Below are 56,953 nucleotides of genomic sequence, written 5' to 3'. Positions count from 1 at the left end.
GGGGACCCCGACGCCTTCGGTGAGCTCGTGCGGCGCCACCGGGATCGGCTGTGGGCGGTGGCCCTGCGGACCCTGGGGGACCGCGAGGAGGCCGCCGACGCCGTCCAGGACGCGCTGATCTCCGCCTTCCGGGCCGCCCACACCTTCCGTGGCCAGTCGGCCGTCACGACCTGGCTCCACCGCATCACGGTGAACGCCTGCATCGACCGCGCCCGCAAGACCGCCTCCCGCAAGACCTCGTCGGTCGACGACACCGACCGGTTCGAGCAGCTCCTCGAACCCCACGAGTCCGCCGAGGCTCCCACCGAGCGCCAGGACCTTCACCGGGAGCTGCTGGCCGCGCTCGCCACGCTGCCCTCGGACCAGCGCGCCGCCCTCGTCCTGGTCGACATGCAGGGATACCCCGTCGCCGAGGCGGCCCGTATCCTCGGCGTCCCCACCGGGACCGTGAAGAGCCGCTGCGCACGCGGACGGGCACGCCTCCTTCCGATGGTCACTCATCTGCGCGCCGACACCGTGGGTAACGAGGCCACCGAAGGGGGAAGGAACCGGACGCCGGGGACATCCGTCCCACCGGTGCCGGGGCCGACGGATACCGGACCGACAGATCCAGCTGCTGTGAAGGGCGGAGGTGGGCGCACGTGACTTCCACGGCCGGCAGGGCCGACACCACACAGCACCCGGACGTCTCGGAGATCTCCGATCTGACCGAGGGGCTGCTCTCGCCGACCCGTTCGGCGGCCGTACGACGGCATCTGGACGGTTGTCCCCTCTGCGCCGACGTACGGTCCTCCCTGGAGGAGATCCGGGGCCTGCTCGGCACCCTGCCGGGGCCGCCCCGCATGCCCGCCGAGATCGCCGGGCGGATCGATGCCGCCCTGGCCGCCGAGGCCCTCCTCAACGCGACCTCCCCGGAGCACGACGCCCCTGTTTCACGTGAAACATCGCGCTCCTCGGCCGAGACCGCCTCTCCCGCAGCCCCCTCCCCGGTCGCGGACCGCCCCGCCGGACGCCCCCGGGCCGCCACCGGCCCCGGACGCCCCGGAAAGCCCCGCCGACGCCGGATCACGCTGCTCTCCACGATCGGTGCCGCCTTCGGAGCCATGGTGCTCGGAACGAGCCTGTACCTCAGTCAGGCGGGCAACCTGACCGCCGGCAGCGCGGACCAGGACACCAAGAAGGCCGACGCCATCGCGGGAGCCACCCTCAGCCCCTTCTCCGGCGCGCCCGTCGAGGACCGCGTCCACGCTCTCCTCACCGAGAACCGCGCGCCCAAGACCCCCCAGGGGATCGGGCCCGAATCCATGTCCGCCGAGTCCGGTGGCGACACTCCCCAGCGCCACAGTGACAACGCCGTCCCCGGCTGCGTCCTGGCAGGCACCGGCCGCAGCGACGGCGTACTCGGCTACGAGCGGGGCGAATACCAGGGCACACCCGCCTACCTGCTCGTCCTGACGGATCCGACGGACAGCACACGGGTCCAGGCCTACGTGCTCGACGCCTCGTGCGCCCAGCGGCCCACGGAGAGCGGAAGCCCGGTAGCCGACCTCCTCCTCAGCAGGACGTACCCTCGCTCCTGACCTCTCTTCCCGCCCGGCCACGGTGCCGCGCGGCGGTCTCGGGAATGCACGCCCCTTAGGATCCGTTGGGTGGGGTGAGAGCGACCGAGACAACCGCCCCCGTAGGCAGTGGCAGTCTGCAGAGACGAGGAAGAAACCCGTGAGCGACGTCCGTAATGTGATCATCATCGGCTCCGGTCCCGCGGGTTACACCGCTGCGCTCTACACAGCCCGAGCGTCGCTGAAGCCTCTGGTCTTCGAGGGTGCCGTCACCGCCGGTGGCGCCCTCATGAACACCACCGAGGTCGAGAACTTCCCCGGCTTCCGTGACGGAATCATGGGACCGGACCTGATGGACAACATGCGGGCCCAGGCCGAGCGTTTCGGCGCCGAGCTGGTCCCGGACGATGTCATCGCCGTGGACCTGACGGGTGACATCAAGACCGTCACCGACACCGCCGGCACCGTGCACCGCGCGAAGGCCGTCATCGTCACCACCGGCTCCCAGCACCGCAAGCTCGGCCTCCCCAACGAGGACGCGCTCTCCGGCCGCGGTGTCTCCTGGTGCGCCACCTGCGACGGGTTCTTCTTCAAGGACCAGGACATCGCCGTCGTCGGCGGCGGCGACACCGCGATCGAGGAGGCCACCTTCCTCTCGCGCTTCGCCAAGTCCGTCACGATCGTCCACCGCCGGGACACCCTGCGTGCCTCCAAGGCCATGCAGGAGCGCGCCTTCGCCGACCCGAAGATCTCCTTCGCCTGGGACAGCGAGGTCACCGAGATCCACGGCGAGCAGAAGCTCAGCGGTCTGACCCTGCGCGACACGAAGACCGGCGAGACCCGCGCGCTCCCCGTCACCGGCCTCTTCATCGCCGTCGGCCACGACCCGCGGACCGAGCTCTTCAAGGGCCAGCTGGACCTGGACGAAGAGGGCTACCTCAAGGTCGCCGCCCCGTCGACGCGCACGAACCTCACGGGTGTCTTCGGCGCCGGTGACGTCGTCGACCACACCTACCGTCAGGCCATCACGGCCGCCGGCACCGGCTGCTCCGCCGCACTCGACGCCGAGCGTTTCCTGGCCGCCCTCGCCGACAGCGAGAAGCTGGCCGAGACCCCCGCGGTCTGACCACCCCCGTCTCTCCCCACCTCACACCCCGCGAAATAAGGAGGTCGCCGTGGCCGGCGCCCTGAAGAACGTGACCGACGCAGACTTCGAGGAAGTCGTCCTCAAGAGCGACAAGCCCGTCCTCGTGGACTTCTGGGCTGCCTGGTGCGGCCCGTGCCGCCAGATCGCCCCGTCGCTGGAGGCCATCGCCTCCGAGCACGGCGAGATCGAGGTCGTGAAGCTCAACATCGACGAGAACCCGAACACGGCGGCCAAGTACGGCGTCATGTCGATCCCGACGCTCAACGTCTACCAGGGCGGCGAGGTCGTGAAGACCATCGTCGGCGCCAAGCCGAAGGCCGCCATCCTGCGCGACCTGGCAGGCTTCGTCGAGGACAAGGCCTGACACCTGTCCCCTGTTTCACGTGAAACGGCCCGTCCCCGACAGGGGGCGGGCCGTTCTCGTCCTCCGCGCTAGAGCGGTCGCAGAGCGGGCTCCTTCTGCACGGCGCCGAGCAGACGGTCCAGGGCCATCTCGACGTCCTCCTTCCAGGAGAGCGTCGTCCTGAGCTCCAGCCTCAGCCGAGGGAAGGCGTGGTGCGGACGGACGGTCTTGAAGCCCACCGCGAGGAGATGGTCGGCCGGCAGCACACAGGCCGGCTCCTTCCACCGGGCGTCTCCGAACGCCTCGATCGCCTTGAAGCCCCGCCTCATCACGTCCTTGGCCACCGTCTGCACCATCACCCGTCCCAGGCCCTGCCCCTGATAGCCCGGCATGATCCATGCCGTCATCAGCTGGACGGCGTCCGCCGCCACGGGGCTCGTCGGAAAGGCCGTCGAGCGCGGCACATAGGCCGGGGGAGCGTAGAGGACGTAACCGACCGGCACCTCGTCGACGTAGACCACCCGGCCACAGGAGCCCCACTCCAGGAGAACGCCCGAGATCCAGGCCTCCTTCTCCAGCTCCGGGCGCCCCGCCTTCACCGCCGCCTCACCACTGACCGGGTCGAGCTCCCAGAAGACACAGGAGCGACACCGCTTGGGGAGATCCGGAAGGTTGTCCAGGGTGAGCGGTACGAGCCGACGCCCCACGGCTGCTCCTCGTTTCCCTCGCCATCGAGCACGGATACGCCTCTCGGAATCGTATCGATCGGGCGATCGGGGCGATACCGCTCACAGGCAAAGGGCGGGCCGCGTTCCGGTGAAGACCGGAGCACGGCCCGCCCTGGGCGGTCTCGGCGAGCGGGAGGATCAGCCCTCGGAGTCCTGTTCGGCGTTCGTGCGCCCCAGGACCCGTCCCTCGCCGGGAGCGAGGGTCGAGAGGATCCGCTCCAGATCGTCCATCGAGGCGAACTCGACGACGATCTTGCCCTTCTTCTGCCCCAGGTCGACCTTCACGCGGGTCTCGAAGCGGTCCGAGAGCCGGGTGGCGAGGTCCGTCAGCGCGGGCGAGACCCGGGCGCCGGCCCGCGGCCCCTTCGGCTTGGCCGCCGACGCGGGCTCCTCGGAACCCATGAGACTCACGATCTCCTCGACGCTGCGCACCGAGAGGCCTTCGGAGACGATCCGGTACGCCAGCTTGTCCTGGGCCTCCGGGTCCTCGACACCGAGCAGGGCCCGCGCGTGTCCCGCGGAGAGCACTCCGGCGGCGACCCGGCGCTGCACCGGCAGGGAGAGCCGCAGCAGACGCAGCGTGTTGGAGATCTGCGGGCGGGACCGCCCGATCCGCTCCGCGAGCTGGTCATGGGTGCAGCCGAAGTCCTTGAGCAGCTGCTCGTAGGCGTGGGCCTCCTCGATCGCGTTCAGCTGGGCCCGGTGAAGGTTCTCCAGGAGCGCGTCCAGAAGCATCTTCTCGTCGTCGGTGTCCCGGACGATCGCCGGGATCCGCTCAAGGCCCGCCGCCGTCGAAGCCCGCAGACGACGCTCACCCATGACGAGCTCGTAGCGGTCGGCCTCGATCTTGCGCACGACCACGGGCTGGAGCAGGCCGACCTCCTTGATGGAGGTGACGAGCTCCGCCAGCGCGTCCTCGTCGAAGACCTCACGCGGCTGGTGCCGGTTGGGAACGATCGCATCGATCGGAAGCTCGGTGAAGTAGGCCCCGGCCGGAGGCTCCGGCAGAGCCACCGGCTCGGGTTCGTTCCACGTCGGGGCCGACTCCGGGGCCTGCGGGCTCCGCGGCAGCGTCGTCAGCTTCGCGGCGGCCACCCCGCGCTCGACCGGTCGTTCCTGGGGAGCAGCGGGGATCAGCGCACCGAGCCCACGCCCCAATCCCCTACGTCGCTCACTCACTGGATCCCCTCCGCCATGCTGCGCTGGTTGTTCTGGTGCCCTACATGGGCGTGCTGCGGGTCGTAGTGCACGGCGGCCCCCCGCAGGGCAATCTCACGGGCCGCTTCGAGATACGACAGGGCGCCGCTGGAGCCCGGGTCGTAGGTGAGGACCGTCTGCCCGTAGCTCGGCGCCTCCGAGATGCGGACGGACCTCGGAATGCTGGTCCGCAGCACCTCCTCGGCGAAGTGGCTGCGCACCTCGTCGGCGACCTGCGAGGCGAGCCTCGTCCTGCCGTCGTACATGGTGAGCAGGATCGTCGAGACGTGGAGCGCCGGGTTGAGGTGCCCTCGTACCAGGTCGACGTTTTTCAGGAGCTGTCCGAGCCCCTCCAGCGCGTAGTACTCGCACTGGATGGGGATCAGGACCTCCGCGCCCGCCACCATGGCGTTGACCGTGAGGAGACCGAGCGAGGGCGGGCAGTCGATCAGGATGTAGTCCAGCGGCTGCTCATAGGCCTGGATCGCCCGCTGGAGGCGGCTCTCACGTGCCACCAGGGACACCAGCTCGATCTCCGCGCCGGCGAGGTCGATGGTGGCCGGGGCGCAGAAGAGGCCCTCGACGTCCATGACCGGCTGCACCACATCGGAGAGCGGCTTGCTGTCCACCAGGACGTCGTAGATCGAGGGAACCTCGGCGTGATGGTCGATGCCGAGTGCCGTCGAGGCGTTGCCCTGCGGGTCCAGGTCGATGACCAGGACGCGGGCACCGTGCAGCGCCAGGGAGGCGGCAAGGTTGACCGTCGTGGTCGTCTTGCCCACGCCGCCCTTCTGATTGGCGACCACCATCACACGCGTCTCGGCCGGGCGGGGAAGACCCTCGCCGGCACGGCCCAGCGCCTCTACTGCCAGCTGGGCAGCACGACCGATGGGGGTGTCGTCCATCGGGGGCGGTGTTTCACGTGAAACATCCTCCCCCGCCGATTCGGTTCGGGGACCGGGGACCGGATCGGTCATCGGTCCCGCGATGTTGGCGTCGGACCGCAAGGATTCACTCTCCTCGGCTTCAGGCTCGCGATGAGGAGAGCCTGCCATGCTTTCGGGGTCGCGAACCAGCGAGGTCGGTGGTTCTGTGGGTGAATCCACCTCTGTGGACAACTCCGTAACCCTCACGGGTGGCTTCACGCGGGGTCGACGGTCCCGGGGCGTGGCAGCCGCGCGACCGCGGCTGATGATCCCCTGCAGCAGTGAGCGACGTTTCACGTGAAACACCATGCCGCCGCCGCCCGGCCGGGACCGTTCGACACTCCGAAATGGTACGTATGGGACGCTCAGCGACGCCGTCGGGTCTTGCTCGTCCGAGCGGCCTTCGCCCGCTTGGCCGCGAACCGCACACCGCCGGGGCTCTCGCCGACCTCCACCCGCACGACCGTGGACAACGGATCGACGATGCCCTCGCCCACCTGAAGCACCGAGGTCTCCACCACCCCGAGCCGGGAGAGCGCGGCGCGAGCACCGTCGATCTCCTCCTGTGCGGTGTCACCCTTGAGCGCCAGCATCTCTCCGTACGGACGCAGCAGGGGAACACCCCAGCCGGCCAGCCGGTCGAGCGGGGCCACCGCGCGGGCGGTCACCACGTGCACGGGCGTGATCTTGCCGAGCATCTCCTCCGCACGTCCCCGCACCACGGTCACGTGGTCGAGGCCGAGCAGCTCGACGACCTCCTGGAGGAAATTCGTCCTGCGCAGGAGGGGCTCCAGGAGCGTGATCTTCAGATCGGGCCGGACCAGGGCCAGGGGGATGCCGGGCAGGCCGGCGCCCGAGCCCACGTCGCAGACGGTGACGCCCTCGGGGACGACCTCCGAAAGGACGGCGCAGTTCAGCAGGTGACGCTCCCAGAGCCGCGGGACCTCGCGAGGACCGATCAGGCCGCGCTTCACACCCGCGTCCGCGAGCAGCTCCGCGTACCGCACGGCCTCCGGGAAGTACTCGCCGAAGACTGTCCGCGCCTGCTCCGGCGCCTCGGGGAGCTCCGCTGCCTCCGTCACGGGAACCGTCCTTCCGTACCGCACGCTCGCGTGCGAGCGCACTGTGGTGGCTGACTATCAAGGCTGACAAAGATCGGCCCCGCCTGTGAACAGACGGGGCCGACACTACGTGAGGGGTCAGGCCGGGAGCACAACGACGAAGCGCTGCGGCTCCTCGCCCTCGGACTCACTGCGCAGACCGGCGGCGGCGATCGCGTCGTGCACGACCTTGCGCTCGAACGGCGTCATCGGGTCCAGCTTGACCGGCTGACCGGTGGACTTCACCTCGGCCGCGGCCTTGGCACCCAGCTCGGCGAGCTCGGAGCGCTTCTTGGCACGGAAGCCGGCGATGTCGAGCATCAGTCGGCTGCGGTCACCGGTCTCGCGGTGCACCGCAAGGCGCGTCAGCTCCTGGAGCGCCTCCAGGACCTCACCGTCGCGGCCCACGAGCTTCTGCAGGTCGCGGCTGCTGGAGTCGCTGATGATCGAGACCGCAGCCCGGTCCGCCTCGACGTCCATGTCGATGTCGCCGTCGAGGTCGGCGATGTCGAGCAGGCCCTCGAGGTAGTCGGCCGCGATCTCACCCTCCTGCTCCAGGCGGGTCAGGGTGTCGCCACCCTCGGCGGCGGCGGAGGTGGTGCCTTCCGTCACGGATGGACTCCTTCTTGCTTCGGGGAGGCTTACTTCTTGGAGGACGGGTGCTTGGGCCGCTGCTGGCCCTTGCGCTGCCCCTGGCCGGACTTGCCCTGACGCGAGCCACCGGAGTTGGCACGGCTTCCACGCTGGGGCTTGTCGCCCTGCGTCTCGGCCTTGGCCTCGGTGGCAGTCGACCCCTGGGGCTTCTTCTCGAGCGAGGTGGTCGCCTCTTCGGCGGCCGGCTCGGAGCCTTCCTCGGAGTCCTTCACCACGGGCTGCGGGGCCGCGGAGGCCTGGCGCTGGGACTTGGTCTGGCGCTTGGGCTGCTGGCGCCTGGCGGCACCGCCCTCGGCCTCGGCCACGATCGTGTCGCTCTTGATCACGGTGCCGTCCGGCTGGGCGGCGAAGCCGGCCTTGGACAGGCCCGCGAAGAAGCGGCGCTCGTTCTCGTTGCGGTCGCTGCCCTTGGCGACGATCACCTTGACGATGTTCTTCCGGCGGCGGCCCTGGACCTCACCGTGGTGCGTGATGCTCTTCAGCAGGCGCTGGAGGTAGGCGTCCTGCGCCTTGCTGCCCGGGGTCGGGTTCTGGTTGATCACGTACATCTGCTGGCCCATGGTCCACACGTTGGTGGTCAGCCAGTAGACGAGGACACCGACGGGGAAGTTGATGCCCATGCCGGCGAAGATCAGCGGGAAGATGTACATGAGCATCTTCTGCTGCTGCATGTACGGGGTCTTCACCGAGAGGTCGACGTTCTTCATCATCAGCTGGCGCTGGGTGAAGAACTGCGAGGCCGACATCATCACGATCATGACCGCGGTGACGATGCGGACCGACGTGAGCGAGGCGTCGAGGGCGGCGACGTCAGCGGCGGAGTCCATGAACTTCGACGCCAGCGGGGCACCGAAGATGTGGGCCTGACGGGCGCTGGCGAGCAGCGGACCGTCGATGACGCCGATCTCCTTGCCCGAGGCGATCGCGGAGAGCACGTGGTACAGGGCGAAGAAGAACGGGGACTGCGCCAGGATGGGAAGGCACGAGGAGAGCGGGTTGGTGCCCGTCTCCTTGTACAGCTTCATCATCTCTTCGGACTGACGCTGCTTGTCGCTCTTGTAGCGCTCCTGGATCGCCTTCATCTTCGGCTGGAGCGCCTGCATGTTCCGCGTCGACTTGATCTGCTTGACGAAGAGCGGGATCAGGCAGATACGGATCAGCACCACGAGGGACACGATGGACAGGCCCCAGGCCCAGCCCGTGTCGGGACCGAAGATCGCCCCGTACACCTTGTGGAACTGGACGATGACCCAGGAAACGGGCCAGGTGATGAAGCTGAACAGACTGGCAATCGTGTCCACTAATCAGGCTCCTTGAGCATTGGGCGAGGTCTCGGCGGCCGGGCTCGTCTCGGCGGGGGACCCGCCCTTGTCGCCGCGCAGCGCGTTCCGCAGCATCTCGTGCCAGCGGGGACGCTTGCGCGGGGGGACGTGATCCACGCCGCCGGGCGACCACGGGTTGCACCGCAGGAGGCGCCAGGCGGTCAGGGCCGTGCCCTTGATCGCGCCATGCCGGTCGATGGCCGTGAATCCGTAGTGGGAACACGACGGGTAGTACCGGCAGACGGGGCCCAGGAGAGGGCTGATCGTCCACTGGTACAGCTTGATGAGAGCCAGCAGCGGGTACTTCATCGCGCGCCCCCTCCCAGCAGCCGCTGGAGAGCAGCGTCCAGGTCTCGGGCCAGCTGTGCGTGGTCGGCGTCGCCGGCTCCGGGCAACGCCCGTACGACCACCAGGCTACCGGGGGGCAGCATGGAGATGCGGTCGCGGACGAGATGGCGCAGGCGTCGCTTCACCTGGTTGCGTACGACCGCCCCGCCCACGGCCTTGCTCACGACGAAACCCGCACGCGTCGGGGGAGCGCTCTCCCCAGGCGCGTGCGGGTCCGTTGCACCGCTGCGTAGGTGGACGACGAGGAGCGGGCGACCGGCCCGGCGACCTCGGCGTACCGCGGTTGCGAAGTCCTCGCGCCGCCTCAGCCGATTCTCGGTAGGCAGCACGTCATGACCTGTTTAAGTGGATCAGGCGGACAGCGCCGAGCGACCCTTGGAACGGCGGTTCGCAAGGATGGCGCGACCGGCACGCGTACGCATGCGCAGGCGGAAGCCGTGGGTCTTCGCGCGACGACGGTTGTTCGGCTGGAAGGTGCGCTTGCTCACTCGGGGGCTCCAGAAATGATTCGTAGATGGCGGGACATCGCCTGGCTGTCACCGTGCGCCCACGAGTAGCTCGCAATACGCCCGAGTGCACCGCTACACGATCACAGACCGTGATCTTTGCCCATCGGAGGCAGGCGGCAGCAGCCATCGACAACTCGACCTGGTTACGGTACGCGCGGCTACGCCATCCGGTCAAACCGACCTGTCGCCACCCCCCATTGTGCACAGGCTGTGGACAACAACTTGAACCACGTCATCCGCCCCGACTACCGTGGACGACCTCCACAATCTTTATTCCGTTCTGTCCTCACCTGTCCTCGACGGACCCATCCTCACGGACTTCGACCCACCGTCCCCGCGAACCACACCATCGTGGGACCTTCGAGAAAGCGTGCCCTGTGGCTGACGTACCTGCCGATCTTGCCGCAGTGTGGCCACGCGTCCTCGAGCAGCTCCTCGCCGAGGGCCAGCAGGGAATCGAGCCCAAGGACAAACAGTGGATCGAGCGCTGCCAGCCGCTCGCCCTGGTCGCCGACACGGCCCTGCTCGCCGTCCCCAACGAGTGGGGCAAGCGGGTCCTGGAGGGCCGGCTCGCCCCGTTGATCAGCGAGACCCTGAGCCGTGAGTGCGGCCGGCCGATCCGGATCGCGATCACCGTCGACGACTCCGTCGGCGAGCCGACCCCGCCGGCGCCCCCGGTGCAGCAGCCGCAGCAGCCCCGCTACGACGAGCGCACGCAGCCCGACCCGTACGAGAAGTACGAGGGCTACGGCCATCGGCCGATGCCCGACGACGGGCTGCCCACCGCGCGCCCCGCCTATCCGGACTACCAGCAGCAGCGGCCCGACCCCGGCGCCTGGCCCCGCACCCAGGAGGACCTCTCCTGGCAGCAGCCTCGGCTCGGCGGCTACCAGGAGCGCGCCCCGTACACCGGCCCGGAGCAGTCCCGGGGGACCCGCTACGACGAGCCCGCCCGCGGCTACGAGCAGCAGCGGCCCGAGCGCGCCGAGCTGCCCGACCCGCAGAACCACGGCCCGCGTCCCGGTCCCCGCCCCGGCGGCCCCGTCCCCGGACCGGGCGGCGGCCACGGACCGGGCGGCGGCCACGGCTCCTCGTCCTCCGGGCAGGGCGCCGGCGCCCCGGGCGAGCAGCACGCGCGACTGAACCCCAAATACCTCTTCGACACGTTCGTCATCGGTTCCTCGAACCGGTTCGCGCACGCGGCCGCCGTCGCGGTGGCCGAGGCGCCGGCGAAGGCGTACAACCCGCTCTTCATCTACGGGGAGTCGGGTCTCGGCAAGACCCACCTGCTGCACGCGATCGGGCACTACGCGCGGAGCCTCTACCCGGGCACGCGCGTGCGCTACGTGAGCTCCGAGGAGTTCACCAACGAGTTCATCAACTCGATCCGCGACGGCAAGGGCGACGCCTTCCGCAAGCGCTACCGCGACGTGGACATCCTGCTCGTCGACGACATCCAGTTCCTGGCGAGCAAGGAGTCGACGCAGGAGGAGTTCTTCCACACCTTCAACACCCTGCACAACGCGAACAAGCAGATCGTGCTCTCCTCGGACCGGCCGCCCAAGCAGCTGGTCACCCTGGAGGACCGGCTCCGCAACCGCTTCGAGTGGGGCCTCACCACCGATGTGCAGCCGCCGGAGCTGGAGACGCGCATCGCGATCCTCCGCAAGAAGGCGGTGCAGGAGCAGCTCAACGCCCCGCCGGAGGTACTGGAGTTCATCGCGTCCCGGATCTCGCGGAACATCCGCGAGCTGGAGGGCGCGCTGATCCGGGTGACGGCCTTCGCGAGCCTCAACCGGCAGCCGGTGGACCTCGGACTCACCGAGATCGTTCTCAAGGACCTGATCCCCGGCGGCGAGGACAGCTCCCCGGAGATCACCGCTCCCGCGATCATGGCGGCCACGGCCGACTACTTCGGCCTGACGGTGGAGGACCTCTGTGGATCCTCGCGCAGCCGCGTCCTGGTGACGGCCCGGCAGATCGCCATGTACCTGTGCCGTGAGCTCACGGACCTGTCGCTGCCGAAGATCGGCGCGCAGTTCGGCGGCCGCGACCACACGACGGTGATGCACGCGGACCGGAAGATCCGTGCCCTGATGGCGGAGCGGCGCTCCATCTACAACCAGGTCACCGAGCTCACCAACCGCATCAAGAACGGCTGACGCCTGGTCACCAGGGCCTCTCGCACGGGCCTCCTGCGACCTCTCCAGGGCGCTCCGGGACACCTCCCGGAGCGCCCTTCGCCGTTCCCGGAGGCCTCCTTCGCCGTTCCCGGAGGCCTCCTTCGCCGTTCCCGGAGGCCTCCTTCGCCGTTCCTGGAGGCGTCCCGCGCCGCGCCCGCGGTCCCCAGCCCGCGTCGGCCTGTTCGATTCCCATGTTCCGGTGGCAGGTTCTCCACAGATTGCGGGATGATCTCCCGTCCACAGGGTGGGGACTGTCGAGTTATCCGGATTGTGTCCACAGGCCTGCCTGGTGACAGCTCATCACCCCAGGTCAGGCCCCTGTGGAATTGTTGGCAAACGATTTCCACAGCCTGTGGATGAATCCTTCGTCCACAGGACGTCTCGAAGGTTGTCCACCGGGCGCCCACAGGGAGGAGTCGGTTGCCCACAGCTTCTCCACACCGCTGTCCACTGTTCGGCAACGAAACACGTCTACTCACTGAGACGAGTGAAAGCGGTCACACCAAGGGAGACGTTTGGGCTGTGGGGAACCTGGGGAAAGCTGGGGACAGCGCTGGGGAGAACTCCCCATGGCCTGTGTACCGGCTGTGCAGAACTTTCGAGTGTCCACAGAGACCCCCGGTTGTCCACGGGTTCCACCCACAGGGGCAGTGGACAAAAAACAGGGCCTGAGCTGGGGAAACGACGTTATCCACGGTTTCCACAGGCCCTACTACTACTCCCACATAGAGTTAGCCCGGAATTCGCTTCGAAGTGGGACCTGTGCACAACTCGGCGCCGGAGCTCCGTCGCGCTCTCGTCTCGACTTGACCCCGAGCAGCACCGAGTGTCGGTGGCGTGCGTCAGACTGGTTCCCGCAGTCGACGAAGAGCCAGCAACAGCAGGAGGCGGTTCCGGTGAAGATCCGGGTGGAGCGCGATGTACTCGCGGAGGCGGTGGCCTGGGTGGCCCGCAGCCTTCCGGCCCGTCCGCCGGCGCCCGTGCTCGCGGGCCTTCTCCTGAAGGCCGAGGACGGCGCCCTGAGCTTCTCGAGCTTCGACTACGAGGTCTCGGCGCGGGTCTCGGTCGAGGCCGAGGTGGAGGAGGACGGCACCGTCCTCGTCTCCGGCCGGCTGCTCGCCGACATCTGCCGCGCCCTCCCCAACCGCCCCGTGGAGATTTCCACAGACGGTGTACGGGCGACTGTGGTCTGCGGCTCCTCCCGCTTCACCCTCCACACCCTGCCTGTGGAGGAGTACCCGGCGCTGCCGGAGATGCCCACCGCGACCGGCACCGTCCCCGGTGAGGTCTTCGCCTCCGCCGCCGCGCAGGTGGCCATCGCCGCCGGCCGGGACGACACGCTGCCCGTCCTCACCGGTGTGCGCATCGAGATCGAGGGCGACACGGTCACCCTGGCCTCCACCGACCGCTACCGCTTCGCGGTCCGCGAGTTCCTGTGGAAGCCGGAGTCCCCGGACGCCTCCGCGGTCGCCCTGGTGCCCGCGAAGACCCTCCTGGACACCGCCAAGGCGCTCACCAGCGGCGACACGGTGACCCTGGCGCTCTCGGGCTCCGGCAAGGGCGAGGGCCTCATCGGCTTCGAGGGCGCGGGCCGCCGCACCACCACCCGCCTCCTGGAGGGCGACCTCCCGAAGTACCGGACGCTCTTCCCCACCGAGTTCAACTCGATCGCGGTGATCGAGACCGCCCCCTTCGTGGAGGCCGTGAAGCGCGTGGCCCTGGTGGCCGAGCGCAACACCCCGGTGCGGCTGAGCTTCGAGCAGGGCGTGCTGATCCTGGAGGCCGGCTCCAGCGACGATGCACAGGCTGTGGAGCGTGTGGACGCGCAGCTGGACGGCGACGACATCTCGATCGCCTTCAACCCGACCTTCCTGCTGGAGGGCCTGAGCGCGATCGGCTCCCCGGTCGCCCAGCTCTCCTTCACGACCTCCACGAAGCCGGCGCTGCTGAGCGGCAAGCCCGCGCTCGACGCGGAGGCGGACGAGGCCTACAAGTACCTGATCATGCCGGTGCGGCTGAGCGGCTGAGGCCCCTCGTCGGGGGTCGTCGCCTGAGCGGCTGACCCCACAGGTGTGCACGGGGGTCCGGGCGTAGGCTCGGACCCGGGTACACCGCACACGACGCTTAAGGAATCTCTGATGGAGCTCGGTCTCGTCGGTCTCGGCAAGATGGGCGGCAACATGCGTGAGCGCATCCGCCGCGCAGGCCACACCGTCATCGGATACGACCGCAACCCGGACCTCGCCGATGTCCACAGCCTCGAAGAACTTGTGGGCAAGCTCAAGGGCCCGCGCGTCGTGTGGGTCATGGTGCCGGCCGGTGCCGCGACCCAGTCCACCATCGACGAGCTGGCCGAGCTGCTCTCCCCCGGCGACATCGTCGTGGACGGCGGGAACTCGCGCTGGACGGACGACGAGAAGCACGCCGAGGAGCTCGCCGCCAAGGGCATCGGCTTCGTCGACTGCGGCGTCTCCGGCGGCGTCTGGGGCCTGGAGAACGGCTACGCGCTGATGTACGGCGGCGACGCCGAGCACGTGGCGAAGGTCCAGCCGATCTTCGACGCGCTGAAGCCCGAGGGCGAGTTCGGCTCGGTCCACGCGGGCAAGGTCGGCGCCGGCCACTTCGCGAAGATGGTCCACAACGGCATCGAGTACGCGATGATGCAGGCCTACGCCGAGGGCTGGGAGCTCCTGGAGAAGGTCGACTCCGTCACCGACGTGCGCGAGGTCTTCCGCTCCTGGCAGGAGGGCACGGTCATCCGTTCCTGGCTGCTCGACCTCGCGGTGAACGCGCTGGACGAGGACGAGCACCTGGACAAGCTGCGGGGCTACGCGGAGGACTCCGGCGAGGGCCGGTGGACGGTCGAGGCCGCCATCGACAACGCCGTCCCGCTGCCGGCGATCACCGCGTCGCTGTTCGCGCGGTTCGCCTCCCGTCAGGACGACTCCCCGCAGATGAAGATGATCGCCGCGCTGCGCAACCAGTTCGGCGGCCACGCGGTCGAGACGAAGAAGTAATCCACAGGCTGTGCACCCCGCGGTGCGCAGCCGCCGGGGGAAGAAGGTCGGCGCCCACCATGCACGTCACGCATCTCTCGCTGGCCGACTTCCGCTCCTACGCCCGGGTCGAGGTCCCGCTCGACCCGGGCGTCACCGCTTTCGTGGGCGCGAACGGCCAGGGCAAGACCAATCTGGTCGAGGCCGTCGGCTACCTCGCCACCCTCGGCAGCCACCGCGTCGCCTCCGACGCCCCGCTCGTCCGGATGGGGGCGGAGCGCGCGGTCATCCGCGCCGCCGTCACCCAGGGCGAGCGCTCCCAGCTGATCGAGCTGGAACTCAACCCGGGCCGCGCCAACCGCGCCCGCATCAACAGGTCCTCGCAGGTCAGACCCCGTGATGTGCTGGGGATCCTCCGGACCGTGCTGTTCGCCCCCGAGGACCTCGCCCTGATCAAGGGCGACCCCGGCGAGCGCCGGCGCTTCCTCGACGAGCTGATCACGGCGCGCACGCCGCGCATGGCGGGCGTGCGCTCCGACTACGAGCGCGTCCTCAAGCAGCGCAACACGCTCCTGAAGTCCGCGGCGATGGCCCGGCGGCACGGCGGCCGGGGCATGGACCTGTCCACCCTGGACGTGTGGGACCAGCACCTGGCCAGGGCGGGCGCCGAGCTGCTCGCCCAGCGGCTCGACCTCATCGCCGTACTGCAGCCGCTCGCCGACAAGGCGTACGAGCAGCTCGCGCCCGGCGGCGGACCGATCCTGCTGGAGTACCGCCCCTCCGCGCCGGGCTCCGGGCACACCCGCGAGGCGCTGTACGAACAGCTGCTCGCCGCCCTCGCCGAGGTCCGCAAGCAGGAGGTCGAGCGGGGCGTCACGCTCGTCGGCCCCCACCGGGACGAGCTGCTCCTGAAGCTCGGCGACCTTCCCGCGAAGGGGTACGCGAGCCACGGCGAGTCCTGGTCGTACGCGCTGGCGCTCCGCCTCGCCTCGTACGACCTGCTGCGCGCCGAGGGCAACGAACCGGTCCTCGTCCTCGATGACGTCTTCGCCGAGCTGGACGCGCGGCGGCGCGAGCGGCTCGCGGAGCTGGTGGCACCGGGCGAGCAGGTGCTTGTCACGGCGGCGGTCGACGACGACGTGCCGGGCGTGCTCGCGGGCACCCGATATGCCGTGTCCGGCGGGACGGTGGAGCGGGTGTGAGCGAAGAAAAGCTTCCCCAGCCTGTGGACGGTCCCGTCGTGCCCGAGCCCTCGGGCGTCGACCTCGCCCGGGTCGCGCTGCGCGCCGCCAAGGAGCAGGCGAAGGCGCGGGGCGCGGCGGCGGCGCAGAAGAAGCAGGCCCGGCGCGGGGGCGGGCTGCGCTCCGGCGCGCGCGCCGACGGGCGCGATCCGATGGCGCTCGGCGCCGCGATCAACCGGCTGATCACCGAGCGGGGCTGGGAGACCCCGGCGGCGGTGGGCGGGGTCATGGGCCGCTGGCCCCAGATCGTCGGCGAGGACCTGGCGAAGCACTGCGTACCGCTGAAGTTCGACGACGAGCCGGACGCGCGGGTGCTGACGGTGCAGTGCGACTCGACGGTGTGGGCGACGCAACTGCGGTTGCTGGCGCCGAGGCTTGTCGCGCGACTGAACGAGGACCTGGGACACGGGACCGTGCGGATGATCAAGGTGCTGGGGCCCGGCGCACCCCGGCGGGGGTACGGGCCGCTGCGGGCGCCCGGCAGCGTGGGGCCCGGGGACACGTACGGGTAGTACGGGGCCGGTCCTCGTGGTGCGGGCCCGGGCGGAGGGCGCCGCGCGGGCGGGCTGTGCCCACCCGTTCCGCCCTGCGGAACGATCGCCCACAGAGGTGCGGAACGCATGCCCGCGGCGGGTGCCACTGGCCGTCACCGCCCGAAGCGCTGGGTGGCCGCCAGGGGCCCCTGGAGCCCCTATCCGGATATGGGGAGTCGTCTCGCGCCCGCCCAGGGCGGCACATGCGCATTCAGGTACCGGCAAACCCCCATGAGTGTCGGAGCTACCGGTAGACTGGAAGACAATCCCGCCACCCTGCGGAACATGTCGAACGACGCAGCCGCTCCCGTATGCCCGGAGAACGGCTTGTGCTGTGCCAGAAAGGGCGCTTCGTGGCCGATTCCGGCAACCCCAACGAGAACAACCAGTACACCGCCAGCAACATCCAGGTGCTCGAGGGCCTGGATGCGGTGCGCAAGCGCCCCGGCATGTACATCGGCTCGACCGGTGAGCGCGGTCTGCACCACATGGTGCAGGAGGTCGTCGACAACTCGGTCGACGAAGCCCTGGCCGGTCACGCGGACACCATCGACGTGACGATCCTGGCCGACGGCGGCGTCCGCGTCGTCGACAACGGCCGCGGCATCCCCGTCGGCATCGTCGAGTCCGAGGGCAAGCCGGCCGTCGAGGTCGTGCTGACGGTCCTGCACGCGGGCGGCAAGTTCGGCGGCGGCGGCTACGCCGTCTCCGGCGGTCTGCACGGCGTCGGCGTGTCGGTCGTGAACGCCCTGTCCACCAGGGTCTCCGTCGAGATCAAGACGGATGGCCACCGCTGGACTCAGGACTACAAGATGGGCGTCCCGACCGCGCCCCTCGCGAAGCACGAGGCGACCTCCGAGACCGGCACCTCGGTCACGTTCTGGTCCGACCCGGACATCTTCGAGACGACCGAGTACTCCTTCGAGACGCTCTCGCGCCGCTTCCAGGAGATGGCCTTCCTCAACAAGGGCCTGACCATCTCGCTCACCGACGAGCGCGAGTCGGCGAAGGCCACGGTCGGCGCCGACGACCCGGACGCCGAGGCCGCCGCCGAGCCGGCCGCACGCACGGTGAAGTACCACTACGAGGGCGGCATCGTCGACTTCGTGACGTACCTCAACTCGCGCAAGGGCGAGCTGATCAACCCCACCGTCATCGACATCGAGGCCGAGGACAAGGAGCGCACGCTCTCGGTCGAGATCGCGATGCAGTGGAACTCCTCGTACAGCGAGGGCGTGTACTCCTTCGCGAACACGATCCACACCCACGAGGGCGGTACGCACGAGGAGGGCTTCCGCGCCGCGCTGACCACGCTGGTCAACAAGTACGCGCGCGACAAGAAGCTGCTCCGCGAGAAGGACGACAACCTCACGGGCGACGACATCCGCGAGGGTCTGACCGCGATCATCTCCGTCAAGCTCGGCGAGCCGCAGTTCGAGGGCCAGACGAAGACGAAGCTCGGCAACACCGAGGCGAAGACCTTCGTGCAGAAGGTCGTCCACGAGCACCTGACGGACTGGTTCGACCGCAACCCGAACGAGGCCGCGGACATCATCCGCAAGGGCATCCAGGCCGCCACCGCGCGCGTGGCCGCCCGCAAGGCGCGCGACCTGACCCGCCGCAAGGGCCTCCTGGAGTCGGCGTCGCTGCCCGGCAAGCTCTCCGACTGCCAGTCGAACGACCCGTCCAAGTGCGAGATCTTCATCGTCGAGGGCGACTCCGCCGGCGGCTCGGCCAAGTCCGGCCGCAACCCGATGTACCAGGCCATCCTGCCGATCCGCGGCAAGATCCTGAACGTCGAGAAGGCCCGGATCGACAAGATCCTGCAGAACACCGAGGTCCAGGCGCTGATCTCCGCCTTCGGCACCGGCGTGCACGAGGACTTCGACATCGAGAAGCTCCGCTATCACAAGATCATCCTGATGGCGGACGCCGACGTCGACGGCCAGCACATCAACACCCTGCTGCTGACCTTCCTCTTCCGCTTCATGCGGCCGCTGGTCGAGGCCGGGCACGTCTACCTCTCCCGCCCGCCGCTCTACAAGATCAAGTGGGGCCGGGACGACTTCGAGTACGCCTACTCGGACCGGGAGCGGGACGCGCTCGTCGAGCTGGGCAAGCAGAACGGCAAGCGGATCCGCGAGGACTCGATCCAGCGCTTCAAGGGTCTCGGCGAGATGAACGCCGAGGAGCTGCGCGTCACCACCATGGACGTCGAGCACCGCGTGCTCGGCCAGGTCACCCTGGACGACGCCGCCCAGGCCGACGACCTGTTCTCGGTGCTGATGGGCGAGGACGTCGAGGCACGGCGCTCCTTCATCCAGCGCAATGCCAAGGACGTTCGCTTCCTCGACATCTGAGTCGGTCTCAGCTGACCGTACGAAAGGACTGACGACCAGCAATGGCCGACGAAAACACCTCCGGCACCACCGAAGAGCAGGAGCCCGTGCTGCGGATCGAGCCCGTCGGGCTCGAGACCGAGATGCAGCGCTCGTACCTCGACTACGCGATGTCCGTCATCGTGTCCCGCGCGCTGCCCGACGTACGGGACGGCCTCAAGCCCGTCCACCGGCGCGTGCTCTACGCGATGTACGACGGCGGCTACCGGCCCGAGAAGGGCTTCTACAAGTGCGCCCGCGTCGTCGGTGACGTCATGGGCACGTACCACCCGCACGGCGACTCCTCGATCTACGACGCGCTCGTCCGTCTCGCCCAGCCCTGGTCGATGCGCATGCCGCTCGTCGACTCCAACGGCAACTTCGGCTCCCCGGGCAACGACCCGGCCGCCGCCATGCGCTACACCGAGTGCAAGATGGCGCCGCTGTCGATGGAGATGCTCCGCGACATCGACGAGGAGACCGTCGACTTCACGGACAACTACGACGGCCGCAACCAGGAGCCGACGGTCCTCCCGGCCCGGTTCCCGAACCTGCTGGTCAACGGCTCCGCCGGCATCGCCGTCGGCATGGCCACCAACATCCCGCCGCACAACCTGCGCGAGGTCGCGGCCGGCGCCCAGTGGGCCCTCGAACACCCCGAGGCCACCCACGAGGAGCTCCTCGACGCGCTGATCGAGCGGATCAAGGGCCCGGACTTCCCCACCGGCGCGCTCGTCGTCGGCCGCAAGGGCATCGAGGAGGCGTACCGCACCGGCCGCGGCTCGATCACGATGCGCGCGGTCGTCGAGGTCGAGGAGATCCAGAACCGCCAGTGCCTGGTGGTCACGGAGCTGCCCTACCAGACCAACCCGGACAACCTCGCGCAGAAGATCGCCGACCTGGTGAAGGACGGCAAGATCGGCGGCATCGCCGACGTCCGCGACGAGACCTCGTCCCGGACCGGCCAGCGCCTGGTGATCGTCCTCAAGCGCGACGCCGTCGCCAAGGTCGTCCTCAACAACCTGTACAAGCACACCGACCTGCAGACGAACTTCGGCGCGAACATGCTGGCGCTCGTCGACGGCGTGCCGCGCACCCTCTCGCTCGACGCGTTCATCCGCCACTGGGTGACGCACCAGATCGAGGTCATCGTCCGCCGGACCAAGTTCCGGCTGCGCAAGGCCGAGGAGCGCGCCCACATCCTGCGCGGTCTGCTCAAGGCCCTCGACGCGATCGACGAGGTCATCGCGCTCATCCGGCGCAGCGACACCGTCGAGGTCGCCCGGACCGGCCTGATGGACCTGCTGAGCATCGACGAGATCCAGGCCAACGCGATCCTGGAGATGCAGCTCCGCCGGCTCGCCGCCCTGGAGCGGCAGAAGATCGTCGCCGAGCACGACGAGCTCCAGGCGAAGATCGACGAGTACAACGCGATCCTGGCCTCGCCGGAGAAGCAGCGCACGATCGTCAGCGAGGAACTGGCCGCGCTCGTCGAGAAGTTCGGCGACGACCGCCGCTCCAAGCTGGTGCCCTTCGACGGCGACATGTCCATCGAGGACCTGATCGCCGAGGAGGACATCGTCGTCACCATCACGCGTGGCGGCTACGTGAAGCGGACGAAGACCGAGGACTACCGCTCGCAGAAGCGCGGCGGCAAGGGCGTGCGCGGCACGAAGCTGAAGCAGGACGACATCGTCGACCACTTCTTCGTCTCCACCACCCACCACTGGCTGCTCTTCTTCACCAACAAGGGCCGGGTCTACCGGGCCAAGGCGTACGAGCTGCCGGACGCCGGCCGGGACGCGCGCGGCCAGCACGTGGCCAACCTGCTGGCCTTCCAGCCGGACGAGCAGATCGCCCAGATCCTGGCGATCCGCGACTACGAGGCCGCGCCGTACCTGGTGCTCGCGACCAAGGCCGGCCTGGTGAAGAAGACCGCGCTGAAGGACTACGACTCGCCCCGCTCGGGCGGTGTCATCGCGATCAACCTCCGGGAGACCGCGGACGGCAGCGACGACGAGCTGATCGGTGCCGAGCTGGTCTCCTCCGAGGACGATCTGCTCCTCGTCTCCAAGAAGGCGCAGTCGATCCGCTTCACCGCCACGGACGAGGCGCTGCGCCCGATGGGACGCGCCACCTCGGGCGTCAAGGGGATGAGTTTCCGCGAGGACGACGAGCTTCTCTCGATGAATGTCGTCCGGCCCGGTACTTTCGTCTTCACCGCGACCGACGGCGGGTACGCGAAGCGCACCCCCGTCGACGAGTACCGCGTCCAGGGCCGTGGCGGCCTCGGTATCAAGGCCGCCAAGATCGTGGAGGACCGCGGCTCGCTCGTGGGCGCGCTGGTGGTCGAGGAGACCGACGAGATCCTCGCCATCACGCTGTCCGGCGGTGTGATTCGTACGCGAGTCAACGAAGTCAGGGAGACCGGCCGTGACACCATGGGCGTCCAGCTGATCAACCTGGGCAAGCGCGATGCCGTCGTCGGCATCGCACGGAACGCCGAGGCCGGTGGCGACGACGAGGACGTCGACGATGCCGAGGGCGCCGTGGAGGCGTCCGAGGTCGAGGCGGTCGAGGGCACGGAGCCCTCGACCGGGGAGCACGAGGAGTAGAGCGTGAGTGGAGCCACGGGCGCCGGATCGGCGGCTGCCGGAGCTTCTGCTGGTGCTGGAGCGAACGGTGCCCGTGGTTCCGCCACGGACTCCCAGGGGGTTGCGGTGACGGACACTCGGGGGCAGCAGCCCTCGTACGACACGTACAACGGGCCACTGCCCGGCGAGCGCCCCCAGGGGCAGCCGGGCGGGCCCTACCACCCGCCGCAGGCGTACGGCACGCCTGCGGGCGGTACGCAGGGCGGGCAGACCGGGGCCGTGCGCCGGCCGCGGACCGGGGCGCGCACGACGCCCCGGACGCGCAAGGCGCGGCTGCGGGTGGCCAAGGCCGACCCGTGGTCGGTCATGAAGGTGAGCTTCCTGCTCTCCATCGCGCTGGGCATCTGCACGGTCGTGGCCGCCGCGGTGCTGTGGATGGTCATGGACGCCATGGGCGTCTTCTCGACGGTCGGCGGCACGATCAGCGAGGCCACGGGCTCGAACGAGTCCAACGGCTTCGACCTGCAGTCGTTCCTGTCGCTGCCGCGGGTCCTGATGTTCACCTCGGTGATCGCCGTGATCGACGTGGTTCTGATGACCGCCCTCGCGACGCTGGGCGCCTTCATCTACAACCTGTCGGCCGGCTTCGTGGGCGGTGTGGAGCTCACGCTGGCGGAGGACGAGTAGTCCGCGTGGGGCCGGTCCTCGCAGCATCTCTCAGGGCCTCCGGCCCGGGCGATTTTGGGACTGGCCCCCACGTGCGCTAATGTTCAGGAGTCAGCGCGCGGGACACACACCGCAGAGCGCGGCGGGGCTATAGCTCAGTTGGTTAGAGCGCATCCCTGATAAGGATGAGGCCACAGGTTCAAATCCTGTTAGCCCCACAGATCGGATCGACCCGGATGGTACGCCATCCGGGTCGATCTGTTTGTGTGAGGTTTGAAGCCCGCACAGGTCACCGATCGGTATCGGTCGATGTGTAGAGTGGGCGTCAGAAGTCTCCTACGTCAACGAAAGACGAGGTCGCGCGGTGAAGAAGCTTCTCCTGGTCGCACTGGCCGCCATCGGCGGGCTCCTCGTGTACCGCCAGATCCAGGCGGATCGCGCTGAGCAGGACCTGTGGACGGAGGCGACCGACTCCGTGCCCGCAGGCTCCGGTGTCTGAGAGACACACATTCTGTGGGTGAAGCCCCGGCCGCACGAGCGGACCGGGGCTTCACCGCGTTGTGGCGCCTTCCGTGATTCGCCAGCGCGAATCACGTGCTTGCTCAAGCAAAGTCATCGTCTGGCGGCCCCGTGAAAGGCAGGATGGACCGGCACCGCAGCGGGAACGGACGGGAGACACGCGTGAGCACGCAGGCCGGGAGGCGGACCGGGATCGGCCGGAGGGCGGGAGCCCTGATCGCGGCGGCCGCGGCGATGGGCGCGGTGACGGCCTTGCCCGCCCAGGCCCTGCCCGCCCAGGCCCGGGCCGCCGGGGCCGCTGAGGGCGTCGAGGCCGCTGAGGGCGTCGAGGCTGCCGAGGGGTCGGCCGTACCGCCGTACGCCTTCGACGGCTCGGCCCAGCGGATCCAGGGCGCCGCCTCCAGCCTCGACGCCAAGACCCTGCAGACCGGCCGGACGTACCGCGACACCCTCAAGAAGGACGGCAAGGTCTACTACCGGGTCGACCTCGACACGAAGCGGAACACGTACGTCTCCGTCGTCGCCGTCCCCAAGCCCGGCGGCAAGGTCGAGTACGGCGACGGCTTCAAGGTCAGCATCCAGGACAACACCGGAGCCGACTGCGGCTACCAGGACGTCGACTTCGGCTCCGGGCAGTACGCCAGGCCGCTCGCCGCCTACGCCCGCCGGATCGTCGACGCGGACTCCTTCAGCTGCCAGAAGAAGGGCGCCTACTACGTGCTCGTCGAGCGCGATTCGGCGGCGACCTCCACCCCGGACGACTGGGAGCTGGAGCTCCGGTACGTCACCGAGCCCCTCCTCAAGCAGGCCGGCCCCACCGCACTCCCCGAGGCCTGGCCGTCGGGCACGCCCGCGCCGCCGGCCGGAGGCCAGCAGAAGCGGCAGGGAGGCGCCGGGTTCCACGAGGCCGTCGCACTGCGGGAGGGCGAGTGGCGGGCCGACATCCGGCCCGGCCAGACCCTCTTCTACCGGGTGCCGGTGGACTGGGGGCAGCAGCTCTTCGTCGGCGCCGAACTGGGCAGCGGCGCCGAGGGGGACTCCGTGAGCAACGCGCTCACCCTCTCGCTCGACAACCCGGCCCTCGGCTTCGTCGACATGGACACGGTCAGCTACGACGGGAAGCCCGCGACGCTGGCGCTCGACCCGCTGCGGCCGGTCGCCCACGAGAACCGCACCTCGTACCAGGAGGCCACCAGCGGCATGCGGTTCGCCGGCTGGTACTACCTGACGGCGACGCTGAGCCCGGAGGTCGCCGCCGAGTACGGCGACAAACCGGTGCCGCTGGCGCTCCGGGTGAACGTCGAGGGCAGCCCGAAGCAGGCTCCCCCGTACGACGCGGACCCCGGGATCTTCTCGGTGACGGCGGACGACCAGCAGGCCGCGGCGAACGGCGCCACGGGGGCATCGGCCACGACGAACGGCACGATGGCGATCGTCGCGACGGCCGGCATCGGCACCGGGACCGTACTGCTCCTCGGGCTCGGGGCCTGGACCCTGCTGGCCCGGCGGCGGGCCTGAGCCTCAGACCTGCGTCAGGGCCCAGAAGCCGACCGCGAGGCACACCAGCGCGACCAGAAGCACCGGGACCGCCACCTTCGGGGGCGGCCCCGGCCGGCGTACGGGGGCGAGCGGCGCGGGAGCCTGGACGGGGTGGGGGGCGTACGGGTGACCGGGGGCGTACGGATGGGTGGGCGCCTGCCCGTACGGCGTCGCGGGGGCGGGCACCTGCTCGAAGGACGGGGCCGGGTGCGGGACCGGCGGAGGCAGATGGAAGCTGCCCGTCTCGGAGGGCCCGGGCAGCGGCGCGGGCGCGGGGGCCTGGGCGGTGGGCTGGTACGACGGGTACGGCTGGTGCTGCGGCTGGGACTGCTGCGGCTGCACGGGTCGTACGGGCGGTTCCTGGGCCGGTACGGGCGCGGGGGCGGCGAGGCCCGTGACGGCGGGGCGCGGGGGCTCCGTGGGCTCTGCGGGACCTGGGAGATCTGTGGGGCTTGCGGAAGCCATGGGGACTGTGGAGCTTGTGGAAGCCGTGGGATTTGCAGAAGAGCCGCCGGGGCCCGTGGGGCCTTCCGGGCCGAATCCGGCCGGGAGGGGGCCGAGGTGGTCGAGGATCTCCACCGGCTCCTCGTCGGGGCGCGGCTCGGGCAGCATCTCCACCGCGGCGCTCAGCGCCTTGCGCGCTCCCGTGGCCGTCCGGAAACGTGCCTGTGGATCGGGCTGGAGCAGCCCGGCGAGCACCTGCCACAAGGGCTCCGGGACGCCCTCGGGAGCGCCCGGGGTGCCGTGCGCGAGGAAGTGCTCGACCAGCGCCTGGGAGTCCGGCTTGCGGCCCTTGAGCAGATAGAGCGCGACCAGCCCGACGGCGAAGAGGTCGGCGGTGAAGTCCGGCTCGGCGCCGAGGAGCTGCTCCGGCGCGAAGTAACCGGGCGTCCCCACCACGTAGTCGGTCTCGGTGAGGCGGGGTTCGCCCTTGCGCATGGAGATGCCGAAGTCGGACAGCCGCAGGTGCGGCCGCCCGGTGCCGGTGACCTCCATGAGGATGTTGGCGGGCTTGATGTCCCGGTGCACGACCCCCTCCGCGTGCACCGCGGCCAGGCCCGAGAGCAGCTGGTCCAGCAGGGCGCAGACGAAGCGGGGCGGCAGCGGCCCGTAGTCCCCGATGACGTGGGCCAGCGAGCCGCCGGCCACCAGGTCCATGGTGAAGAGGACCTTGTCGTCGTCGGCGGCCCAGCTGGCCGGGGCGAGGACGTGCGGATGATCGATCCGCAGCGCCTGCTCACGGACGAAGCGGAGCAGCGTGTGCGCGTCGCTCTGCAGGAGCACCTTGGCCGCCACGTAGCGGCGGCGCCGGTGGTCCCAGGCGCGCCACACGGCGCCCGCCCCGCCACGCCCGATCGGGTCGATCAGCTCGTACCGACCAGCGAAGACCTCACCCATCGTGCTGCGTCCGCTCCCCGTGTGCGTCGGCTCTCCGCGGTGCCGGCCTGCTGCCGGATCCGCGTCAGTTCTGGTGCGACTCGTAGTGGGCGACCGCGTCGGCGGTGCGCCCGGCGCCGTACACCCGGAGGAACTCTGCCAGTTCCGGGTGGGCCGGGGCGAGCGAGTCGGCGGCGTCGATGATGTCGCCGGCGGCCGCCACGGAGCGCAACAGGGACTGGATCTCGCGGACCACGCGGCGCACGGTCGGCCCGCCCGAGCCGGTGCTCGGCTGGCCGGTGGCGGTGAGGACGGACCCGCCCTGCGACTTCTTGACCTCGTCCATCCGGTCGGTGGCCTCGGCGGCGCTGACGCTGCCGTCGGCGACCTGGACGGCGAGCTCCTGGAGGGCCTGGACGCGCTGGACGACGGCCGGGTTGCCGATCTTGGCCCGCTGGCCGCTCATCAGCTGGGACAGCATGGGCGCCGAGAGGCCGAGCACGGCCGCGAGCCTCGCCTGATTGAGCCCGAGGTCGTCGATCAGGCGACGGAAGAGCGCCCCCAGCGGCTCTCCGTACCAACTGCGCTGAAGCTCTCTGGCTCTCGCCGTGGCTTCCTGCTGCGCTGCGTCCATTGCTTCTCCCCATCCCTTGGTTCGCCACTGCGAACCCCGATCAGCATCTTACGGAGAGTGGTCGCTCACCGGGAGACCCAATCCTTTTGCCGGACATGGGGGTGGACCCGGTACGCTGTCCTCGTTCCGGGGCCTTAGCTCAGTTGGTAGAGCGCTGTCTTTGCATGGCAGATGTCAGGGGTTCGACTCCCCTAGGCTCCACCGGTGAAATGCCCTCCGGGCCGCGGAAGCGCGGCGGCGGAGGGCATTTTCGTGCGGGCGCGGCGCCGAGCCGCCCTCGACCGCGGACGGCTCGCCTCCCGGCCCGGAGTCCCGTTAGTCGACGAGCGGCACCCCGCGCAAGTCAAAGCTTGTACGGATTCTGTGAGCCACCTAGGCTCGTTGCGCCGAGTCGATGCCCTGTACGAACCAGGCGAGCTCACCGGCCACAGACCTAGCGGGGGATTTCCGAGTGTTGAACCAGCTGTCACCCGAGCTGCTCAAGGCCCGAATACGGCAGCCCGAGACCCGGGCCGCGCCGGGCCCGGGGGCGAAGCGCCTCCCGCGGCTCCACGCGCTCGACGGGCTCAGGCTGGGAGCGGCGCTCATGGTGGTCGCGTACCACTACACGGCGCGCGGCGGCGGCTGGCCGACGCCGGTGAGGGAGATGTTCCCGGAGGCCTCCCGAATATCCGCGTACGGCTATCTCGGCGTCCAGCTCTTCTTCATCATCAGCGGCTTCGTCGTCTGCATGAGCGCGTGGAACCGGCCCGTGAAGGCGTTCTTCGTCTCGCGGGTGATCCGGCTCTATCCGGCCTACTGGTTCGCGGTCATCGCGACCAGCGTCACCGTCACGGTCATTCCCCATGGCAGTCGCCACCTCCCGTGGAACGACATCCTGACCAATCTGACGATGCTTCAGCAGCCCCTCGGGGTGCCGCACGTCGACACCGTCTACTGGACGCTCTTCACGGAGCTCCGCTTCTACCTCCTCTTCGCCCTGGTCGCCTGGTGGGGCCTGACCTACAAGCGGGTCCTGCTCTTCTGCTGCGTCTGGGGTGCGGCCACCGTCCTCGTCGCCAAGCAGCCGCCCGGACCGCTGCGGCTGCTGCTGATCCCCGAGTACAGCTGGTTCTTCATCGCCGGCATGGCGTTCTACCTGATGTACCGGTTCCGCCCGAACCTGATGCTCTTCGGCATCGTCGGCGTCTCCTTCTGTGCCTCCCTCGCCCCCACCATCGAGGAGTTCAAGCGCCTCACGCCCTTCCTCGGCCACCGCGCCGCGTGGCCCGTGATCGTGCTGCTCGCCGCCTTCTTCGGGGTCATGGCGCTCATCGCCACCGGCAAGCTCTCCCGCATCCAGTGGAAGTGGCTGCCGGTCGCGGGCGCGCTGACCTACCCGGTGTACCTGCTCCACCAGATAATCGGCTGGGAGTTCATCCACTACTTCGCGCCGCGCGAGCTCGTCTCCCCGTGGGCGCTCCTCGGTCTGGTGACCCTCGGGACGCTGGTGCTGTCGTACCTGGTGAACAAGCTCGTCGAGAAGCCGCTGAGCGGCTATCTCAAGCGCCACCTCGCCCAGCTCTGACGGGCCGGACCGGCCCTGCCGGCACCGGATCGACACGGAAGGCCACGCCCGCTCGGGGGGCGTGGCCTTCCGTGCTGATCCGGACGGGTGGTGTTCATCGGAAGAACTGCGCGGCGGCGGCGGTGTTCCGGGCAATTCGGGCGCGCGTCCTCATCATGAGGAAAGTACGTAAAGCGCGCAACCCGAAATGAACCATCCGAGAACGTCACGAAAGCGAGGGACCATGGCCACCGCCAAGGTCAAGCAGTTCTGGACCGCCTTCATCTCCGTCCTCTTCGCCCTCCTCGCCTCCGTCGGCCTGGCGAACACCGCTGCCGCGGCCGGCCAGCCCGCCGTCCAGCAGCCCGAGGAGCCGGCTGCCCCCGCCGCCGTTCCCGCTGCCGCCGCCGTGGAGCGCGCGTCGGCTCCCGTACCGGCACAGCGGGCGCGCCGGTGGCCGCTCGTCGGGGACCGGTCCCTGCCGCCCACCATCAAGCAGCGCATCGCCGCCGAGGCCCACGGTTCCTCGCCCTCCGCGCGGCAGCGGTCGTCGTCGACCGCCGCCGTCGAGACCGACCCGGCCGCGCTGACGGAGCTCGCGCTCGCCGCTGCGGCGTAGGGCGCGGGGAGACGCACTCCCCACACCCCACGCGCAGGATCCCGGCGGATCCTCAGCAGGACCAGCAGGTCCAGCAGGACCGCAGCGGAACCGCAGCAGGACCCCAGCAGGCCCAGACGGCCTGGTAGGGCCCCAGCAGGTCCCAGTACGGCCCGGGCAGGACCAGGCAGGGCCTAGTACGGCCCCGGTAGGGCCCCAGCAGGTCCCAGACGGCCTGGTAGGACCCAGCAGGACCCAGCAGGACCCAGCAGGACCCCAGCAGGACCAGTACGGCCCGGTAGGACCCCGGCAGGGGCCCGGCAGGAGTGGCGGTCGGTCAGCGGCGTTCGTCGCGTTCGGCGGCTTCTGCGGCGGCCGCGGCATCCGCGTCGGTCTCCGCCTCCGCATCGAGGGGAGTCCCACTGCCGTCGACGGACGACAGCGAGGAGTCCTCGTCCATCTCGGTGGGCGCGGGAGGCTCGACCAGCCAGTCGGGATTGGCCTGCTTGTCCCACCACTTCCAGGCGGCGAACGCGCCGCCGACCACTACGCCGAGGACGACGAGTCCCCTGGCGAGGCGTCCGGCCCTGGCCCGACGCTCGTGCTTCTTCACGATCTTCTGGATTTCCTTCGGCGTCACCTGACCGCGCAGCGCGGCCCAGGCGGCGGTGGAACGCGACCCGGCCTCCTCAAGGGCGGGACCGGTCGCGGCGACCGCGCTCTCGACACGCGGAACGGTGTAGTCGGCCGCCTGACGGGCGGCCTTGCGGGTCTTGACCGCCGCACGGTGTGCGGCCGCGTCGACCCGTGGCGGTACACGCGGTGCGACATACGAGTCGTACTGCACGCGCGCCTGCGTCCGGGCCTGTTGAGCGGCCTTCGAGAGCTTCGGCGCGAGCATCGCCCGCGCCTCGTGCGCGTAGTGCGTGGCCTGGTCCTTGGCCGTGCCGGCGTACGGCGCCACCACTTCCGCGGCGTGCAGGACGCTCTCCTTCGCCGAATCTGTCGCGGCGCGCACGCTGTCCATGCGGGTCACGGGACTCCTCCTCCTCGGTGGCGATGTCGGTTTTTCACCTTTCCATCCTGTTCGGAATCATGCCCCCCGGAGCGAGCTCCGGCATGCGGGGCTGGCATCCGGGGCATGCGAGGATCGGACACGCCAGAGACAGACGTGACATGACGCGGGACGACGTGCGTGGCATGACGCGAGACGACGTGGACGGAAGGCGACCGTGGCCGAGCAGCTGTACGCGATCCTCAAGACGAGCCTGGGCGACATCGAGGTGCGGCTGATGCCGTTCCACGCCCCGAAGACGGTCCGGAACTTCGTCGAACTCGCCTCCGGCGAGCGCGAGTGGACGCACCCCGCCACCGGCAAGGCCTCCTCGGACCCGCTCTACGACGGAACGGTCTTCCACCGGGTCATCAAGGGGTTCATGATCCAGGGCGGCGACCCGCTGGGGAACGGCACGGGCGGACCGGGCTACGAGTTCGCCGACGAGTTCCACCCGGAGCTCTTCTTCGACCGCCCCTACCTGCTGGCCATGGCCAACGCCGGCCCGGGCACCAACGGCTCGCAGTTCTTCGTCACCGTCGGCCCCGCGACCTGGCTGAACCGCAAGCACACCATCTTCGGCGAGGTCGTGGACAAGGAGAGCCGGAAGGTCGTGGACGCGATCGCGACCACCCCGACCGACCCCCACACCGAGCGTCCGCTCCAGGACGTGGTCATCGAGTCCGTGGTGATCGAGAAGCGCTGAGGCGGAAGGGACGGGACCTCCCATGGACACGCAGCCCGGTCTGCTGCGCTGCTACCGCCACCCGGAGGCCGAGACCGGCATCCGCTGCGCCCGCTGCGAGAGGCCCATCTGCACGCAGTGCATGATCTCCGCCTCCGTCGGCTTCCAGTGCCCCGAGTGCGTGCGGGGCGGCTCGGGGACGGGCCACGCCCCCGACGCCAACCAGCCCCGGACGCTCGCCGGCGGCCGGGTGGCGACGGACGAGCGTTTCGTCACCAAGATCCTCATCGCGATCAACCTGGCGCTGTTCATCGCCGTCCAGGTGGTGGGCGACCGGCTCGTCGACGACCTGGCGCTCATCGGCGGCGCGTACCTGCCGAGCGGTGAGCTGGTCGGGGTCTCGGACGGCGAGTGGTACCGCCTGCTGACCTCCGCCTTCCTCCACCAGGAGATCCCGCACTTCCTCTTCAACATGCTGGGCCTGTGGGTGATCGGCGGGATCGTCGAACCCGAGCTCGGGCGGATCCGGTACGCGGCCCTCTGCCTGCTCGCCGGACTCTCCGGCTCCGCGCTCGCCTATCTGCTCTCCCCGCAGAACCAGTTCTCGCTGGGCGCCTCCGGCATCGTCTACGGCCTGATCGGCGCCTGGGCCGTGCTGGCCCGGCGCCGGCGGCAGGACATGCGGCCGGTGGCCCTCTTCGTGGCGCTGTCGTTGCTCATCACGTTCACCCGTCCGGGGATCTCGTGGGAGGCACACGTCGGCGGTCTGGTGGCCGGCGCGCTGGTGGCGTACGCGATGGTGCACGCGCCGCGGGCCCGCCGGGACCTCGTGCAGTACGGGGCCTGTGCGCTGGTGCTCCTGATCGACCTGGGGATCGTGCTCGCCCGTTCGGCAGCGCTCACCTGAGCATGCACACCTGTGGAAGAGCTCTTCTGTGAGCTTTCCCCAGAGTTATCCACAGCGTGTGGCGGGTCCTGTCCGTTGCGTGGGGAAAGACTGCGCCCCTCGCCTCTGACCTGGTGTTTCTCCAGGGAGGCGAGGGGCGCTGTGGATAACGCCGAGGGTGATTCCGGTCATACCGGCGTCAACCTCATGCCGAGTTATCCACAGATCTTCGTAAGTTATCCAGTGCTGTGCACAACTCTGTGGATAAGCTCGGGGGAGAACTTGACGAGTGGCCCCCGCGACCGCTAGATCGCCCGGACCACCCCTGCTTCCGCCGCTACTTCCACTGCGTGGAGACGCCGAAGCCGGCCGCGATGAAGCCGAAGCCCACCACGATGTTCCAGTTCCGGATCGACTCGACCGGCATGGTGCCGTCGGTGACGTAGAAGACCACGATCCACACCAGCCCGATGGCGAACAGCGCCAGCATCACGGGCGCCACCCAGCTGCGGTTGGTCAGCTTGATGGTGGTGGCCTTGGCGGGCGGAGGCGTGAAGTCGGCCTTCTTGCGGATCCGTGACTTCGGCACGAGGGACTCTCCTGTCGATGCGCTGCGTGACCGCGCAGGGAACTGTGGCTGGCGCCGGGATGTGACGAAGGAGGACGACTGCGTCCCCCAAGCGTCCGTTAGCGTAGTGGTTCCGCGGCACCGAAGGGGATCAGGGTACGTTGAGCAATTCCGCCGACACTCCCGAAGGGCCGGGCCGCACCACGAGGTGGCGCCCCGTCCGAGTGCTCACCCTTGCCGTCTTCGCCCTCGCCGGGCTGATCTTCGTCACGAGCTTCAACACCGCCAAGGGCACCAACCTCCGGACGGACGCCTCACTCCTGAGGCTCTCCGACCTCATCGAGGAACGCAGCCACAAGAACGCCGGCCTCGACGAGTCCACCGCCGCCCTCCGCACCCAGGTCGACTCCCTCGCCGCCCGAGACGACGGCTCCACGCGTGCGGAGGACGAGAAACTCGACGCACTGGAGGCCGAGGCCGGGACCACCGAGGTCTCCGGCTCCGGCCTCACCGTCACCCTCGACGACGCCCCGCCGAACGCCCAGGCCGCCCCCGGATACCCCGAACCGCAGGCCAACGACCTCGTCATCCACCAGCAGGACCTCCAGGCCGTCGTCAACGCCCTGTGGCACGGCGGCGCCGAAGGCATCCGGGTCATGGACCAGCGGCTCATCTCCACCAGCGCCGTGCGCTGCGTCGGCAACACCCTGATCCTCCAGGGCCGCGTCTACTCCCCGCCGTACAAGATCACCGCCGTCGGTGACCGGGGGAAGCTGACCAGGGCCCTCGCCGACTCCCCCGCGCTCCAGAACTACCAGCTGTACGTCAAGGCGTACGGACTCGGCTGGAAAGTCGACGAGCACCGGACGGTGACTCTTCCCGGCTACTCGGGCACAGTGGACCTCCACTACGCGAAGCCGGTGAGCTGACGGCGGGAGGGCCGCTTGCGTCTCGTCGTCAGGACCCTCAGCGAGCTGTGCATCACCGCCGGCGCCCTGGTCGTCCTCTTCGTCGCGTACCTCCTCTACTGGACCGGCGTCCAGGCCGGCAGCGCCGGCGCCGCCCAGATCGACACCCTCCAGAAGGAGTGGGCCGGCACGCCCGTAGCCGCCGCACCCGCCCCCGCGCGCGTACCGGCGCCGTACGTCACCGGCAAGGGCTTCGCCGTCATGTACGTCCCCCGGCTCGGCCGCGACTGGGAATGGCCCGTCCTCGAAGGCACCGGCCCCGACGTCCTGAAGCGGGGCCTCGGCCACTACGCCCGCACCGCCCCGCTCGGAGCCACCGGGAACTTCGCCGTCGCCGGCCACCGCCGGACCCACGGCGACCCGTTCAAGGACTTCCCGCGGCTGCGCCCCGGCGACGCGATCGTCCTCACCGACGGCACGACCTGGTTCACCTACCGGATCGACCGGGGCCCCTACCGGACCGTCCCCGGTGACACCGCCGTCGTCGACCCCGTCCCCAGGAAGTCCGGCTTCGACGGTCCCGGGCGCTACCTCACCCTCACCACCTGCGACCCCGAGTGGGGCAGCAGCCACCGGCTGATCGTCTGGGCGCACCTCGACGCCACCCGCCCGGTGACCGACGGTCGTCCACAGGCTTTGGGCAGCTGACCCCCCGCGGCCCGCTCGCCCCGTACTCTGGTCCCCGTAACGAACGGAAGGGGCGGTCGACGTCATGTACGGCTGGATCTGGCGGCATCTGCCGGGCAACGCGTGGGTACGGGCGCTGATCTCGATCGTGCTGGTCCTCGCGGTCGTCTATGTCCTCTTCCAGTACGTGTTCCCCTGGGCGGAGCCTCTGCTTCCGTTCAACGATGTGACGGTGGACGGCCAGTGAGCGCGCGAATTCTCGTCGTCGACAACTACGACAGCTTCGTCTTCAACCTCGTTCAGTACCTCTACCAGCTCGGCGCCGAGTGCGAAGTCCTCCGCAACGACGAGGTCGAGCTGAGCCATGCCCAGGACGGCTTCGACGGCGTCCTGCTCTCTCCCGGGCCCGGCGCGCCCGAGCAGGCCGGGGTCTGCATCGACATGGTCCGGCACTGCGCCGACACCGGTGTGCCCGTCTTCGGCGTCTGCCTCGGCATGCAGTCGATGGCCGTGGCCTACGGCGGCGTCGTCGACCGCGCGCCCGAGCTGCTGCACGGCAAGACCTCCCTCGTCACGCACGGGGGCCAGGGCGTCTTCGCCGGTCTTCCCTCGCCGTTCACCGCGACCCGCTACCACTCGCTGGCCGCCGAGCCCGCCGACCTCCCGGCCGAGCTCGAGGTCACGGCACGGACCGAGGACGGCATCATCATGGGGCTGCGCCACCGTGAACTGCCCGTCGAGGGAGTGCAGTTCCACCCCGAGTCGGTCCTCACCGAGCACGGGCACCTGATGCTGGCCAACTGGCTGGAGCAGTGCGGCGACAAGGGGGCGGTCGGCAGGTCGGCGGGGCTCGCTCCGGTGGTGGGCAAGGCCGTCGCGTGACGACGGGCTCGCCGTGGTTCCGGCCGTCGAACGGGCCGGAACCGGAGCCGATAACCGGGGACTCATACGCGCCGAACGCCGAGCCGTACGCGCCGAACGCCGAGCCGTACGCACCGAACGCCGAACCGTACGCACCGAGCGCCGAGTCGTATGCGCCGAGCGCCGAGTCGTATGTGCCGGCCGCCGAACCGTACGCGCCCGCCGCTGAGTCGTATGTGCCGGCCGCCGAACCGTACGCGCCCGCCGCTGAGTCGTACGCGTCGGCCGCCGAACCGTACGCGTCAGCTGCCGAACCCTACGCGCCCGCCGCCGAGGCGTACGTCCCCGCTGATCCGTACGCGTCCGCCGAGTCGTACGCGTACGAGGAGCCGGTGTCCCGCGGGTCCGCCGCCCAAGAGGGCCCCTACGAGCCCTCGTACGGGCCGTACGAGGCGGAAGAGCCCCCGGCGGCCCCGCCGGACGAGACGATGCCTCTGCGGGCCGTGGAGGACCCCGCCGAGCCGCCGCCGTCGGGGCCCGGGCGGGCCGAGCGCCGGCGTGCCGCCAAGGGCGGCCGGGGCAGGAACCGGGGCGCCGGCCCCGCGGCCGCCGCTCCGTCCGCCGCCGAAGGACGCCCCCTCTCCCGCGTGGAGGCCCGGCGGGCCGCCCGCGCCGCCAAGGAGAGCGTCGGCGTCGTCGCCAGCCGGGTCGTCGGAGAACTCTTCATCACCTTCGGCGTCGTCATGCTCCTCTTCGTCACCTACCAGCTGTGGTGGACGAACGTCCGGGCCGGCCAGGAGACCGACAAGGCCAAGGCCCAGATCGAGGACACCTGGGCCAGGGGCGGCGGGGACGAGAAGCCCGAGGCCTTCGAGCCCGGCAAGGGCTTCGCCATCATGTACATCCCCAAGCTGGACGTCGTCGTCCCCATCGCCGAGGGCATCAGCAAGACCGACGTCCTCGACAAGGGCATGGTCGGCCACTACGGCGAGGGCAAGCTCAAGACGGCCATGCCGGCCGACAAGCAGGGCAACTTCGCGGTGGCCGGCCACCGCAACACCCACGGCGAACCGTTCCGGTACATCAACCGGTTGAAGCCCGGGGACCCGATCGTCGTCGAGACGCAGACCGCGTACTACACGTACGAGATGGCCAGCATCCTGCCGCAGACCTCGCCCTCGAACGTCTCGGTGATCGAACCCGTACCGAAGCAGTCCGGCTTCAAGGGACCCGGCCGGTACATCACACTGACCACCTGCACACCGGAGTTCACCAGCACGTACCGCATGATCGTGTGGGGCAAGCTGGTCGACGAACGCCCGCGCAGCAAGGGAAAGCCGGAAGCGCTCGTAGGCTGAGACCCCACACCTCCGGACGGGACGACGGGACGACCTAGTGGCACGCGCGCGCAATCGGATCGCCGGGCTCATCAGCCTCTTCGGCGAACTCCTCATCACGGCGGGCCTGGTGCTCGGCCTCTTCGTCGTCTACTCCCTGTGGTGGACCAACGTCCTCGCCGACCGCGCCGCCGACAAGGACGGCGCCCAGGTCCGCGACCGGTGGGCCGACGGGCCCGGCGCGCTGGACACCAAGGACGGCATCGGCTTCCTCCACGTACCCGCCATGAAGAACGGCGAGGTCCTGGTGAAGCAGGGCACCGGCACCGACGTCCTCAACCACGGCGTCGCCGGCTACTACACCGACCCGGTCAAGTCCGCGCTCCCGCAGGACAAGCGGGGCAACTTCACGCTCGCCGCCCACCGGGACGGACACGGCGCCAAGTTCCACAACATCCACAAGTTGAAGACCGGGGACGCGATCGTCTTCGAGACCAAGGACACCTGGTACGTCTACAAGGTCTACAAGACCCTGCCCGAGACCACGAAGTACAACGTGGACGTCCTCCAGCCCGTCCCCGAGGAATCCGGGAAGACCAAGCCGGGCCGCTACATCACGCTGACCACCTGCACCCCCATGTACACCTCGGACTACCGCTACATCGTCTGGGGCGAACTGGAGCGCACGGAGAAGGTCGACCGCGACCGGACCCCTCCGGCGGAGCTGCGCTGAGCCGAGAACAAGCTGAGCCGAGAACAGGCTGAACCGAGAACGACGGGAGAGCCCCGGCATCCGTGGTGGATGCCGGGGCTCTCCCGTTGTCCGTGCTCGGTGAGGGCGGGCGTCAGCCGAAGAAGCCGCCGCCGCCACCGCCGGGGTTGCCGTTGTTGTTGTCCCCGCCGCCGCCCAGCGTGTTGACGGTGATCGGCTGGGTCTTGTCGACCATCGAACCCTCCGGCGGGTTCGTGCCGAAGACCAGGGCGTCCTCCTTGTCGGAGCCCACCTGGACGACCGTGAGGCCCAGGCCCTGGAGTATGTCCCGGACCTCCTTGAACTTCTTGCCGGTCAGGCCCGTGGGGATCTGGACCTGGGTCTGCTGCGGGCCCTTGGAGACCTTCAGCGTGATCTGGACGTCCTTCGGCTGGTTCGACGGGCCCTGCGGGGTCTGGTCGATGACCGTGCCCGCGGGCTCGTTCGAGTCGACGTCCTCCCTGGTCACGTTCGTGAAGCCGATCGCGCTCAGCTGCTGGGCGGCCTGGTCGTAGGTGCGGCCCTTGAAGCTGGGAAGCTCCGACAGCTGCTTCTTCGCGACGGTGATCGTGATCTCGGAGTTCTTCTCCGCCTTGGTGCCGCCGTCGGGGTTCTGCTTCAGGACCGTGCCGGGGTCCTCCTCGGACTCCTCCTGCTCGACCTTGACCTTGAAGCCCTTGTCCTTGAGGCTCTGCTCGGCCCGGTCCTGGGACTGCTCCACGACGTCCGGGACCTCGACGAGCGGGGCGCCCTCGGAGACGTACACCTGGATCGTGCCGTCGACGTCCATCTTCTGGACGTTGTCCGCGACCGGGTCCTGGCGGCAGATGGTGTCCTTGGGCTGGTCGCAGCGCTCGGTGCCGGCCTGCTGGACCTTCACCTGGGTGTTCTTCGCGAGGTCCCGCGCGCCTTCCATCGTCTGGCCGACCAGCTGTGGGACCGTGACCTTCTGCGGTCCGTCCTTCTTGTCGAAGAGCGCGACGCCGATGAAGATCGCGCCGACGAGCACCAGGATGCCCGCGAGGACCAGGATGATCGTCGAGGTGTTCGACTTCTTCTGGCCACCGCCGCGACGGCGGTCCGGACGGTCGTCATAGCCGTACCCGCCGTCGTCCGGGTTGACCGGCGGCAGCATCGACGTCTGGCCGGCCGGGTCGGCCTGGCGCAGCGCGGTGGTCGGCTGGTCCTCCGGCGGATACCCGCCGTAGCCCCCGCCGTAGCCGGGCGCGCCCCCCATGCCCATCCCCATCGCGGCGGCGGCCGCGACCGGCTGGCCGTCGAGGCAGGCCTCGATGTCCGCGCGCATCTCGTCGGCGGACTGGTAACGGTAGTCGGGGTCCTTGACCAGCGCCTTCAGGACGATGGCGTCCATCTCGGGCGTGATCTCGGGGTCGAAGTTGCTCGGCGGCTGCGGCTCCTCGCGGACGTGCTGGTACGCGACCGCGACCGGGGAGTCGCCGATGAACGGGGGACGGACGGTGAGCAGCTCGTAGAGGAGGCAGCCGGTGGAGTACAGGTCGGAGCGGGCGTCGACCTGCTCGCCCTTGGCCTGCTCCGGGGAGAGGTACTGGGCCGTGCCGATCACCGCGGCGGTCTGCGTCATGGTCATGCCCGCGTCGCCCATGGCGCGCGCGATGCCGAAGTCCATGACCTTGACCTGGCCGGTGCGCGTCAGCATGACGTTCGCCGGCTTGATGTCACGGTGCACGATGCCGGCGCGGTGCGAGTACTCCAGCGCCTGGAGGATGCCGACCGTCATCTCGAGGGTGCGCTCGGGCAGCAGCTTGCGCCCGGAGTGCAGCAGCTCACGCAGGGTCGACCCGTCGACGTACTCCATCACGATGTACGGGATGGAGACCTGGTCGACGTAGTCCTCGCCGGTGTCGTAGACCGCGACGATCGCCGGATGGTTCAGCGAGGCGGCGGACTGTGCCTCACGGCGGAACCGGGCCTGGAAGGACGGGTCGCGGGCCAGGTCGGCCCGCAGCGTCTTCACGGCGACGGTGCGGCCGAGCCGGGTGTCCTGGGCGAGGTAGACCTCGGCCATGCCACCACGGCCGAGCACCGGGCCCAGCTCGTACCGGCCGCCGAGGCGACGCGGCTCTTCCATAGCTAATCCAGCCCTCTCCGTCTGTCCCGACCGCACCCATGGGTGGTCCGGCGGTGTGTGCTGTTCGCGCATACGCTACCGGCCCCGGGGAGGCGTTCCGTCCGGGGCCGGTAGCTGATACCTGACCGGTACCTGGCTCGTACGGGGTCCGGGGTCAGCCCCGGGTCTTGATGACCGCCTTCATCACGGCCTTGGCGATCGGGGCGGCCAGACCGCCACCGGTGATGTCCTCACGGTCGGTGCCGGCCGAGTCCTCGACGACGACGGCGACCGCGACCGGGGAGCCCTCGGCGGTCTTCGCGTACGAGATGAACCAGGCGTAGGGACGCTTGGCGTTCTTCTCGCCGTGCTGGGCCGTACCCGTCTTGCCGCCGACCTTCACGCCGTCCATGTTCAGGTCGGCGTTGCCGCCGGTGCCGTTGGAGACGACGTTCTCCATCATCTGCTGGAGCTTCTGGGCGGTCTCCGGCGAGACCGGGCGGCTCATCTCCTCCGGGTCGTTCTGCTTGATGATGTCGAGGTTCGGGGCCCGCAGCTGGTCGATCATGTACGGCTTCATCAGCTTGCCGTCGTTGGCGATCGCCGCCGTGACCATCGCCATCTGCAGCGGGGTCGTCGCGGTGTTGAACTGGCCGATCGACGAGAGCGCGTTTCCACCGCGGTCGGCGTTCTTGTCGAAGACGGAGGCCGAGGAGCGGACCGGGGTGAACTGCTCGGCGTTGAAGCCGAACTTCTCCGCCATCTCGACCATCTTGTCGCGGCCGACGTCGTCGCCGAGCTTCGCGAAGACCGAGTTGCAGGAGATCTCCAGCGCGTGGTTGAGGCTGGTGTTGGCACAGCCGTGGGCGTGGTTGATCATCTCCCGGTTGGAGAGCGGGATCTTCCAGCCCTCGGGGGTCTCGGTCGGCGCGTTGATGTCGGTGACCTTGCCGTTCTCCAGAGCGGCGGCGGCGGTGACGACCTTGAAGACGGAGCCGGGCGGGTAGATCTCGCGGATCGCGCGGTTCTGCTTCGGCTTGTTCTTGTCCTTCTCCAGCGCGACCCAGGCCTTCTCGTCCTTGCCGGAGTAGCCGGCGAAGGTGGAGGGGTCGTACGAGGGCGTGGACGCCATCGCCAGGATCTTGCCGGTCTTCGGCTCGATGGCGACGACGGCGCCCGTCTTGTCGCCGAGGCCCTCGTAGGCGGCCTTCTGCGCGGCGCCGCTGAGGGTGGTGACGACGTCGCCGCCCTTCTTCTTCTCGCCGGTGAACATGGCGAGGGTGCGGTCGAAGAAGAGCCGGTCGTCGTTGCCGGTGAGGATGCCGTCCTCGATCTTCTCGATCTGGTTGGCGTCGTAGGCCTGCGAGGCGTACCCGGTGACCGGGGCCCACATGGGGCCGTCCACGTAGGTCCGCTTGAACTTGTAGAACTTGTCGCCCGAGTCGACGGAGCCCGTGATGGGCTTGCCGTCGACGATGATGTTGCCGCGCTCGTTCGAGTACCGCTCGATCTGCACGCGCCGGTTCTTGGGGTGCGCGTTCAGCTCGTCGGCGCGGACCAGCTGGAGCCAGTTGTCCCGCAGGAGCAGGGCGAGGACCAGCAGGCCGCAGAAGATCGCGACCCGCCGCAGCGGCTTGTTCACGGACGGACCACCTGGGTCATCTCGGCGTCGGGGGACGGGGCGGGTGCGGGCGCGGGACGGCGCGCGGTGTCGCTGATCCGGATGAGGATGCCGATCAGGGCCCAGTTGGCGATCACGGAGGAACCGCCGTACGCGAGGAACGGCATGGTCATACCGGTGAGCGGGATGAGGCCCATCACACCGCCGGCGACGACGAAGATCTGCAGCGCGAAGGCACCGGACAGACCCATCGCGAGCAGCTTGCCGAAGGGGTCGCGGGCGGCGAGGGAGGTACGGATGCCGCGCTCGATGATCAGGCCGTACAGCAGCAGGAAGACCATGACGCCGGTCAGGCCGAGCTCCTCGCCGACGGTGGCGAAGATGAAGTCGGAGTTGGCGGCGAACTGGATGAGGTCGGAGTTGCCCTGTCCGAGACCGGTGCCGAGGATGCCGCCCGAACCGAACGACATGAGCACCTGCGTCATCTGGTCACAGGCGTTCAGCATGTTCTGGTCGGTGGCCGTCTCCAGGCAGCCGAAGGGGTCGAGCCACGCGGCCACACGCGACTTCACGTGGCTGGCCGTGGAGCCGACGACCACCGCGCCCGCCACGGCCATCAGCAGACCCATGACGATCCAGCTGGTCCGCTCGGTCGCCACGTACAGCATGATCACGAACATGCCGAAGAACAGCAGCGAGGTACCGAGGTCGTTCTCGAAGACCAGGATGAGAAGGCTGACCGCCCAGATCGTCAGGATCGGGCCGAGGTCACGGCCACGCGGCAGGTAGAGCCCCATGAAACGGCGGCTGGCCAGCGCCAGCGCGTCCCGCTTCACCATCAGGTAGCCGGAGAAGAACACGGCGAGGACCAGCTTGGCGAACTCACCGGGCTGGATCGAGAAGCCGCCGATACGGATCCAGATCTTGGCGCCGAAGACGTCCGCGCCGAGGCCCGGGACGAGCGGCAGCAGCAGCAGGACGAGGGCCGCGACCATGGAGATGTACGTGTAGCGCTGGAGGACGCGGTGGTCCTTGAGCAGCAGCAGCACGCCCACGAACATGGCGACGCCGACCGCCGAGTACATCATCTGGCTGGGAGCGTCGGGGCTGAAGCTCTTGTACAGCCGCATCGAGGTCGCGATCAGCCGCGGCGACTGGTCGAGACGCCAGATCAGCACCAGGCCCAGGCCGTTGAGCAGGGTCGCCAGCGGCAGCAGCAGCGGGTCCGCGTACGGCGCCCACTTGCGCACCACGAGGTGGGCGACGGTCGCGAGCAGCGCCAGGCCGAGGCCGTACCCGGCCATGCCGGCCGGGACCTTGCCGTCGATGGCCAGGCCCACGTTGAGGTACGCGAACACCGGGATGACGACGGCGAACGCCAGCAGCGCCAGCTCGGTGTTGCGGCGGCTCGGCGCCTCGATCGCGCCGATGGTGGTCGTGTTGGTGACAACGCTCATGGTGGTGAAAGGCCCCCTACGGGTGCTTACTGCTTGCCGCAGTTCGAGGCCAGCTTCTGCTCCTCCGCGGTGAGGGTGGGACCCGGGGAGGGAGCGGCTGTGGTGGGCTTGGGGTCAGGAGTGGCGGTGCCGGGCTTCTGGGTGGCCGGCGGCTTGCTCGCCTGGTCGGCGGCCTTCTCGGCGGCGGCGTGCCGCTGCTCGGCCTTCTTGCAGGCCGAGGCCTGCACGGCCAGCTCGGCGATCTTCGTCTCGGCCTTGCCGAGGCTGCCGCCCGTGATCGTGTCCTCGACCTGCTTCCGCTGGTAGGCGGGGAGGTACTTGAGTTCGATCTCGGGGTGGTCCTTCTCGACCTTCGAGAGCGACACCCACGCCAGGTCCTGGCTGATGCCCTGGTACAGCGCCACGTGCTGGTCCTTGGAACCCACGAAGTACTGCGTCTGCGTCCAGCGCCAGCCGCCGTACAGGCCGCCGCCGAGGATCGCGAGGACGAGGAGGAGGAAGAAGGTGCGCTTGAGCCACTTGCGGCCGGTGCGCGGCTTGACGAAGTCGTCGTCCGTGTACGAGTCGAAGGAGCCCTGCGGAGGCATGCCGCCGTAGCCGTGGTCGTCGCCGCTGCCGGGCGGGCCGAAGCCGCCGGCGGGCGGCTGGTGGTGCGGCGCGGTGCGGCCGAGGCCCGAGGCGCGGCCGGCCGGGGTCTGCATCGCCCCGCCGTCGTTCAGCTGCGCCTGGTTCTCGGCGACGGCGCCCACGATGACCGGGGTGTCGCTGAGGTGACCGGCGAGGGTGTCGCCGCCATCGACGTCGAGGACGTCGGCGACGATCACCGTGATGTTGTCGGGGCCGCCGCCGCGCAGCGCGAGCTGGATCAGCTCCTGCACGGTCTCCTGCGGGCCCTGGTAGCTGGCGAGGGTGTCCTCGAGGGTCTGGTGGGAGACCACGCCGGACAGGCCGTCGGAGCAGATCAGGTAGCGGTCGCCGGCCCGGACCTCACGGATGGAGAGGTCGGGTTCGACGTGGTCGCCGCTGCCGAGCGCGCGCATGAGGAGCGAGCGCTGCGGGTGGGTGGTGGCCTCTTCCTCGGTGATCCGGCCCTCGTCGACGAGGCGCTGGACCCAGGTGTGGTCCTGGGTGATCTGGGTGAGGACGCCGTCGCGGAGCAGGTAGGCGCGGGAGTCTCCGACGTGCACGAGACCGAGCCGCTGGCCGGTCCACAGGAGGGCGGTGAGCGTGGTGCCCATGCCCTCCAGCTGCGGGTCCTCCTCGACCATCATCCGCAGCTGGTCGTTGGCGCGCTGCACCGCCGTACCGAGCGAGGTGAGGATGTCGGAGCCGGGGACGTCGTCGTCGAGCGTGACGAGCGTGGAGATCACCTCGGAGGAGGCGACCTCGCCGGCGGCCTGTCCGCCCATGCCGTCGGCGATGGCGAGCAGCCGGGGCCCGGCGTAGCCCGAGTCCTCGTTGCCCTCGCGGATCATGCCCTTGTGCGAGCCCGCGGCGAATCGCAGGGACAGAGTCATGCGCACCTGCCCTGTCGACGCTGCATCGGGGTACGGCCGGTCTCGACCCACACTGCCCACCCTCCGGTCGCTCCGGTCACGCCGGTCGATTCAGTCGCTCCGGTCGGGAGCGCGGCACGTCCCGCGGCGGGGACCGTCCCGGCTCGCTCGCTCCGCTCGCGCTCATTCATGTCGTGGCACTACTTCCGAAGCTCGATGACGGTCTTGCCGATGCGGATCGGCGCGCCCAGCGGAATCGGCGTGGCGGTGGTGAGGCGGGTCCGGTCGAGATAGGTGCCGTTGGTGGACCCGAGGTCCTCGACGATCCACTGGCCGTCCCGGTCCGGGTAGATCCTGGCGTGACGGCTGGAGGCGTAGTCGTCGTCGAGCACGATCGTCGAGTCGTGCGCCCGGCCCAGCGTGATCGTCTGCCCCTGGAGGGCGACGGTCGTGCCGGTGAGGGTGCCCTCGGAGACGACCAGCTTGGTCGGGGCGCCGCGGCGCTGGCGGCCACCCGCGTTCTGCTGGCCGCGCTGCTGCGGAGGCGCGGCCGCCTGGCGCGCGTTCTGCTGGGGCCGCGCCTCCTGGCGCCGCGAACCGCGTTGGGTGACCCGTGTACCGAACAGGTCACTGCGAATGACCTGGACGGCCACGATGACGAACAGCCACAGAACGGCCAGGAAACCCAACCGCATGACCGTCAGGGTCAGCTCTGACATTGCCCCCGCTTCACCCTTCGGCTTGCCGGTAAACGATGGTGGTGCTGCCCACGACGATCCGCGAGCCGTCGCGGAGCGTAGCGCGGGTGGTGTGCTGCCCGTCCACCACGATGCCGTTGGTGGATCCCAGATCCTGGATCGTCGAGGGCGTTCCGGTCCGGATCTCGCAGTGCCGGCGGGAGACGCCGGGATCGTCGATCCTCACGTCCGCGTCGGTGCTGCGGCCGAGGACCAGGGTCGGGCGGGAGATCTGATGGCGGGTGCCGTTGATCTCGATCCAGCGGCGCACCGGAGCGCCCGCTCCGCCGTGGGTGGCGGGGCCGGGCATGGATCCGGGGCCGCCCGCCGGGCGTCCGGCGGGCGCCGTCGGCCGGTGGCCGGGCGCGCCGGGAGGCGGGGAGGCGGGCATGGGCGGGGCGCCGGCCGGGGGGTACCCGTAGCCGCCGCGGTCCTGCTGCTGCGGCTGCGGCTGTGACGTACTCGACGCCAGCGTGCGGCTGCGGACGCGGTACAGGCCGGTGTCGAGGTCCTCGGCCTTCTCCAGGTGGACCTTGATCGGGCCCATGAAGGTGTACCGCTGCTGCTTCGCGTAGTCCCTGACCAGGCCGGCGAGCTCGTCGCCGAGCTGACCCGAGTAGGGGCTGAGACGCTCGTAGTCCGGCGTGCTCAGCTCCACGATGAAGTCGTTGGGGACGACCGTCCGCTCGCGGTTCCAGATCGTCGCGTTGTTGTCGCACTCGCGCTGGAGCGCGCCGGCGATCTCGACGGGCTGGACCTCGGACTTGAAGACCTTGGCGAAGGTGCCGTTGACCAGACCTTCGAGACGCTGCTCGAAACGCTTCAGGACTCCCATGGGGCACCTCCTCCGTCGTTGTCGCCCTGGTACTGCTTACTGATCGTATCCACGCGTCGGGAAATCGGCTGGTTCCCCTTCTCTGCCCTGTGGACGAGTGTCACCTCTCACAAGCTTTCCCCACGGATCGTAGAGGTGGCCTGTGGACAGTGTCCCGCACCCGGCTGTGGGAGCGGAGGCTCGGGCCGGGGTTCCGGACCGGTCCGTCCCCTTCCTCCCCCCTTCTTCCTCTCTTCCGCCGTCCTTCTCCCCTCCTCTCCCTCCTGTCCTCTCCCTCCCGGGCGTGCCCACTCCTCCCGGCTCCCGTTCCGCGTGGGCGCGTCGTCGCTCCCTCCCTCTCCTTGTTCTCCGGGAGCGGGGGCGAAACAACGGATGTGAATCCACGGTCTACGACGTGCTAATCTTCAGATGTCGCCAGGCGCTCCCACTGAAAAGTGAGAGGGCAGGGAGACCACCCAATGCGCGGGTGGCGGAATAGGCAGACGCGCTGGATTCAGGTTCCAGTGCCCGAAAGGGCGTGGGGGTTCAACTCCCCCCTCGCGCACCAGACGGAAGCCCCGTAGGTCATCGACCTACGGGGCTTCCGCGTATGCCGGGGCGAATGTGAGCCTTCCCACGTCGGGGCACACGGCGGGTGCGCTTCGGAAGAGCGTCGGGGTGCTTGTCGGGGGGCATGTCGGGAGAGCGTCGGGGTACTTGTCGGGAGAGCGTCGGGGTACTCGTCGGAGGGGCGCGTCGGGAGAGCGTCGGGGTACTCGTCGGAGAGGCGCGTCGGGGGTCGCGACTTTTGTCGTCCGGGGGCGAGACGAAAGAGGGACGTCCGGGGGGTCGGGCGCTGCCTAGGGTTCGAGCGTGGACGCTATGTCGAAGTCGGGGAGCCGGGCCGCGACGCCGAAGTCGGGGAGCCGGACCGCGCGGGAGACCGCGGCCAGGGTCGCCGCCTGGTGGGATTGGCTCGTGATGCCCGGGCACTGGTCACGGCGCAGGACCACTGGCGAGGTGGCCCTCGCCGTGGTCGTCGCGCTGCTGGCGGCGGGCTCCGAGGAACTCCTGGGCGGCGAGGGATGGCGGCTGGCCGCCGTCGCCGCGGGCGCGGCCGTGCTGTCGCTGCTGCGGCGCAGACTCCCCGCGGGCGTGCTCGTCCTGACCGCCGGCCTCGCGCCCTTCCTGCCCGGCCTCGGGCCCCTGCTCATCGTGCTCGGCTGGTCGTCCGGCCGGTACGTCGCCAGCCCCGGGCGGGCACTGGCCGCGTTCATCGCCGCCTTCGTCCTGGACGTCGGCGGCACGCTCCTGGAGACCTGGGACCGGCAGCGGCTCCTCACCGTCGCCTTCATGGCCACCCTCTACTACCTGGGCACCACGCTGGCCCCCGGTCTCGCCCACCGCTACTGGACCCAGCGACGGACCCTGCTGCACGCGCTCCAGGAGCGCAACGCGCAGCTGCTGCGCGAGCGGAACATGGTGGTCTGGCAGGCCAGACTGCGCGAGCGGCAGCGGATCGCCCAGGACATGCACGACAGCCTCGGGCACCAGCTGGCGCTGATCGCCGTGCACACGGGCGCCCTCGAAGTGGACCGGGAGCTGGGCGAGCGGCAGCGCGAGGTGGTCGGCGTCCTGCGGAACGCCTCGGTGACCGCCATGCACGAACTGCGGGAGGTCGTCGGGATACTCCGCGACGGGGTCGCGGCGGAGGGCGGCACCTCGCCGGCGCCCGCGCCGGCCGGGGACGAGACGGGGCGGGCCGCGCGCGGGACCGCCGGCATCGAGGGGCTCGTGGCGGCGGCCCGCGCGGCCGGCACCTCGGTCGGACTGCGGCGGCTGGGAGAGGAGAGACCACTGGCGCCCGCCGCCGACCACGCCGCGTACAGGATCGTGCAGGAGGCCCTGACCAACGCCTACAAGTACGCGCCGGGGGCGCCGATCGGCGTCGAGCTGCGCTACGAGCCGGACACCTTCGTCGTGGAGATCGTCAACGGCGAGCCGGTGGACGGTCCGGTGAGGGACGTGGTGAGCGGCGGGCAGGGGCTGGCCGGCCTCGTCGAGCGGGCCCGCCTGGTGGGCGGCATGTGCCATGCGGGCCCGGCCGACGGCGGCGGGTTCCGGGTCGCCGGGATGCTGCCGTACGGGGCGGCGCCGGTCGCCGAGGCAGCGCCTTTGGTCGATGCGGCCGACGACTTCCGGCAGCAGACCACGAAGCCGCTGGTGGGCGATGGTCGTCCGGTCGCGGTCGGACCGGCCGACTGGACGTTCACGGAGCGGGAGCTGGCGATGGCGATGCGTGGGGGCAGGGGCAGGAGCACGGGCGGGGCGTTCGCACTGGGCTGCGGGATCGCGTTCGCGGCGCTCGTCCTGCTGGTGGTGGCGGCGGGCTTCGGCCTCTACTTCCTCATGGGCTCCGTGAAGGACGGCATGATCGACCCCGCCCAGTACGAGGCGGTGGAGGTCGGGATGACCGAGAAGGAGGTCCGTGGCCAGCTGCCCCCGGGCGACACCATAGCCACGGCAGGACTGGACGGCCCGGGGCCCGCGCGGCCGGCGGGCGCCAGCTGCCTGGTGCTGATGTCCTCGGACATGGACGACAGCGATGACGAGGAGCCCGTTTTCCGGTTCTGCTTCAAGGGCGGCAAGCTGATCGAGAAGAAGTCGTACTCGGTCGAGCAGCGGTAGCGCTGGGCGGCCCGTACCGGAGGCGTGGGGGAGAAGCAGTGGCAGAGCAGCCCATCAGGGTCGTGATCGCCGACGACGAGCCTCTGATCAGAGCCGGGATCCGGATGATCCTCACCTCGGACCCGGAGATCGAGGTCGTCGGGGAGGCCGCCGACGGGCGGGAGGCGGTGGAGGCCGCACGGGCGCACGCCGCCGACGTGGTCCTGCTCGACATCCAGATGCCGGTCCTCGACGGTCTCTCCGCGCTGCCGGAGCTGCGCCGGGCCGCGCCCGCGGCACGCGTGGTCGTCCTGACGACCTTCGGGGAGCGGGAGAACGTGCTGCGGGCCCTGGAGCACGGGGGCGCCGGGTTCCTGCTCAAGGACACGGCACCCGCCGAGCTGATCCGGGCGGTGCGGGCGGCCGCGGCGGGGGACGCGTATCTGTCGCCTGCGGCGACCCGGCACGTGGTGGAGCGGCTGGCCGCGGGTCGGGAGGTGGCGCGCGCCGAGCAGGCGCGGGCACGGGTGGCGGCGCTCAGCGAGAAGGAGCGGGACGTCTTGGCACTGCTCGGCGAAGGGCTCTCCAACGCGGACGCCGGGAAGCGGCTGCACATGAGCGAGGCCACCGTGAAGACGTACGTGAGCCGGATCCTGGCCAAGCTGGACTGCGAGAACCGCGTGCAGGCGGCGCTGCTCGCACGGGACGCGGGGCTGTAGCCCGCGCAGGGGGACCGGCGCCGGGCCGACATGTTGAGGGCCGGAGCCGGCGCCGGGCCGGCGCGTGAGGGCCCGGGCCGGGTCGGGTCGGCGCGTGAGAGCCGGGGCCGGGTCGGGTCGGCGGGTGAGGGCCGGGGTCAGTTCGCGGGGGCGCCGGGGAGGGGGCCTGCGGCCGCGGCGTTGTACCGCAGCAGATACGCGGCGAAGCGGGCGAGATCCTCGGCCGACCAGTCCTCCAGCCGTTCCTGGAAGGCGGCCATGCGGTTCGTCTGGGCCGCGGCGAGGACCCGGGTGCCGGCCTCGGTGGGGTGGAGCACCTGCACCCGGTGGTCCTCGGGGGCGGGGCGGCGCTCCACGAAACCGAGCTTCTCCAGGCCGGCGACCTGGCGGCTCACCGTCGACTTGTCCAGGAGGTAGTGGGCCGCGAGGTCGGTGGCGCGGCAGCCGCGCTGCTCCTCGATGTGGGCGAGCAACGTGTACGAGACGAGCGGGAGTTCGGGGTGGACCCGGGCCGCCGCGGCACGGGCCCGGCGCGCGAAGGCGGTCAGCTCGCGCTGGATGACGTCCACCGACGCCTCACGGGGTGGCTCTGCGGCGCCGGTCATGGTGCGCTCCCTGCTGTCGGTGCGTTGCCGCCGGTGCGTCGCCGTCGGTCCGGGGGGTTCGGGGCGGGTCGTCCGGGAGGGAGCGTTCGGGACGGGTCGCCTCTCGGAAACTTTCGGTTGTATAGTACAACGGTTCTTTAGTTGTAAAAGCCAACCATGGAGGTCTCGGTGTCCGCAGGACCGAACACCAGCGGCGCGTTGCGGCATGTCCTCGGACATCTGCTCACCCCCCTGTTGATGTGCGTCGGCATGGGTCTCGCCTACCTCGGCGCCTTCCACGCGCCCGAACCCCACGACCTGCGCGTCGACATCGTCGGCTCCGGCCCCACCACCCAGGTCCTCGCGCAGACGCTCCAGGACAAGGGCGCCGGCGCCCTCGACGTCCGTACCGTCGCCGACCGGGACACCGCCGCCTCCGCACTGCGCGAACAGCGCAGCTTCGGCGCCTACATCCCCGGCACCACGCCCGAACTGCTCGTCGCCTCGGGCTCCTCCGACACCAGCGCCATGGCCGTCGAGAAGGTGTTCACCAAGGTCGCCGCCGGACAGGGCGCACCCCTCAAGGTCACCGACGTCGCCCCCACCGCCTCCGGCGACCCCACGGGCCAGGGCGTCTTCTTCCTGCTCGTCGCCCTCAGCATCGGCGCGTACGCCTCCGTCGCCGTCATCGGCGGAGCCGGAGCCGTCCTGCCCATGCGGATCAGGGCGCTCCTCGCCGCCGGCATGTCGCTCGTCGTCAGCCTGATCGGCACCCTCTTCGCCGGACCGGCCTTCCACCTGGTCGACCAGGGCCTCGGGGGCGTGTGGGCGATGTCCTGGCTGTACGCGGCGGGCATCCTCGCCGTCGGCATCGGCCTGCACACCTTCCTGCGGCGCTGGACCACGCTCGGCGTGATGGTCCTCTTCGTCATGCTCAACTTCACGAGCTCCGGCGGCATCTACCGGCCCGAGCTCCAGCCCGGCTTCTTCGGCGCGCTGCATGCCTTCTGGAACGGCGCGGGCTTCGTCGAGGGCGTGCGCGGTCACGTCTACTTCGACGGCCACGGGCTCGGCGGGAACGTTCTCGTCCTCACCCTCTGGCTCCTCGCCGGTGTCACGCTCGTCGTCCTCGCCGGACTCACGGAGTCTCGGCGGAAGCAGACGAGCGCCGGCCAGGGACAGACTCCGGGGACGCCGGGGACTGCGGCGGCCACGGGGACGGGCAGGGACGGCGCCGATGCCGACGCCGATGCCCGGGTCAGGGCTGAGGCCGAGGAGGAGATGGAAGAGGCCGTCGCGGTCTGAGGGCGGACCCGGGGGCGGGTCTGGGGCAGTCCGGTGCTGGGGCCGGATGCACGGCTCAGAGGCTTGCTCCCGGGGTTGTCCACAGGCTCGTGGGGGCGTTGTCCACAGGGGGAGACGGGTGATCGGGAACGGCGGTACGGTCAGGGCCGGATGATGTTGGACATCGCATCGGGGGAGGCGTCCCATGGACGAGATCCGGGCCGTCGTGCCAGGACAGCGCGGTACGGACGAAGGGCAGGACGGGGCGCGCGTCCCGCACGTGCCGGGCTTCGCGCGCCGCGCCGCCCCCGCCCCCGGGGTCTCCCCCAAGGACCGGGGCAAGCAGCTGCGCGAGCGGGTGCCCCGCTCCTCGCACGACCAGCCGGCCCTCGCCACCGACCGCCCCGACGCCGTCCGCGCCGTCGAGGAGTCGAACCGGGGCCGGGTACCCGAGCTCGCGCCGATACGGGTCGGCAGGATGGCGGCCAGCCCCTTCGCCTTCCTGCGCGGCTCCGCCGGGCTCATGGCCCAGGACCTCGTCGGGACGCCCGTCACCGGGATCGCCGCCCAGATATGCGGCGACGCGCACGCCGCCAACTTCGGCCTCTACGGTGACGCACGCGGACGGCTCGTCATGGACCTCAACGACTTCGACGAGACCGTCGTCGGCCCCTGGGAATGGGACCTCAAGCGGCTCGCCACGTCCCTCGTCCTCGCCGGACGGGAAGTGGGGGCGGGCGAGGACGTGTGCCGGGCCGCCGCGTTCGACACCGTCGGCGCGTACCGGCGCACCATGCGCCTGCTCGCCCGACTGCCCGCACTCGACGCCTGGAACGCCATCGCCGACGAGGAACTCGTCTCGCACACCGACGCCCGTGACCTCCTCGGCACCCTGGAGCGGGTCTCCGCCAAGGCCCGCAACAACACGAGCGCCAGGTTCGCCGCCCGGTCGACCGAGGCCGTGACGGACGCCGGGGGCGGCGGCCGCAGGTTCGTGGACGCTCCCCCGGTGCTGCGCAGAGTCCCGGACACCGAGGCGGCCGAGGTCGCCGAGTCCCTGGGCGCGTACCTGGAGACCGTGTCCGAGGACAGGCTGCCGCTCCTCGCCCGGTACGCCGTCCACGACGTGGCCTTCCGGGTGGTCGGCACCGGAAGCGTCGGCACCCGCTCCTATGTGGTGCTGCTGCTCGACCACCGGGGCGAACCGCTGGTGCTCCAGGTGAAGGAGGCCCGGCCGTCGGCCCTGCTGCCGCATCTGCAGGCCGCCGGATTCACCGTGCCGGACGCCGGCCACGAGGGGCGGCGCGTGGTGCTCGGACAGAAGCGGATGCAGGTCGTCAGCGACATCCTGTTGGGCTGGACCACGGTCGAGGGGCGTCCGTTCCAGGTGAGGCAGTTCCGCAACCGCAAGGGCAGCGTCGACCCCGCCGCCCTCACCGCGGACCAGCTCGACGACTACGGGCGGATGACCGGGGCCCTACTCGCCCGCGCGCACGCCCACAGCGCTGACCCGCGCCTGATATCCGGCTACTGCGGCAAGAACGAGGAGCTCGACGAGGCCGTCGCCTCCTTCGCCGTCACGTACGCGGACCGCACCACCGCGGACCACGCCGACCTGCTCTCGGCCGTCCGCACGGGGCGCGTGGCGGCGGAACTGGGCGTCTGACGTCCGGCGGGGGCGGGGGGAGCAAAAAAAAGGGGGGAGGGGAGGGAGGGGGAGGGAGGGGGGAGGCCCCCTGCGAGGACCGTAGGCTGGGTGGGACGAGGCGGAACGAGGACTTGGCGGGCGTGGACGTGAGCGTGGACCAGGGTGTGAACGAGGGACCCGGGGACGAGCGGCCCGAGGCCGAGCGGTCCGAGGGTCGGCCGTCTGCGGACCCGCAGGTCGGCGCGCAGCAGGCCGCGGACCCGGAGGCTGTGGATCCGCGGGTCGGCGCGCAGGAGGCCGTGGACCCGGAGGGTGTGGATCCGCAGGTGGGGGAGGGGCGGCCTGAGGCTCGGTTGGAGCAGGCCGTGCGGGTGGCCGAGCAGGCGTTGATCGAGTTCGAGATCGCCGTCGAGACCTTCCGGGTCGAGGTGGAGAACTTCTCGCGGCTGCACCACCAGAAGCTCGGGCCGATGTACGCGCGGCTCGACGAGCTCGACGCGCGGATCGCCGAGGCGCGGGCGGCGCGCACCGGGGACCCCGAGGATCTGCGGCGGGCGCAGGAGGCGCGGGCCGCGGTGCTGCCGATGCCCGGCGTGGACGAGCTGTTCAACGACTGGATCGACACCGACGGCCTCTCCCCCGAGGCCGCCGCGATGCTCACCGACCGGCCGGTGCAGCCGCCGAAGCGGGTCCGTCCCGGCGAGGAGGCTCGCAGGCTCTACCGCGAGCTGGCCCGCAAGGCCCATCCCGACCTGGCGCGCGAGGAGGACGAGCGGAAGCGGCGTGAGGAGTTCATCACGCGCGTGAACGCCGCCTACGCCCGGGGCGACGAGGCGCTGCTGCGTGAGCTCTCCGCGGAGTGGGAGGCCGGGCCGGTGCCGGCCGAGGAGAGGCTCAGCGAGAGCGAGGAGCTGTACGCGCGCCTGGAGTGGCTGGCCGAGCGCAAGGACATGCTGTCGGCGGTGGCGCGCGAGCTGGAGGAGAGCGCGATCGGCGCGATGCTGCGGATGGCGCCGGACGACCCGGACCAGCTCCTGGAGGAGATCGCCGAGCAGCTGCTCGCGCAGGTCTCCGAGCGGGAGAACGAGCTGGCCGGGCTGGTGCAGTAGTTTTTCTGTGCGCCCGGATCCTTCGGGCGGTTCCGACGAGAGAAGGCCTTTCCCATGAATTTCTCCCCGCTGCCCTCCGTGGACGCGGCTTCCGTGCCGGCCGATGCCCTGGTGCTGGACGTCAGGGAGAACGACGAGTGGGCGGCCGGTCATGTCGAGGGCGCGCTGCACGTGCCGATGAGTGACTTCGTGGCCCGTTTCGGTGAGGTGACGGAGGCCGTGGCCGAGCGTGGTCGCGCCTATGTGATGTGCCGGGTCGGGGGGCGTTCGGCGCAGGTCACGCAGTACCTGGTGCAGCAGGGCTTCGACGCGGTGAACGTGGACGGCGGGATGCTCGCCTGGGACGGTGCCGGGCGTCCGATGGTGGCGGAGGGCGGAAGCCCGGCCTTCGTCCTCTGAGTCCTTTACGGCTTTCCGGGCGTCAGCCGAGGGGGTGGGCGGCCAGCAGGTCGCCGAGGGCCTCCTCGTGGGCGGCTGCGGGGCCGAGGGACAGTTCGAGGTGTTTGGCCCAGGCGTGGTAGCGGTGCAGCGGGTAGTCGGTGTCGGCGCCGAAGCCGCCGTGCAGGTGCTGGGCGGTCTGCACCACGCGGCGTACTCCTTCGGAGGCCCAGATCTTGGCGACGGCGATGTCCCCTGCCGCGGGCAGTGGCCCGTCGGTGTCGTGGGAGAGGCGCCAGGCGGCCTGCCAGAGGGTGGCCTCCATGGCGCGCAGGTCGATGTAGCGGTCGGCGGTCTGGACGGCGACGGCCTGGAAGGTGGCCACGGGGTGGCCGAACTGTTCGCGTTTTCCGGTGTACTGGCTCGTCATGGCGAGGACGGCCTCTCCCAGGCCGAGGGCGAGCGCGCAGGTGCCGGTGGTGAGGATGTCGCGCAGTCGTTCCCAGGCGCCGTCGGCGTCGATGACGTCCGTGTCGTCGAGGTGTACGGCGTCGAGGCGGAGTTCGGCGAGGAGTTCGCCGTTGGTGGAGTACTGGTCGGTGAGGCCGAGGCCGTCGTGGGTGCGGGGCAGCAGGGCGAGGACGGTGCCGCCCTCGGTGGTGTGCGCGGGTACGGCGATGATGTCGGCGCGGTGGGCCCAGGGGACGGCGGTCTGGAGGCCGTCGAGGGTCCAGCCGGTTTCGTCGCGGCGCGCGGTGACGGCGTGGGGGGCGGGTTCGTGGCCGGTGCGTCCCTGGGCGGCGGCGGTGAGGACGAGTTCGCCGCGGGTGATGCGGGGGAGCAGTGCGGCGGCCGTGCGGGGGTGGGCGTACCGCTCGATGGTGAGGGCGACGGCGCTGGTCTCCAGGAGTGGGACGCGGGCGAGGACGCGGGCGGATTCGCGGAGGACGAGGCAGAGGGCGACGGGGTCGAGGCCGGCGCCGCCGTGCTCGGGGGCCAGGGTGAGTCCGAGGAGGTCGGCGGTGGCGAGGCGTGCCCAGAGCGGTCGGTCGAGGTCCTCGGACACGGCGCCCGGGGTGAGGGCGGGGCTGGGTACCGCGTCGGGTGCGACGTCCGAGAAGACCGCCTTGGCCGCTTCGACGGCTGCCTGCTGCTCTTCGGTGAAGGTGAAGTCCACTGTGGTGCCTTCCCGTTGCCGACCCCTGTCTTCCTGACGGGTCGTCAAGATAGAACAGGTTCTAGGGGAAGGGAATGGCGGCGCCGGCCGTACTTCGGCGGCGCCGCCACTCCGTCAGTGCTCGGGACTCGTCAGCGGTCGAAGTCCAACTCCACGTCCGGGGTGGCCGGATGGGACTGGCAGGCCAGGACGTATCCGGCTTCCGTCTCCTCCGGCTCCAGGGCGAAGTTGCGGTCCATCCGTACCTCTCCGCCGACGAGGAAGGCGCGACAGGTGCCGCACACCCCGCCCTTGCAGGCGTACGGGGCGTCCGCGCGGGCGCGGAGCACGGTGTCGAGGAGGGTTTCGCCGCGCTCCACCGGCCAGGTGCCGGACCGGCCGTGCAGGGTGGCCGTCAGGGTGGCGTGCGCCGGGGCGTCCGCCGCGGGGGCGGGGGCGGGCGCGGAGCCGTCGTCGACGTGGAAGATCTCCTGGTGGATCCGGCCGCGGTCGACGCCCAGGCCGCGCAGTGCCTGCTCGGCACCCTGGACGAGTCCGAAGGGGCCGCAGAGGAACCATCCGTCGATCGTGTCGACCGGCAGCATCGCGGGCAGCAGTTCGGCGAGCCGCTCGCGGTCGAGGCGGCCGGAGGGCAGGCCTGCCTGCTGCTCCTCACGGGAGAGCACGGTGACGAGCTGGAAGCGGTCCGGGTAGCGGTCCTTGAGGTCGGCGACCTCGTCGAGGAACATCGTGGACGCGGCGGTGCGGTCGCTGCGGATCAGGCAGAACCGGGCCTCCGGCTCGCGGGCGAGCAGGGTGGCTGCCATCGAGAGGACCGGGGTGATGCCGCTGCCGCCGACGACGGCGGCGAAGTGGCCGGGGCGCGGGGTGAGCGAGAAGCGGCCCATCGGCTCCATGACCTCGACGAGGTCGCCGACGGCCAGTTCCTTGAGCGCGTACGTCGAGAACGAGCCGCCGTCGACGAGTCGGATGCCGACGCGCAGGACGGGGGGTTCGCCGGCCGGGGAGGCGGGGGCGCAGATCGAGTACGTGCGCCGGATCTCCTCGCCCTGCTCGCCGGTGCGGCGCAGGGCGAGGTGCTGTCCGGGGAGGTGGCGGTACGCCTCGTGGAGCTCGGGCGGGACCGCGAAGGTGACGGCCACGGAGTCGTCCGTGAGGCGGTCGACCTCGCTCACCCGGAGCGGATGGAACCCGGCCCGTCCGGCGGCTGAGGACACCATCTACAACTCCTTGAAGTGGTCGAACGGTTCGCGGCAGGCGGTGCAGCGGCGCAGTGCCTTGCAGGCGGTGGAGGAGAAGCGGCTCAGGAGCTCGGTGTCGGTGGATCCGCAGTGCGGGCAGCGGATCGCCAGGGTGAGGGGCACGGGTCCGCCGGCGGGTCCCTGGGGGCGGGGCGGGGCGATGCCGAACTCGGTGAGTTTGCGCCGTCCTTCCTCGCTGATGTCGTCGGTGGACCAGGCCGGGGCGAGGACCGTGACGACGGTGACGTCCGGCACGCCGTGCCGGTGGAGGGCCTGCTCGATGTCGGAGGCCATGGCCTCGATGGCGGGGCAGCCCGTGTAGGTGGGGGTGAGGGAGACTTCGACCCGGCCGGGGCCGAGGACCTGCACGCCCCGCATGACGCCGAGTTCCTCCAGGGTGAGGACGGGCAGCTCCGGATCGGGGACGGAGCCGGCGATGCGGCTCAGTTCCTCCTCCAGGGCCGTCATGGTCACCATGTCGCCCCCGGGTGGCTGCGGTGCAGGTGCTGCATCTCGGCGAGCATCCGTCCGAAGGACTCGGTGTGGAGGCCCTGCCGGCCGGCGCCCGCGCTCCATGCGCCGGTGCGCGGTCCGGAGGGCACGGTGAGCGTGGCCCGGCCGAGGACGTCGGTGACCGAGTCCAGCCAGGCGGTCTCCAGGGCCGGGAGGTCCAGGTCGAGGCCGTCGACGGGCTGGAACAGTTCGCCGGTGTACCTCCAGAGGGCGTCGCAGGCGCGCTGCATCCGCTGGTGGCTCTCGGTGGTGCCGTCGCCGAGGCGCAGGGTCCAGTGCTCGGCGTGGTCCTGGTGGTAGGCGACCTCCTTGACGGCCTTGGCCGCGAGGCCGGCGAAGGGGCCGTCGCCGGAGGCCAGCCGCCCGTAGAGGAGACGCTGGTAGGTGGAGAAGTAGAGCTGCCGGGCGATGGTGTGGGCGAAGTCGCCGTTCGGCTGCTCGACGAGCTGGCTGTTCCGGAAGGAGCGCTCCTCGCGGAGGTAGGCGAGTTCGTCCTCGTCGCCGACGAGGGAGAGCAGGACCCGGGCCTGGCCGAGGAGGTCGAGGGCGATGTTGGCCAGGGCGACCTCCTCCTCCAGGACGGGGGCGGAGCCGGCCCACTCCCCCAGGCGGTGGGAGAGGACGAGGGCGTCGTCGCCGAGGGCGAGCGCCGCGGCGGCGGTGAGGGTGTCGGTGGTGCCGGTCACAGGTGCTTCACCCCTTCCGGGATCTCGTAGAAGGTCGGGTGGCGGTAGGGCTTGTCCGCGGCCGGTTCGAAGAAGGGGTCCTTCTCGTCGGGCGAGGAGGCGGTGATGGCCGTGGAGGGGACGACCCAGATCGACACGCCTTCGGACCGGCGGGTGTAGAGGTCGCGGGCGTTGCGCAGGGCCATCTCCGCGTCGGGTGCGTGGAGACTGCCCGCGTGGGTGTGGGACAGTCCGCGGCGGGAGCGCACGAACACCTCCCACAGCGGCCAACCGTCGGTCGTCATGCCTGTGCCTCCCCGTGCTTTCCGGTGTGCTTGTCCGCGTAGGCCGCCGCCGCTTCCCTGACCCAGGCGCCGTCC

At 70.3% G+C, this 56,953-nt stretch carries 55 protein-coding genes and 3 tRNA genes (1 of these 58 cut by a window edge); 33 read left to right on the top strand and 25 right to left on the bottom strand.

Annotated features, from left to right (window positions below; genetic code table 11):
- The 4 genes from sigM to trxA form a co-directional block, all read left to right on the top strand.
- Positions 1–645, top strand: partial view of an RNA polymerase sigma factor SigM gene (gene sigM / locus ABZ318_RS12390; protein ID WP_356902409.1) — the 3' portion only. 36 nt of this gene lie to the left of the window's left edge; the window shows 645 of its 681 coding nt (coding positions 37–681); its start codon lies beyond the left edge, outside the window; it ends in the stop codon at positions 643–645.
- Entirely contained in the window at positions 642–1,580 is a 939-nt protein-coding gene (locus tag ABZ318_RS12385) for a zf-HC2 domain-containing protein (RefSeq protein WP_356902408.1), read from the top strand. Before sigM ends, ABZ318_RS12385 begins: the two co-directional genes overlap by 4 nt.
- A gap of 139 nt (positions 1,581–1,719) precedes the next feature.
- Complete coding sequence (trxB, locus tag ABZ318_RS12380; protein WP_356902407.1) at positions 1,720–2,685, top strand: thioredoxin-disulfide reductase; 966 nt, start codon at positions 1,720–1,722, stop codon at positions 2,683–2,685.
- A 49-nt stretch (positions 2,686–2,734) separates the two neighbouring features.
- Positions 2,735–3,070, top strand: coding sequence for a thioredoxin (gene trxA / locus ABZ318_RS12375; RefSeq protein ID WP_356902406.1), 336 nt, complete (start codon positions 2,735–2,737; stop codon positions 3,068–3,070).
- Between the two features lie 68 nt (positions 3,071–3,138).
- Here trxA and ABZ318_RS12370 read toward each other — a convergent pair whose 3' ends face one another.
- The 9 genes from ABZ318_RS12370 to rpmH all read right to left on the bottom strand — a co-directional run bounded on the left by ABZ318_RS12370 (position 3,139) and on the right by rpmH (position 9,812).
- Positions 3,139–3,756 (bottom strand): GNAT family N-acetyltransferase, encoded by a 618-nt coding sequence (locus ABZ318_RS12370; RefSeq protein ID WP_225801995.1) that lies wholly within the window; start codon positions 3,754–3,756, stop codon positions 3,139–3,141.
- Between the two features lie 159 nt (positions 3,757–3,915).
- Positions 3,916–4,956, bottom strand: coding sequence for a ParB/RepB/Spo0J family partition protein (locus ABZ318_RS12365; protein ID WP_356902405.1), 1,041 nt, complete (start codon positions 4,954–4,956; stop codon positions 3,916–3,918).
- The gene (locus ABZ318_RS12360; protein WP_356902404.1) at positions 4,953–6,029 is read right to left on the bottom strand and encodes a ParA family protein; all 1,077 of its coding nucleotides are present in this window, start codon (positions 6,027–6,029) and stop codon (positions 4,953–4,955) included. Before ABZ318_RS12360 ends, ABZ318_RS12365 begins: the two co-directional genes overlap by 4 nt.
- Positions 6,030–6,265: 236 nt before the next feature.
- Positions 6,266–6,982, bottom strand: coding sequence for a 16S rRNA (guanine(527)-N(7))-methyltransferase RsmG (rsmG, locus tag ABZ318_RS12355; protein WP_030685782.1), 717 nt, complete (start codon positions 6,980–6,982; stop codon positions 6,266–6,268).
- 117 nt (positions 6,983–7,099) lie between these two features.
- On the bottom strand, positions 7,100–7,612 hold the full coding sequence (locus ABZ318_RS12350; RefSeq protein ID WP_093875131.1) for a R3H domain-containing nucleic acid-binding protein: 513 nt from the start codon (positions 7,610–7,612) through the stop codon (positions 7,100–7,102).
- Between the two features lie 29 nt (positions 7,613–7,641).
- Complete coding sequence (yidC, locus tag ABZ318_RS12345; protein ID WP_356902403.1) at positions 7,642–8,955, bottom strand: membrane protein insertase YidC; 1,314 nt, start codon at positions 8,953–8,955, stop codon at positions 7,642–7,644.
- A 3-nt stretch (positions 8,956–8,958) separates the two neighbouring features.
- A complete protein-coding gene (gene yidD / locus ABZ318_RS12340; protein WP_356902402.1) occupies positions 8,959–9,285 on the bottom strand; it encodes a membrane protein insertion efficiency factor YidD in 327 nt (108 codons plus the stop codon).
- Complete coding sequence (gene rnpA, locus ABZ318_RS12335; RefSeq protein ID WP_356902401.1) at positions 9,282–9,653, bottom strand: ribonuclease P protein component; 372 nt, start codon at positions 9,651–9,653, stop codon at positions 9,282–9,284. The genes yidD and rnpA overlap by 4 nt, the downstream gene beginning before the upstream one ends.
- Before the next feature lie 21 nt (positions 9,654–9,674).
- Positions 9,675–9,812 (bottom strand): 50S ribosomal protein L34, encoded by a 138-nt coding sequence (gene rpmH / locus ABZ318_RS12330; RefSeq protein WP_007265229.1) that lies wholly within the window; start codon positions 9,810–9,812, stop codon positions 9,675–9,677.
- A gap of 398 nt (positions 9,813–10,210) precedes the next feature.
- Here rpmH and dnaA point away from each other — a divergent pair, with 398 nt between their 5' ends.
- From dnaA to ABZ318_RS12275, 11 genes are all read left to right on the top strand, one after another.
- On the top strand, positions 10,211–11,995 hold the full coding sequence (gene dnaA / locus ABZ318_RS12325; RefSeq protein WP_356902400.1) for a chromosomal replication initiator protein DnaA: 1,785 nt from the start codon (positions 10,211–10,213) through the stop codon (positions 11,993–11,995).
- Positions 11,996–12,912: 917 nt separating this feature from the next.
- A complete protein-coding gene (dnaN, locus tag ABZ318_RS12320; RefSeq protein ID WP_356902399.1) occupies positions 12,913–14,043 on the top strand; it encodes a DNA polymerase III subunit beta in 1,131 nt (376 codons plus the stop codon).
- Positions 14,044–14,154: 111 nt separating this feature from the next.
- Positions 14,155–15,033: a phosphogluconate dehydrogenase (NAD(+)-dependent, decarboxylating) gene (gene gnd, locus ABZ318_RS12315; RefSeq protein ID WP_356902398.1), complete on the top strand. Its 879-nt coding sequence runs from the start codon at positions 14,155–14,157 to the stop codon at positions 15,031–15,033.
- Between the two features lie 59 nt (positions 15,034–15,092).
- Positions 15,093–16,214 (top strand): DNA replication/repair protein RecF, encoded by a 1,122-nt coding sequence (gene recF, locus ABZ318_RS12310; protein WP_356902397.1) that lies wholly within the window; start codon positions 15,093–15,095, stop codon positions 16,212–16,214.
- The gene (locus tag ABZ318_RS12305; RefSeq protein WP_356902396.1) at positions 16,211–16,765 is read left to right on the top strand and encodes a DciA family protein; all 555 of its coding nucleotides are present in this window, start codon (positions 16,211–16,213) and stop codon (positions 16,763–16,765) included. The genes recF and ABZ318_RS12305 overlap by 4 nt, the downstream gene beginning before the upstream one ends.
- A 350-nt stretch (positions 16,766–17,115) precedes the next feature.
- A complete protein-coding gene (gyrB, locus tag ABZ318_RS12300; RefSeq protein WP_356902395.1) occupies positions 17,116–19,146 on the top strand; it encodes a DNA topoisomerase (ATP-hydrolyzing) subunit B in 2,031 nt (676 codons plus the stop codon).
- A 41-nt stretch (positions 19,147–19,187) separates the two neighbouring features.
- The gene (gyrA, locus tag ABZ318_RS12295; protein WP_356902394.1) at positions 19,188–21,779 is read left to right on the top strand and encodes a DNA gyrase subunit A; all 2,592 of its coding nucleotides are present in this window, start codon (positions 19,188–19,190) and stop codon (positions 21,777–21,779) included.
- Positions 21,780–21,884: 105 nt separating this feature from the next.
- Positions 21,885–22,445: a DUF3566 domain-containing protein gene (locus tag ABZ318_RS12290; protein ID WP_356902393.1), complete on the top strand. Its 561-nt coding sequence runs from the start codon at positions 21,885–21,887 to the stop codon at positions 22,443–22,445.
- A gap of 123 nt (positions 22,446–22,568) precedes the next feature.
- Positions 22,569–22,642: transfer RNA gene (locus ABZ318_RS12285), tRNA-Ile, on the top strand.
- A gap of 146 nt (positions 22,643–22,788) precedes the next feature.
- Positions 22,789–22,923, top strand: a complete 135-nt coding sequence (locus ABZ318_RS12280; protein WP_003958712.1) for a DLW-39 family protein — start codon at positions 22,789–22,791, stop codon at positions 22,921–22,923.
- Between the two features lie 182 nt (positions 22,924–23,105).
- On the top strand, positions 23,106–24,461 hold the full coding sequence (locus ABZ318_RS12275) for a hypothetical protein (protein ID WP_356902392.1): 1,356 nt from the start codon (positions 23,106–23,108) through the stop codon (positions 24,459–24,461).
- A gap of 3 nt (positions 24,462–24,464) precedes the next feature.
- Here the strand turns inward: ABZ318_RS12275 and ABZ318_RS12270 are convergent, their stop codons facing one another.
- Together ABZ318_RS12270 and ABZ318_RS12265 are read right to left on the bottom strand one after the other, a co-directional pair.
- The gene (locus ABZ318_RS12270) at positions 24,465–25,880 is read right to left on the bottom strand and encodes a protein kinase (RefSeq protein WP_356902391.1); all 1,416 of its coding nucleotides are present in this window, start codon (positions 25,878–25,880) and stop codon (positions 24,465–24,467) included.
- Positions 25,881–25,944: 64 nt separating this feature from the next.
- Entirely contained in the window at positions 25,945–26,493 is a 549-nt protein-coding gene (locus ABZ318_RS12265) for a DNA-binding protein (RefSeq protein ID WP_356902390.1), read from the bottom strand.
- 128 nt (positions 26,494–26,621) lie between these two features.
- On the opposite strand from ABZ318_RS12265, the gene ABZ318_RS12260 reads away from it, so the two are divergent.
- The 3 genes from ABZ318_RS12260 to ABZ318_RS12250 all read left to right on the top strand — a co-directional run bounded on the left by ABZ318_RS12260 (position 26,622) and on the right by ABZ318_RS12250 (position 28,658).
- Positions 26,622–26,694: transfer RNA gene (locus ABZ318_RS12260), tRNA-Ala, on the top strand.
- 253 nt (positions 26,695–26,947) lie between these two features.
- Positions 26,948–28,060, top strand: coding sequence for an acyltransferase (locus ABZ318_RS12255; RefSeq protein ID WP_356902389.1), 1,113 nt, complete (start codon positions 26,948–26,950; stop codon positions 28,058–28,060).
- 223 nt (positions 28,061–28,283) lie between these two features.
- On the top strand, positions 28,284–28,658 hold the full coding sequence (locus tag ABZ318_RS12250) for a DUF6344 domain-containing protein (protein WP_356902388.1): 375 nt from the start codon (positions 28,284–28,286) through the stop codon (positions 28,656–28,658).
- A 316-nt stretch (positions 28,659–28,974) separates the two neighbouring features.
- Here ABZ318_RS12250 and ABZ318_RS12245 read toward each other — a convergent pair whose 3' ends face one another.
- Positions 28,975–29,673 carry a DUF5324 family protein gene (locus ABZ318_RS12245; protein WP_356902387.1) on the bottom strand — a complete coding sequence of 233 codons (699 nt, stop codon included), beginning with the start codon at positions 29,671–29,673 and terminating at the stop codon, positions 28,975–28,977.
- A gap of 196 nt (positions 29,674–29,869) precedes the next feature.
- On the opposite strand from ABZ318_RS12245, the gene ABZ318_RS12240 reads away from it, so the two are divergent.
- Both ABZ318_RS12240 and ABZ318_RS12235 read left to right on the top strand, forming a co-directional pair.
- Positions 29,870–30,397, top strand: coding sequence for a peptidylprolyl isomerase (locus tag ABZ318_RS12240; RefSeq protein WP_356902386.1), 528 nt, complete (start codon positions 29,870–29,872; stop codon positions 30,395–30,397).
- A gap of 22 nt (positions 30,398–30,419) precedes the next feature.
- Entirely contained in the window at positions 30,420–31,283 is an 864-nt protein-coding gene (locus ABZ318_RS12235) for a rhomboid family intramembrane serine protease (RefSeq protein WP_356902385.1), read from the top strand.
- 316 nt (positions 31,284–31,599) lie between these two features.
- On the opposite strand, the gene crgA is transcribed toward ABZ318_RS12235, so the two are convergent.
- Complete coding sequence (gene crgA, locus ABZ318_RS12230) at positions 31,600–31,851, bottom strand: cell division protein CrgA (RefSeq protein WP_356902384.1); 252 nt, start codon at positions 31,849–31,851, stop codon at positions 31,600–31,602.
- Positions 31,852–31,991: 140 nt separating this feature from the next.
- On the opposite strand from crgA, the gene ABZ318_RS12225 reads away from it, so the two are divergent.
- The 6 genes from ABZ318_RS12225 to ABZ318_RS12200 all read left to right on the top strand — a co-directional run bounded on the left by ABZ318_RS12225 (position 31,992) and on the right by ABZ318_RS12200 (position 36,356).
- The gene (locus ABZ318_RS12225) at positions 31,992–32,759 is read left to right on the top strand and encodes a DUF881 domain-containing protein (RefSeq protein WP_356902383.1); all 768 of its coding nucleotides are present in this window, start codon (positions 31,992–31,994) and stop codon (positions 32,757–32,759) included.
- Between the two features lie 15 nt (positions 32,760–32,774).
- On the top strand, positions 32,775–33,446 hold the full coding sequence (locus ABZ318_RS12220) for a class E sortase (protein ID WP_356902382.1): 672 nt from the start codon (positions 32,775–32,777) through the stop codon (positions 33,444–33,446).
- A gap of 64 nt (positions 33,447–33,510) precedes the next feature.
- Complete coding sequence (locus ABZ318_RS12215) at positions 33,511–33,672, top strand: hypothetical protein (RefSeq protein ID WP_015034837.1); 162 nt, start codon at positions 33,511–33,513, stop codon at positions 33,670–33,672.
- Positions 33,669–34,307 carry an aminodeoxychorismate/anthranilate synthase component II gene (locus ABZ318_RS12210; RefSeq protein ID WP_356902381.1) on the top strand — a complete coding sequence of 213 codons (639 nt, stop codon included), beginning with the start codon at positions 33,669–33,671 and terminating at the stop codon, positions 34,305–34,307. Before ABZ318_RS12215 ends, ABZ318_RS12210 begins: the two co-directional genes overlap by 4 nt.
- Entirely contained in the window at positions 34,304–35,644 is a 1,341-nt protein-coding gene (locus ABZ318_RS12205) for a class E sortase (protein WP_356902380.1), read from the top strand. The genes ABZ318_RS12210 and ABZ318_RS12205 overlap by 4 nt, the downstream gene beginning before the upstream one ends.
- A gap of 37 nt (positions 35,645–35,681) precedes the next feature.
- The gene (locus tag ABZ318_RS12200) at positions 35,682–36,356 is read left to right on the top strand and encodes a class E sortase (protein ID WP_356902379.1); all 675 of its coding nucleotides are present in this window, start codon (positions 35,682–35,684) and stop codon (positions 36,354–36,356) included.
- Positions 36,357–36,468: 112 nt separating this feature from the next.
- Here ABZ318_RS12200 and pknB read toward each other — a convergent pair whose 3' ends face one another.
- From pknB to ABZ318_RS12170, 6 genes are all read right to left on the bottom strand, one after another.
- Positions 36,469–38,484: a Stk1 family PASTA domain-containing Ser/Thr kinase gene (gene pknB, locus ABZ318_RS12195; protein ID WP_356902378.1), complete on the bottom strand. Its 2,016-nt coding sequence runs from the start codon at positions 38,482–38,484 to the stop codon at positions 36,469–36,471.
- Positions 38,485–38,638: 154 nt separating this feature from the next.
- Positions 38,639–40,105 (bottom strand): penicillin-binding transpeptidase domain-containing protein, encoded by a 1,467-nt coding sequence (locus ABZ318_RS12190; protein ID WP_356902377.1) that lies wholly within the window; start codon positions 40,103–40,105, stop codon positions 38,639–38,641.
- Positions 40,102–41,541: an FtsW/RodA/SpoVE family cell cycle protein gene (locus tag ABZ318_RS12185; RefSeq protein WP_356902376.1), complete on the bottom strand. Its 1,440-nt coding sequence runs from the start codon at positions 41,539–41,541 to the stop codon at positions 40,102–40,104. Before ABZ318_RS12185 ends, ABZ318_RS12190 begins: the two co-directional genes overlap by 4 nt.
- A gap of 26 nt (positions 41,542–41,567) precedes the next feature.
- Positions 41,568–43,058, bottom strand: a complete 1,491-nt coding sequence (locus ABZ318_RS12180; protein ID WP_356902375.1) for a Stp1/IreP family PP2C-type Ser/Thr phosphatase — start codon at positions 43,056–43,058, stop codon at positions 41,568–41,570.
- Positions 43,059–43,237: 179 nt separating this feature from the next.
- Complete coding sequence (locus tag ABZ318_RS12175) at positions 43,238–43,756, bottom strand: FHA domain-containing protein (protein ID WP_093875156.1); 519 nt, start codon at positions 43,754–43,756, stop codon at positions 43,238–43,240.
- Positions 43,757–43,766: 10 nt separating this feature from the next.
- Positions 43,767–44,609 carry a DUF3662 and FHA domain-containing protein gene (locus ABZ318_RS12170; protein ID WP_356902374.1) on the bottom strand — a complete coding sequence of 281 codons (843 nt, stop codon included), beginning with the start codon at positions 44,607–44,609 and terminating at the stop codon, positions 43,767–43,769.
- Positions 44,610–45,069: 460 nt separating this feature from the next.
- Here ABZ318_RS12170 and ABZ318_RS12165 point away from each other — a divergent pair.
- The 3 genes from ABZ318_RS12165 (at position 45,070) to ABZ318_RS12155 (ending at position 47,974) form a co-directional block, all read left to right on the top strand.
- Positions 45,070–45,156: transfer RNA gene (locus tag ABZ318_RS12165), tRNA-Leu, on the top strand.
- Positions 45,157–45,569: 413 nt separating this feature from the next.
- Entirely contained in the window at positions 45,570–47,276 is a 1,707-nt protein-coding gene (locus ABZ318_RS12160; RefSeq protein WP_356902415.1) for a histidine kinase, read from the top strand.
- 38 nt (positions 47,277–47,314) lie between these two features.
- Positions 47,315–47,974, top strand: coding sequence for a response regulator transcription factor (locus tag ABZ318_RS12155; RefSeq protein ID WP_356902373.1), 660 nt, complete (start codon positions 47,315–47,317; stop codon positions 47,972–47,974).
- Between the two features lie 137 nt (positions 47,975–48,111).
- Here ABZ318_RS12155 and ABZ318_RS12150 read toward each other — a convergent pair whose 3' ends face one another.
- Positions 48,112–48,579 carry a MarR family winged helix-turn-helix transcriptional regulator gene (locus tag ABZ318_RS12150; RefSeq protein ID WP_356902372.1) on the bottom strand — a complete coding sequence of 156 codons (468 nt, stop codon included), beginning with the start codon at positions 48,577–48,579 and terminating at the stop codon, positions 48,112–48,114.
- Positions 48,580–48,747: 168 nt separating this feature from the next.
- Between ABZ318_RS12150 and ABZ318_RS12145 the strand changes: the two genes are divergently transcribed.
- From ABZ318_RS12145 to ABZ318_RS12130, 4 genes are all read left to right on the top strand, one after another.
- Positions 48,748–49,863, top strand: coding sequence for a hypothetical protein (locus ABZ318_RS12145; RefSeq protein ID WP_356902371.1), 1,116 nt, complete (start codon positions 48,748–48,750; stop codon positions 49,861–49,863).
- Between the two features lie 184 nt (positions 49,864–50,047).
- Positions 50,048–51,508, top strand: coding sequence for a DUF2252 domain-containing protein (locus tag ABZ318_RS12140; protein WP_356902370.1), 1,461 nt, complete (start codon positions 50,048–50,050; stop codon positions 51,506–51,508).
- 296 nt (positions 51,509–51,804) lie between these two features.
- Positions 51,805–52,599 (top strand): hypothetical protein, encoded by a 795-nt coding sequence (locus ABZ318_RS12135; RefSeq protein ID WP_356902414.1) that lies wholly within the window; start codon positions 51,805–51,807, stop codon positions 52,597–52,599.
- Positions 52,600–52,653: 54 nt separating this feature from the next.
- On the top strand, positions 52,654–52,998 hold the full coding sequence (locus ABZ318_RS12130; protein WP_356902369.1) for a rhodanese-like domain-containing protein: 345 nt from the start codon (positions 52,654–52,656) through the stop codon (positions 52,996–52,998).
- Between the two features lie 22 nt (positions 52,999–53,020).
- Here the strand turns inward: ABZ318_RS12130 and ABZ318_RS12125 are convergent, their stop codons facing one another.
- The 5 genes from ABZ318_RS12125 to paaB form a co-directional block, all read right to left on the bottom strand.
- Entirely contained in the window at positions 53,021–54,154 is a 1,134-nt protein-coding gene (locus tag ABZ318_RS12125) for an acyl-CoA dehydrogenase family protein (RefSeq protein ID WP_356902368.1), read from the bottom strand.
- A gap of 131 nt (positions 54,155–54,285) precedes the next feature.
- Positions 54,286–55,374 (bottom strand): 2Fe-2S iron-sulfur cluster-binding protein, encoded by a 1,089-nt coding sequence (locus tag ABZ318_RS12120; RefSeq protein WP_356902367.1) that lies wholly within the window; start codon positions 55,372–55,374, stop codon positions 54,286–54,288.
- A complete protein-coding gene (paaD, locus tag ABZ318_RS12115; protein WP_356902366.1) occupies positions 55,375–55,872 on the bottom strand; it encodes a 1,2-phenylacetyl-CoA epoxidase subunit PaaD in 498 nt (165 codons plus the stop codon).
- Positions 55,866–56,594, bottom strand: coding sequence for a 1,2-phenylacetyl-CoA epoxidase subunit PaaC (paaC, locus tag ABZ318_RS12110; RefSeq protein WP_093875165.1), 729 nt, complete (start codon positions 56,592–56,594; stop codon positions 55,866–55,868). The genes paaD and paaC overlap by 7 nt, the downstream gene beginning before the upstream one ends.
- Positions 56,591–56,878, bottom strand: coding sequence for a 1,2-phenylacetyl-CoA epoxidase subunit PaaB (gene paaB, locus ABZ318_RS12105; RefSeq protein ID WP_030692422.1), 288 nt, complete (start codon positions 56,876–56,878; stop codon positions 56,591–56,593). The genes paaC and paaB overlap by 4 nt, the downstream gene beginning before the upstream one ends.
- Positions 56,879–56,953 lie beyond the last annotated feature (75 nt).

The organism is Streptomyces sp. NPDC006197 (assembly GCF_040613865.1).
Taxonomy (GTDB): Bacteria; Actinomycetota; Actinomycetes; order Streptomycetales; family Streptomycetaceae; genus Streptomyces.
The sequence above is the reverse complement of the archived record's forward strand: the minus strand, read 5'-3'. Positions and strand labels throughout refer to the sequence as shown.

What these genes read in the sequence shown, in the direction of transcription:
- ABZ318_RS12360 (WP_356902404.1), bottom strand. Translation starts at nt 6,029, where the DNA reads ATGGCAGGCTCTCCTCATCGCGAGCCTGAAGCCGAGGAGAGTGAATCC.
- yidD (WP_356902402.1), bottom strand. Translation starts at nt 9,285, where the DNA reads ATGAAGTACCCGCTGCTGGCTCTCATCAAGCTGTACCAGTGGACGATC.
- gnd (WP_356902398.1), top strand. Translation starts at nt 14,155, where the DNA reads ATGGAGCTCGGTCTCGTCGGTCTCGGCAAGATGGGCGGCAACATGCGT.
- recF (WP_356902397.1), top strand. Translation starts at nt 15,093, where the DNA reads ATGCACGTCACGCATCTCTCGCTGGCCGACTTCCGCTCCTACGCCCGG.
- gyrA (WP_356902394.1), top strand. Translation starts at nt 19,188, where the DNA reads ATGGCCGACGAAAACACCTCCGGCACCACCGAAGAGCAGGAGCCCGTG.
- ABZ318_RS12270 (WP_356902391.1), bottom strand. Translation starts at nt 25,880, where the DNA reads ATGGGTGAGGTCTTCGCTGGTCGGTACGAGCTGATCGACCCGATCGGG.
- ABZ318_RS12265 (WP_356902390.1), bottom strand. Translation starts at nt 26,493, where the DNA reads ATGGACGCAGCGCAGCAGGAAGCCACGGCGAGAGCCAGAGAGCTTCAG.
- ABZ318_RS12250 (WP_356902388.1), top strand. Translation starts at nt 28,284, where the DNA reads ATGGCCACCGCCAAGGTCAAGCAGTTCTGGACCGCCTTCATCTCCGTC.
- ABZ318_RS12235 (WP_356902385.1), top strand. Translation starts at nt 30,420, where the DNA reads ATGGACACGCAGCCCGGTCTGCTGCGCTGCTACCGCCACCCGGAGGCC.
- ABZ318_RS12215 (WP_015034837.1), top strand. Translation starts at nt 33,511, where the DNA reads ATGTACGGCTGGATCTGGCGGCATCTGCCGGGCAACGCGTGGGTACGG.
- pknB (WP_356902378.1), bottom strand. Translation starts at nt 38,484, where the DNA reads ATGGAAGAGCCGCGTCGCCTCGGCGGCCGGTACGAGCTGGGCCCGGTG.
- ABZ318_RS12185 (WP_356902376.1), bottom strand. Translation starts at nt 41,541, where the DNA reads ATGAGCGTTGTCACCAACACGACCACCATCGGCGCGATCGAGGCGCCG.
- ABZ318_RS12180 (WP_356902375.1), bottom strand. Translation starts at nt 43,058, where the DNA reads ATGACTCTGTCCCTGCGATTCGCCGCGGGCTCGCACAAGGGCATGATC.
- ABZ318_RS12175 (WP_093875156.1), bottom strand. Translation starts at nt 43,756, where the DNA reads ATGTCAGAGCTGACCCTGACGGTCATGCGGTTGGGTTTCCTGGCCGTT.
- ABZ318_RS12170 (WP_356902374.1), bottom strand. Translation starts at nt 44,609, where the DNA reads ATGGGAGTCCTGAAGCGTTTCGAGCAGCGTCTCGAAGGTCTGGTCAAC.
- ABZ318_RS12160 (WP_356902415.1), top strand. Translation starts at nt 45,570, where the DNA reads ATGCCCGGGCACTGGTCACGGCGCAGGACCACTGGCGAGGTGGCCCTC.
- ABZ318_RS12150 (WP_356902372.1), bottom strand. Translation starts at nt 48,579, where the DNA reads ATGACCGGCGCCGCAGAGCCACCCCGTGAGGCGTCGGTGGACGTCATC.
- ABZ318_RS12140 (WP_356902370.1), top strand. Translation starts at nt 50,048, where the DNA reads ATGGACGAGATCCGGGCCGTCGTGCCAGGACAGCGCGGTACGGACGAA.
- ABZ318_RS12130 (WP_356902369.1), top strand. Translation starts at nt 52,654, where the DNA reads ATGAATTTCTCCCCGCTGCCCTCCGTGGACGCGGCTTCCGTGCCGGCC.
- ABZ318_RS12120 (WP_356902367.1), bottom strand. Translation starts at nt 55,374, where the DNA reads ATGGTGTCCTCAGCCGCCGGACGGGCCGGGTTCCATCCGCTCCGGGTG.
- paaD (WP_356902366.1), bottom strand. Translation starts at nt 55,872, where the DNA reads ATGGTGACCATGACGGCCCTGGAGGAGGAACTGAGCCGCATCGCCGGC.
- paaB (WP_030692422.1), bottom strand. Translation starts at nt 56,878, where the DNA reads ATGACGACCGACGGTTGGCCGCTGTGGGAGGTGTTCGTGCGCTCCCGC.